Below are 57,671 nucleotides of genomic sequence, written 5' to 3'. Positions count from 1 at the left end.
GTCGAAATGAGCAGCGGAATACTGGCGTGCTGCTGCATCTCGGCAATATCGTGTTTGGTCTGGTCGAATGTCTGCATCTGGAATTCGTACATGATGACGCCGCCCGCGTGCAGGTTAGAGATCATGTAATTGAGATCAGGCGAATAGTAGGTATCCGCGTATTCAACCATAATCAGCTGGCCGATTTCCTCGTCCAGGGACATACGCGATACATAGAGGGCCGCGAGCTGTTTGTACTTCATATAGCCTGTCAGATGCATGATGGCGTTGATTTGAGCAGCATTGAGCGGCGGCTTCACAAACGGGCCGCTCGCCGCTGATGCCGTAGGAGTATTCAAGCCACTTGAGCTATTAAGCAGGCTGGAGCCGAAAATAGCGCCCAATGTGATCAGGATTGCCAGGGCTGCCAGTAAAATAAGCACCGGCCCGCGCCGGCGACGCTTTGGACGTGAGGCAGGCGCGCGTTTGGCAGGTGTAGTATATTGAAGCTGGTCAGGCCTGGACGGCCTTTGGGAATCCTGATTGGAACTAATCATATATTCTCCTGACAGGCAAATGTCGGGGTTTCATAATAATCCTGATCAATTCTATTTTATGGGTTTTCATTGGACGCGGGTGATGGCGCATCTACTCCTTCTAACGTTTCAGGAGCACCATTTGTTGCACCAGTTGGCTGCGCATGCGCGTTCTCTGCTGCATCTTGAGATATTTGTATGTCCTCAGTGTTTTTAGGCAATGGTTGGATATGAATTTGCCTGGTGCGTCTTAGTTTTGGCACGGTTACCGTCCTGTCGTCATCTACTTTTATCGAAGGGGGTAAAGTTGCCGGTGGCTGCAGTATGTCGCTATTCGCCTTCGAAGGCACGGGAGCCCCGGTATGACGGGAGATCTCTTGTGGAACAGCCGGTTCCTCATTATTCAAAGGTGTGGCAGGTTCTGGCGCCTGCGTTATCGTAGTCGTGGCAGGACGGCGCTGGCGGCCCGTTGCGCGCACATTGGGTACGACCGTTGCCGGCATCAGGGCATAATCGAAAACGACCTTGATGGCGCGGCTCTGGGATTTGCCGGTCGAGGCGCTAAGCGCATCCTTGAAATTACTCAGCGCGAAACGATGGGTTATCAATTTTTCGGGCTGTATCTGGCCTGATTGAATTAACTCGGTCGCTACCGAAAAGGTGGAGCGATGTTCGCGCGAGCCGATGGGCCAGGTTTCCATGCCGTGAGCCACTGAACCGAGCAGGTTGACTTCCTGGTACCAGACAGGGCTGAGGTCGATATGGACAAGATGCAGGTTGACTCCAATGAGAACCACGCTGCCACCGGCGCGAGTCCAGCGCAAGGCATCATGGAGGGTGCGCTGCGTGCCGACGGTATCATAGATGGCATCGTAGCCGCCCAGCATCATCTTGTTGCCGAACATGCCGCTATAGAGCTGCGCGCCTGTCGTGAGTTTGACGCTCTGGTAGGTATCCTGGGGATAGAGGATGTAGGATGCGCCCATGCGCGTGGCCTGTTCGACCTGGAAAGCGTGGCGGGCCATCACGCTAACGCGCGTCTGCGGGGCAAGGGCGCGCAGGACTTGCAAGACGAGCAGCCCGATAGTGCCCGCGCCGATGATGAGGACATGGTCGCCCGGACGTGGAACGTGGCGCAAGACGGCATGTACGGCGACGGCAGAGGGTTCGAGCAGCACGGCCTGTTCATCGCTCATCGTGGAGGGGATGCGAAAGAGTTGCTTTTCCGAAAGCAGCATTTCTTCGCTCCAACCGCCGCCAACCGGCTCCGGGCCAGGCAGATTGCCCTGCTCGCACAGGTTGTAATTACCGGCGGCGCACGAACGGCAGGGCGGCTCGACTCCCGCTGAAAGGCAGCTGGGGCCGCTTTGAAGCACCACGCGATCACCGACATGCAGGCGTTTTACCTCGTCTCCAACCTCGACGACCTCGCCGACGACCTCATGTCCGGGGTACGTGTAGGTGTGACCCGGCAGGGCGGCAGGCGCGCTGCGCAGGGAGCCATCAAGATAGATCAGGTGCAGGTCGCTGCCGCATATGCCTGCGAGGTGATTGCGCACCCGCACCCAGTCAGACGATGCAGGCAGTGGTTGCCGTGGCAGATTCTGCACCTGCAAGGGAGCAAACGAGGAGAAATAGGCGCCGCGCCAGACGCGCCCCAATAACTGGGTCATCAATACGCGCCTTGGGTTCAGTTCCAGGGTCGATGTCCACATGCCGGATACCCTCCTTGCCTCAGATGTTCATATCGACGGCCTTCGATAGATTGATTGTATCTACCTGTTTCATCTTGTTTTCGTGTTCCTGAAGTGTACCATGAGTGCGCAGAAGGGTCAACGCGAGGGGGAAAATTGGGGGAAAATCTAATCAATAATTTGAACGTCAGCAACCTGCCAGGCGTACGTCTGATAGGTTGCTGGCGTTCAAATTATTGATTGACTACATCACTCATGGCTCTTTCATAGGCCTGATATGCCTGGTCCCCGTACAAAACTACGAGTACCTGCTTCAGACTCGTTGGCTTCTGGATGTGCTGGACGATGGTGCGCAGCGCGATGGGAGCGGCCAGATGCAAGGGATAGCCATAGACTCCTGTGCTGATCGAAGGGAACGCGATGCTTTGTACAGAGTATTGCTCGGCCAGGTCGAGGCAGCATTGATAGGCACTGGCAAGCAGGCGTTCATCCTCCTTGCTGCCACTGTACATGGGGCCGACGGCATGGAACACATATTTCGCGTGCAGATTGCCCGCCGAGGTTGCGACCGCGCTGCCGGTGGGACAGCCGCCGATTTTGCGGCATTCCTCCATAATGGTGGGGCCGCCGGCGCGGTGAATGGCGCCATCAACGCCGCCACCGCCGGCCAACCATTTGTTCGCCGCGTTGACGATAGCGTCGGCCTGCACCTTCACAATATCTCCTTGCATCAACGCCAGGGTTACACCGTTGATGGTATAGGTCGCCATAAAAACATCTCCCATCTACAATAACAAGCCCAGCGGCTCCTCCAACAGTCGTTTCACTTCCTGTAAGAAACGGGCGGCAATAGCGCCATCGATAGCGCGGTGATCTGACGAGAGCGTCACCTTCATGCGATCTCGTACCACGACCTGGCCATCCACGACCGCCGGGGTCGGAGTGATGGAGCCGACCGCCAGAATAGCCGACTCCGGCGGATTGATAACGGCGGTGAAGCTCTCCACGTCGAACATGCCCAGGTTGCTGACGGTGAAAGTGCCCCCGCTCAGGTCTTCGGGACGCAGTTTGCCGGAACGAGCCGCTTCCGATAGACGATGCGATTCGCGGGCGATATCGAGAATGCCCCTGGAATCGACATTGTGCAGCACGGGAACGATCAGGCCCTGTTCGAGCGCCACAGCCATGCCGATATGCACCGATTTCTTCTGAAGCAGGCGGTCTTCAGCGAAGGAGACATTCACCTGCGGTACGCGCACGAGCGCCAGCGCGACGGCCCTGATGATCAGGTCGTTGAAGCTGACCTTGACGGGTACGGGATCGTTCGCGGCGTACTCATTGATCTGCTGGCGCAGTGCGGCCAATTTGCCCGTATCGATGACGCTGGTGACGTAGAAATGCGGCGCGACCTGCATGCTCTGGCTCAGGCGCTTCGCGATGGTGCGGCGCATAGAGGTGAGCGGTATCTCGACGACATCGCCGGTGTCTATAGCAGCCGGAACCGGTTCTGCCGCTATAGGCAAGGCAACCGGCGTTGCGACCTGCTGCGCGGCCTGGGCCAGGGCAGCTTCGATATCCATCTTAATGATGCGCCCGTTAGGACCGGTGCCACGAATATACCGGTAGTCGATGGAATGCTCTTCGGCCAGGCGGCGCGCGATGGGCGAAATGAAGACGCGGCCCTGTTCGGCGGTTGAAGGCGCCTGTTTCGTCATGGTTGTGGTTGCCGCCTGTGGTACCGGTATGTTTTCCACTGCCATGCCTGCCGGGTTTTGGGCAGGCGAGGAGGTCGAGGAATTCACTGCGCTATTCTGCCTACCTTGTGACGCTGCCGGAGTGGCCTTGCCATTTCCATTGCCTTCAATTGTACCGGGGAGAGGTTCGTCAGGAGTTCCGACAAGCGCTATGTCCGCGCCGATGGGGGCGGATGCGCCTTCAGGTACCAGGATTTTGCGCAATGTGCCACTGGCGAACGATTCGATCTCGATGTTCACCTTGTCGGTCTCGACTTCCGCGACGGGTTCTCCCTTTTTGACCGGGTCACCTTCGCGCTTGATCCAGCGCAGAATCTTGCCTTCTTCCATTGTATCGCCCAACTTGGGCATTTCGATTGTTTTCATGATTGTTCTCCGAAGTTTCGGATGTTACTATGTTAGTGCCTAAGCTCCTACAAGCGCCGGTGGCACGATTTTCTTTGCCGCCTGGACGATGTCGTTTTTGTTGGGTAGGGCAGCGCGTTCCAGGACTTTGGAGTACGGCATGGGTACGTCGGCGCTGTTGACATGCTGGATAGGCGCGTCCATATAGTCGAAGGCGTGTTCGTAGATGAGCGCGGCAAGCCCCTGGCCGGTGCCAAAATATTTCCAGCCCTCCTCGGCAATTACCACGCGATTGGTCTTCTTCACCGAATCGATGATCAGGTCGATATCGATGGGACGGATGCTCCTTAAATCAAGCACTTCCGCGTCGATACCCTCTTTTGCCAGGTCTTCTGCGGCCTGCAAGGTGACGTGCAGCATGCGTGAGAAGGTGATGATGGTGATGTGCTTGCCCTCGCGTTTGATGTCCGCGCGATCCAGTGGCACAGTATATTCTACGCCTTCGTCGGGAACCTCGCCCTTGACGTTGTAGAGTAATTCGTGCTCGATAAAGAGGACGGGGTCAGGGTCGCGCACAGCTGATTTCAGCATCCCCTTGGCATCATATGGTGTGGCGGGCATGACGACCTTGAGGCCGGGGATATGGGCATACCAGGACTCCAGCATTTGCGAGTGCTGCGCGCCGCGCTGCGCTCCACCGCCGCCGGGCGTGCGTATGACCAGCGGCACCTGCGGCTGCCCACCGAACATGTAGCGCATTTTGGCGGCGCTGTTGACGATCTGGTCGGCGGCCAGTATGCTGAAGTTGATGGTCATGATCTCGATGATGGGGCGTAAACCACCAAGGGCGGCGCCGATGCCTGTTCCGGCGATCACTTCTTCCGCGAGGGGGGTATCGCGCACGCGCTTTTCACCAAATTCTTCGAAAAGTCCTTTTGTGACGGCATAGGTGCCACCGTAACCCGCGATATCCTCGCCCATGATAAAGACACGCTCATCGCGCTGCATCTCTTCGCGAATGGCCTCGCGCAGCGCGTCACGATAGGTAATGGTACGCATGTGGAATTATTTCCTCTCGTAAGATCCGCTCTAACGATGGCGGTAGCTGAGGGCGGTAGAATTATCGACCATTACGTCGGTATAAAGCTCTTCCGGCGCGGGGTCCGGGCTGTTCTCGGCAAAATCCGCCGCGTCTTCGGAAACCTGGATAGCCCTCTCGTCATTGGCGTCAAATTCGGCCTGTGTCCCTATGCCGAGATCGCGCAATTTTTGCTCGAAGATGCTGATGGGGTCGCGTGTTGTGCGCCAGTGATGCTCTTCTTCGCGCGTGCGGTAGTAGACAGGGTCGGTCATCGAGTGCGCGCGGAAGCGATAGGTTTTGGCTTCCAGCAGCACCGGGCCCTGGCCACTGCGCGCGTGTTCGACCGCCGCTACCATGGCCTCGTAGACGGCGATGACATCCATCCCATCCACCTGCCGGCCCGGAACATTGTAGGCTGCGGCGCGTGGAATCAATGAATCGACGGCCCAGGCTTTATGCACGGCCATGCCCATCGAGTACTGGTTATTTTCACAGATATAGACAACGGGCAGTTTCCAGATCGAGGCCAGGTTGAGCGCCTCGTGGAAGGCCCCTTCGTCGACAGCTCCATCACCGAAATAGCAAGTGACGATGCTGTCCAGGCCCTCGTATTGCATGGCGAGGGCGACGCCCGCGGCAATCGGCAATTGCGCGCCGACGATGGCATTGCCACCGTAAATACCGAGTTCATTGCTCCACATGTGCATGGAGCCGCCTTTTCCTTTGCTGCAGCCGGTGGCCTTGCCGAAGAGTTCGGCCATTACTTCTCGCGGGTCCATGCCCCTGGCGATGGCATGACCATGTTCTCGATAACTGGAGAGGATCTTGTCGCCTGGCCGGAGCGCGGCTATACTGCCTACGCCTACAGCCTCCTGACCGATATAGAGGTGCATGAACCCGCCAATTTTGCCGCGTGTGTATTCCTCCGCGCTCTTCTCCTCGAAGCGGCGCAAGAGGGCCATCTTATAGTGCATTTCCAATAGCTGTGTCCGGGTAAGCCCCGCGAGCGTGGCATTGCTAATCGCCATAGCCCATCTCTCCCATGTTCTGTCAATCTACATGTTTAGTGAGCTGCTCAGAGTACGTCATTGTAGGTGATGCGGCCCTTCGTTTTCACTCCATTGTGGTATTTCTGGTATCACATTTTACCGCAAGCTCTTGAGGATGTATAGGGGGTATCCATTATAAACTGAGCGTCATTTTCTCCAAAACGGCCTCCATGGTTGGAATACCCGTTATCCCTGCATGTTCGATTGAAAGGGAAGCCACGCAGTTGGCGAAGTCGGCAGCAGCTCCCGGATCGCCGTGGCGATGCAAATGGACCAGGAAAGCGGCGGCGAAGACATCACCGGCGCCAGTGGGATCGACCTCACGCGCGGGATATGCCGGAAAAATTTGCCTCTTGCCCTGCTGGAAGAGCGTCGCGCCATGCCCTCCATCAGTGGCAACAAGCAAGGGAACCAGCTGACTCCAGCGAGACAGTATTTCATCAGCCTCCGTGCGATTGCCACCGGCGAACGGCAACAGATCATCGTGGCTAAGAATCAGTACATCGAGACGTGGGAGCATTTCTTCCGCGCCGGTCCAGGGAGCCGGCCAGACGCGACCATCTTCATCCCAGCGTCGCAGCCAGCCCTGGGGTGTGGCGGCAACGATTGCACCCGGACGACGCTGGAAGAGCGCCAGCAATTCGGGCGTTATCTCCTGGGCAAGCGGGGCAAGCAGCACGATGGGAGCATTGCGCCAGGCAAGCGGAATGTCCTCGGCGTCCAATAGCTCGGCCCTGCTGTGTATATGCTGGATGCGAAAACCACTTTCATAGACATTAGCAAACGTAGTGGTTGCCTCTGACGAACGCCCGGCGATCTCGATGCCAGGTAGCTGCGCCGCCAGTTCCGCGAGCAATTGAGCACCGGCGCGCGTGACGACCGCGGAGACCAATCCCAAACGATAGGCGGTGAGGGCAGCAAAAGTTACCGTACCACCAATTGAATATGAGCCATCAGGCTGAATATCGCGGGTGGCATGGCCGATGGTTAAAAAATCGGGAACGCGTTCCGCGGGGGTGGGTTGGAGCATGAATTTTCTCCAAGATTCCATGATGGTCGGATTGAGGCCCCCTCAATCCGACCATCAGAAGCAGAAACCAATCCTTTTTCCTACCACGCCCACGATTGAAACAGTTAGCGGCCAGGGCGTTTCAGGGAAATGACGACGCGGCGCGCATCGCCTTCGCCGATGCTTTCGGTGCTGATATCTTTGCTATCGGAGAGGGCGATGTGAACGATGCGGCGCTCGTGCGGCGGCATGGCCTCGAGCGCGATGGAACGCCGGTAGTTGCGCACCTGCTGCGCCACGCGCAGGGCCAGCGAACGCAAATTGGCCTCGCGGCGCTCGCGATAATTCTCGGCGTCGACGATGATGCGCATGCGATGTTTGGTGCGATGTCCAACGATCAGGCTCACCAGGAGCTGTAGGGCGGCGAGCGTTTCACCGCGGCGACCGATCAGCAATCCAAGATTCTCGTTGATGCCCTGGATATTCAGGGTGAGCGGATTGGTGGAGCGTACCTGGATGTTGGCGCGAATGTTCAGGTATTGCAGGATGTTTTGTAGCACTTCGACGGTGATGTCGATATCTTCGCGGCTGGGTGTTTCGACGTCTTGCATTTCCCCTTCGGCCACGCTGCCGTTTTCCAGTTCGGCAAGTAGTTCGGGGGCATAATCGGCGCTGCCGGGCAGATCGAGTCCGGCCTCCGGCTCCTCTTCTACCTCTACCTCATCTTCATCCTCATACTCATCCTCGTCGCCTTCATCCTCGAATTCCTCTTCGTCCTCATATTCCTCGTCCTCATCCCCTTCGTCCTCCTCGAACTCGTCCTCATCCTCCTCAGCGTAAATCTCTTCACCGGGGTAGCTGTCATCGGGACCGAGAATAGCATCGGCCATTTCTGGAGTGATGACGGCGCCAACACTACCAGGGCGAACGCTGACACGAACGCGTGCATCTTTGCTGCCAAGTCCGAATGCGCCCCGGCTTGGCTCTTGAAGGACCGTTATTTCCACCTCATCACGGCGTTTGCCCAGGCGCATCAAAGCTTGCTGTACCGCCTCATCAACACTTTTACCACTGGCCTCTATGCTTTCCACTGCTTTTTGCCTCCCTATATCAATGTATTTTCTATGGGACGAGGACAGGCCCAAGGCACTGTCCCTACAGGAATCCCTTTTTCGTTATGAGACGAGGACAGGCCCGAGGCACTGTCCCTACTTAACTACGTGACGCATTCCTCTTGGGGGCATTTCCACGGCGACGAGCTGATGCGCTGGCATTGCGCGGACGGCGGCGCGTGGATGATGAGCCATTTGAAGCATTTGCTCGACCGTTTCCATTCCTTGCGGCGTTTCCCTCGTTTGAGACGGCGGTCGTATCCGGCTCATTAGCGCTCTGTAAGAGTCGCGTCTCTTTTTGAGAGTCACCTGAATAGACCTTATTACTCCTGCCGTTATCCTTGTTCGCAGGGAAGATGCCGGAGAGGAAATCGGGCATTACCATCAGCGAACCCCAACCGGTCACAAAGTACTGCTGTACCATGCTGAAGACCGAAGTGGTTGTCCAGTAGAGCGCCAGGCCTGCCGGGAAATTGAGGGCGAAGAAAAAGGTGACGAACGGCATTATGAACTGCATGACCTGCATCTGCTGCGTCATCGCGTTCTTCGTCGCGGTAGTAGTGCGCGGCTGGGACATGCGCAACTGGATAAAGGTCGCCAGGCCTGCCAGCACAGGCAAAATGTGCGTCGGATCGGTGCCACCGAGCGAGATAGCCCAGTGGGGATTTATGAAAGTAAACCAGTCCAGGTACACATTCGGCTTCTGCGTGAAATGTGGTAGGAACGGGTAAACGAGCTTGTTGATGTCTGCGAGCGAGCTACTCAACGCCGTTCTTAAGGCATAGAACAGCCCATAGAGAATTGGAAGCTGGATGACTAAGGGCAGGCAGCCGGCGGCAGGACTGACTCCATACTCCTTATAGAGCGCCTGCATCGCCTCCATCTGGGCGCGCTGGTCCTTCGCGTATTTCTTCTTAATGTCCGCAAGCAGAGGTTGAATGGCCTGGGTCGCCTTCGTCGATTTGAGTTGCTTCATGTAAAGGGGAAACAAAATCAGACGAATGATGACCGTGAGCACGATGATAGACAGCGCCATATCACCGAAGAGGTGATACAGCAGCAGCAACACGTTCAAAAGCGGGAATGTGAATATTATATTGAAAAAGTAGCCAATCTGACCCACGAGATCTCTCCTGCCTTCCTCGATCTAGTCGGCCAGACGTTCTGGGACTGGATCATAGAGATTACCCTTATAGAATGGGTGACAACGCCCAATGCGTTTGATCGTCATCCATCCTCCACGGAAAAAGCCAAAACGTGAAATTGCCTCATAGCCATATTGCGAGCACGAGGGAGTAAAGCGACACGATGAAGGCAAGATGACCGACAGGGTATTCTGATAAATTCGAATAAGGATAAGTGCGATATGTTTCACTGTCGATGTCCTTCTTCTGTTTGCCTTAATCTTGAATACCAGGACGAGCACCAGGCGCTGTCCCTACATCTCATTTGATCTATGTGGTGCTGCGAGCAAATGCGCGCGGCGCAATAACGTCACAATGTCCTGTCGCAATGCCTGCAAGTCGGCGCTGTCGGTCGAAGTTCTGGCGCTGATTACGATATCCCAACCGGTGGGAAGCTCAGGTAGAACCGGCCGTATAGCTTCACCGAGCAGGCGTTTCATATAATTACGTTCTACGGCGTGTTTCGATATACGTTTACTGACGACAAATCCGATATGAAGCTGCCCTGCATCATTTGGCATCCATGCAAGGATAAGCAGCCGGGACGCAATAGTGCGTCCTTGCTGCCTGACCCTCTGAAATTCGCTGTTTTTGCGCAGTCGTAATGCACGGCGAAGTGCCACTCTTTAACAATCAGCTTCCGGGATAGAGGACAGGCACAAGGCACTGTCCCTACATCTTAAACTGTCAGTCTCCAGCGCCCTTTGGCGCGGCGAGCTTTGAGCACGCGGCGCCCGTTACGGGTCGCCATGCGCTTCATAAATCCATGTTCGCGTTTGCGCGGTATGCGCTTTGGTTGCCAGGTACGTTTCATACTAAGTAAACTAAGCCCTTTCTTTCTCCTCCACTTGGGATTTCTTGTAGATTATAGCCGTTCTTCCCACAAGCTGTCAATCGTGCGGGGCGAAAATCCCATCGATTTGCCATTTGTTTTCACAAAAGAAGCCGCGGGGCCGACCAATCGGCGGTGTCCGCGATCAATCGGGACCTACGCCCGTAGGGGCCGGGCAGTCCTGTCTGGGGGGCAGGCATACCGCGCCCACCGCCGATTGATCGGCCTCTACAGGCATTATTCGCGAGAAAGCTTTATGATTCTTTGAAGCGAAGGAGAACGCGGCCAAGTTTAATTTCGTCGTTATCGTGCAGGGGCGTAGGCGTTTTGGGCGCGAGCTTCTGCCGGTTGAGAAATGTGAAGTTGGTGCTGTTCTCGTCCTCAATCATGTACTGGCCATTTTCGACAAAGATGCGCGCGTGCATGCGAGAAACGCCGCCTTCTTCTCCGCCGTTGGCGGTCAGGTCCACGTCGGGGAAGATGTTGCTGACGGCATCTTCGCGCCCGATCAAAATGTTGTCTTTGCCGCTCAGGTCGTACTCCTGGTTATCGGCTTCGACGATGAGACGGGCATTTAAGGCCGCGGGTGCGCTGGCTACTGCCGGAGCAGGTGCTGGAGCGGGCGCGGGCGCCGCAGCTGGAGTCGAGGTATCGACCGGGGCCGGAGCGGGCGCGCCGAGCATGCTACCACAATTTGAGCAGAAGGCTTCACCTGCCGGGTTAGTGGCGCCGCAGGATGGGCATACCTGGGTACCCGCCGAAGGTGCCGCGGGCGCAGGCGCGGCCTGCGGGGGCGCGGCTGTGGCTACCGGCGCAGCGCCTGTCAGTGGCTCTCCGCACTCATCGCAGAAAGCGGAGCCATCGGGGTTTTCATGGCCTAATGAACAACGTACTGTCATTTTCTCTATCCTCCTCAAAAGTATCTACGATTCTCATTCGTGTTGGGTTCAATCGATGACTCACCCCTACGGGAGAATGTCATCCAGGCGTTGCGTGAGTTTGCGAGTTTTGTTGCCGATCGATTTTACCTGTTCTTGCGAGATTTGCTGGCCCTGGTTGATCTGTTCGAGGGCCGCCTGGGTCTCTTCGTCCAGGACGCGAGTGACATTTGGCGCCAGGCGCGTGGTTGCTTTGCCGGTGCGTTTGTATTCGTCAAGCACGCGCGTGACGAGACGATGGGCATTGGCTTTTTCCGCGAAGTTCATGACGGTGGCGTTGACGGCTGCTGCCTGGTTTGGATCCGTTGTGAACGTGACCTTGACGTCGTCGCGCACGCTTTCGCTGATGAGTCCGGCAATCGGAACGTCATAGGTCAGTTCGGCCTGCGCGATGCGGAAGAGGCCGGCCGGGCGGGGGTCGATCATCAACTCAAGCAGGACAGACTGCGGTTTGTCTTTTTCCAGGTCGCCCAATGGAACAATGATCTGGCGGTCGGAAAGAACAGATTGTCCAAGATCGCTGATGATCGGCAGCACTTTGACCGCTTTCTTCGGCGTGACGCCGGCGGGCAAACGCACGATGAGAGTGGCATTGCGCACCACCACGTCTACTGCGCTCTGTATCTGCTGCTCGAAGACGCTGAGGGCATCGGCGGGGTCGCGGATGAATTCGGCGGGCGGGCCTCCGCTGAGCTGTCCGACGTTGTCGAGCAGGTCTTCGTCCCAGTCGGCGCCAATGCCTAATGGGTAGATCGAGATGCCCGCTGCTTTGGCATCCCTGGCAAGCTGGCGGCAGCGTTCGGCGTCGCCGTAGGTGACGCCGTCGGTCAAGAGAATCATACGATTGATGGCATGGGGGATATTCCAACGGCGCAGTTCGTTGAGGCCCTGGATCATGCCGAGCGACATGGTGGTGCCGCCGGCATCGCGGATTTGATCGATGGCTGCCTTCATGCCGGGCTTATCGTTGCAAGGCATAGAGGGGATGATGACCTGGGATGTGTCGTCGAAGATCACGACCGAGACATAATCGGTTGGCTCCAAACGGTCGATCACCATCTTGACCGCTTCCTTCACATTCCGTAGCTTGGCACCTTTCATGGAGCCGGAATGGTCGAGCACGAGGGCAAAATTCAGTGGCATGCGTACCTGTGCCATCATTTCGGTTGGTTTGGCTTCTATCAATACATATGCAAGCTGGCTGCCGCCAGTGACTGGCATGTAATCCTTTCCGACCTGATGCGCCAGTATTACCTCACCGGGCATATATATGCACTCCTTTCGCATTTGGGCGGCCTGTACGGTCGCTCCTACAGTATATCATAATGGTTCCATTATGGAATAAAGGTGACCATGGCTATATTAGCGAACAAAGACGATGACCGCGCTGATATTATCCTCTCCACCATTGGTATTGGCTGCCTCTATCAATTGCGTGCAGGCCGTTTGCGGGTCAGGCGCGTTATTGAGCGTGCTTTCGATTTGCGGGTTGCGCACCATCTCCCATAAACCATCGGAACAGCTTAACAGGATGTCGCCGGGATGCAGTTGCTGTTTGAACATGTCAATTTGCACGTTCAGTTTATCTCCCAGGCTGCGGAAGATCTGGCTGCGCTGCGGATGCGTGTAGACATCGTCCGGCTCGATCAAGCCGCTGGCGACGAGTTGCCCAACCAGGGAATGATCGGTGGTGAGCTGGTAGAGTTGCTGGCCGCGCAGCATATAGGTGCGGCTATCGCCGACGTTGATGATGTAGGCATGATCTCCCACAATCATAAAACCGGTGATGGTCGAACCCATATCCGTTTTGTCCTGTTGATTCTGCTGGCAGAGTGCGGCATTGGCATCCTGGATGGCGTCGTGGAAGAGCGAGACCAGGGTATCTTCATCAAACGGTTTGACGGTTTCGCCGTTCTTTTCAGCCTCGAGAGGGGCCGCGAGTAGTTCGCGCACCATGCGCCCGGCTATGATGTTGATGGTGGTGCGGCTGGCGACCTGCCCATTGTCGTGACCACCAAGGCCGTCGGCGACGATGAAGACGCCCATGGGCGTGCCCGTCGATTCGAAGACGCGCTGGAGCAAGAGGACGAGCGTGCTGTCCTCATTCGGCTCGCTGCGGCGCACATTACCGGCATCGGAATCGCACGCCGCGAGCAGGCGAACGCCATTCGGGAAAGCATTTTGCTCTACCTGGGGCTGCTCGATCACATAGGTGTGTCCATTTTCGACGATGGTGTTGGCGATGGTTCCCTGCAAGACATGCGCGTCCTGCGTATCTGCTGCGCCCTCGCCCGCACCGGTTGCCGAGGCCGCCGGATATTCATGCATGAGATAGGGGACGTTGAGCAGTTCGGCGCCGCAATTGATGCAGAATTCATCTCCTTCGGCGTTCTCTTCAGAGCCGCAGTTCCAGCAGTGCTGGTAGCCCTGGTGATCAACGACCTGGTAGACATGCTCGTTCTCGCTGTCACCTACCACCTGGGTAACCTGGTAGCGCCCGGCAACGATTGTGCCGAGTTCGAGAAGAGGGAAGCCGGGCCGATCAGCCGGCGCCGGGCGCGATGAATCGGCCCCTACGGTACCAGATTCACCGGATGTATCAGAAGATGCCTGCATTGTCTCCTCATTCTTTTCTGGCGCAGTAGCCTCGCCTGCGCTACCTGCCTCACTTGTGGCCGGGGTATTCGCATCGACCGGTATCTCAGCGGATTCCTTTCCCGCGTCTCCCTCTGTCTCGTCTCCTGTGTCCTCTGATGCGGCAACAGGCTGCTCTGCTTCTCCCGTTGTGGGTACTTGAGAGGCAGCGGTTTGCGCGGACGGAAGAGAAGATGGGGGTGGCGGAGGCGGCGCCGGAATGGGCTCATCTTCCTGAGATGTATTGGATGTGTAGGGATAAGTACCGGCTTGATAGCTTTGCTGATTGCTGCTCTCACCCTGACGCATCATGACGGTTGGCATCTCTGCGATATCCTGTTCATTTTGCGTGGGTGCGGGCGGCATTTCCGCGTAATCAGGTGTGGAAGGCATAGCCGCCTGCTCGCCCTGTGCCTGTTCCGCTTCCTGCTGCCAGCGCCGGCTGTGGATAGCCATCATTCTTTCAGGGGTAAGAACGAGGGTTGGGGCGTTGGTGATATCTTCTGTCGCGCCGGTTGCGGGTGCCTGGCCTGATGGTGCCTGCTCCGCCTGCGACTGGGGTGTGGCCGAAGCTGCTTCCGCTGTGATGGCAGGCGCTTCTGCCGCATTTCCCTGCGCCTCAGCTATGGCCGGTGCAGGACTGGCGGGAACGGCTTCACCGGCTGCGCGGGCCGCTTCCGTTTGTAAAGGCTGGCCGCAGCCTTTACAGAATTTTGCGTCTTCGCGATTTTGAGTATGACACAACGGACAGATCATGGCTGCCCTCCTTTTATATATTCTCCTGGACCCGCAGAGGACAGGCACGAGGCGCTGTCCCTACAGGATGCCGCAGTACACTATAATTGCTTTTGTAAACGGTTAGCCTCGACATTATTAGGATCATATTGCAGCGCCTCGCGTATCATCTGGCGGGCTTCATTCTTTTTTCCCGACTTAAGGTAGCAGCTTGCCATGGCGCTGTAGATCTCGGAGACGCCGGGATTCCATTGCCGCGCCTGCTCGAGGGCGCTGAGCGCTACCTTCCATTCGCGTGCTTTCATGTGGGCGCGGCCAAGTTCATACCAGCCCTCCCACATGCCTGGCTCCTGCTGCGTGGCCTGGCGCAGGACGCTGATAGCAGATTGGGCCTGATTCATTTTCAGGTAGAGACGTCCCAGCTCTATCAGGATCAGCGCGTGCCTGGGATTAATTTTGAGGCCTTCCAGGAAATAGGCCTCGGCTTCAAGGTTATAGCCCTGGTCTTCGGCGACCTTGCCCAACTGGAAGTAGACCGCCGGGTCCTGCGGGGCGAGCCGGAGCGCGCCCTTGAAAGCCTCTATGGCCTTAGGATAGAGTTCCAGGTCATGATAGCACATACCCAGCTGGAAGTAACTATCGAAAGAATTCGACCGGGCCGCGATTGCCTGTTCGAACTGTTCGGCTGCCAGCTTTATATTATCGTTGAACAGGTTCCTGTCTTTGTCTTTGACCGATTGCCCATACTGGCGGTAAGCGCGACCAAGGTTGTAGGACACGTCGTAGGATGATCTGCCGGCAACCTGGGCCATTTTGAAGTGATTGATGGCTTCGGTATAGTTTTTGTTGTTCAGGTCTTGCAGACCCAGGCGATAGGCCGTGGTGGGGTCCGGCGCCTGCACAACGCTGGAGCCGACCGGTCGCGGCTGGATGCTGCTCGAGCCGATGGGGCGGGCGCGAATAGGGGCCGGGGGCCGGACGCCCACCTGCGCTCGCACCTGGGGCGGCACAATTGTTGCCCCGTGTGTCAGAGGCTGTCCATCACGCTTGCAGAACTTCGCGCCGGGTCGATTGCGATAGCCACACTTGGGGCAGATGACCTCATTTCCTGTTGCCGTCGAGGGTACGACGATGGTGGCGTTGGACGAGAGCGCCGGAATCTGCACGGTGGCCGGGGCAGGAGCCGCGATGTATGACAGGCACTGCTGTAATGCTACACGCATAGCATCGGCGCTCTGAAAACGCTGGGTAGGGTCCTGCTGCATGGCCTTGATGATGACCTGCTCGACAGGACAGATAATGCGATTGCCTACCTGGATGGTATGCAGGCGCGGATTTTTAGCGTAGATGCTGCCGGGGGCAGGTGTCTGGATCGGCTCTGGCTCGTGATTGGTGAGCAGGTGATACATGGTTGCCCCTAACGAGTAGATATCCGAGCGCGCATCCGTTTGTACCAGCTTGCCGGGATTCTGCGCGGAACGCCTCTGTCCCGGCGCGGTAATCGAGCCGAGATGCTCCGGCGAGGCGTAGGAGATGGTTCCTAAATTCTCAGTGTTGGTGCGTTTGTTGGGGTCGAACCTGCGCGCGATGCCGAAGTCGATCAGTTCGACATTGCCGTCGGGCATGACCATAATATTGCCAGGTTTGAGGTCACGCAGGATGATGGGCGGGTTCTGCGAGTGAATGTAGCTCAACGCATCGCACACCTGAATCATCCAGCGCACGACCGATTCTTCGTCTAGCGGCGCGTTAGTATCTTCCAGCATTTTCTCCAGGCTGCGTCCAGGCACGAATTCCATTACGAAGTAGTAGTTGCCTCGCTCCTGGAAGCTGAGTATCAGGGAGGGAATGCGCGGATGTTTCAGCTTGAAGAGCAGGTCGATCTCTTTATCGAAGCGCTCGATGGCCGCTTTGCGCTCCTCCTCAGGCATACTGGGGTTGATGAGCAGTTCCTTTACTGCGCGATAGTAGCCCGGTTTTCCGACCTGTTCAACCTTATAGACGGTCCCCATGCCGCCTTCACCCAGCACCTGGATGATTTTGAATTTTCCATCAAGGATTGTACCTAAAGGCAGTGGCATACCCGCGTCCTCAACTTATATGCACGATCACGGCGGTGATGTTATCCTCGCCCCCATTGGCATTGGCCATGTCGATCAAGATATCGCAGGCCTTTTGCGGGTCCTGTTGCTCGCCGAGCACGCGGGCCAGGTCGGAGGGATGCACCATTTCCCACAAGCCATCGGAACACAGCAGGAGGATATCGCCGGGCTGCAAGTGTTCATGGAAGATGTCGGGGTCGACGCTTTTATGGCCCGCGCCCAACGATTTATAGATCAGGTTGCGCTGCGGGTGTGTGTACACGTCTTCGGGCTCGATCTGTTTTGCTTCGACCAGCCGCGCTACGAGCGAATGATCGCGCGTTAAAGGCGTCAGTTCGCCTTTACGAAACAGGTAGGTGCGGCTATCACCGATGTTGGCGACATAGGCGGTGTTTCCCTGCACAAGGGCCGCGGTGACGGTACAACCGAGGCCGCGGGCGGAAGATTGCGCTTCGCCATAGTTGAGGATGGCCTTGTTTGCCTGCTGGATAGCACCCTTCAGGCCCTCTTCGACATTCTTAGCGACGGATGTCTCCGGGAGCTTGCGTGTTTTCTGCGGCGCGGCGGCGGCAGAGGACGGCTCCTGGGAAGCGATTTGGGACGGCGGCTCCATCGCCTGTATCTTGACCGTTTCTTGCTCAGATAAAGGGGTCAGTTTAATCGTTGGCTGCTCTGATAGCGGCAAGAAAAATGGTTTGAGCGATTCGCTGATCTTTTCGACGGCGAGCCTGCTGGCTACCTCGCCGGCCTGGTAGCCACCCATACCATCGGCGACGATAAAGAGGCCGCTATCGCCCTCTTCGGTGATAAAGGAGTAGGGTTTGTCCTCGTTTTGTTCCCTTTGCTTCCCCACGTCAGTTTTATATGCGGCAGTGAGTTTTAATGACATATGTTTTTCCTTTTAATTACGGTATTTGCAAGCTCAATATAGCATATACCTCAAAGCATGACAAATATATGTGCAAAATGGTGCGATAGATATGTTCTAGTCCATTTCCATGTCTCACCCTCGTATCATTATCTATACGAGGATGAGCAGGAAAGGTTGTAGTGTTACCTCGTTTGTTCGGATTTGGGGCGCGCGCGGAAGAACATGCGAATGGCCGTACCCTTAAAGCCGAATACCTCGCGCAGTTGATTTTCTAGATAGCGTTCATAGGAAAAATGCAACGCCTGCGGGTCGTTGACGAAGAAGACGAAGGTGGGAGGATTCACCTGCGTCTGCGTCGCATAGTAAATCTTCAGTGTTTTGCCACGAAACAGGGTCGGATTATGACGCCGCACTGCCTCGCGCACGACCTCGTTGAGCCGCGAGGTGGGTATGCGCAGGTAACGCATATCGGCGATGCTGAGCGCGGTCTCCAGTAGGGACTGCACGTGATAGCCGGTGCTCGCGGATGTGAAGACGATGGGCGCGTAGGGAATGAACTTCAGGCCCTCGGCGATGATTTTGCGATACTCTTCGGCGCTTTCTATTTCGTCATCCGGTTTGGGCGGACGGCCTTCGCGGGCGGCACGGCGCTGCGCCTGGGCCAGGTCCCACTTGTTGACGACGACGATCACTCCTTTGGCCTGTTCGTGAATTTCACCCGCGATATGAGTATCCTGTGCCGCCAATCCTTCGCTGGCATCGATGACGAGCAGTGCTACATCGCAGCGCTCGATCGCGCGGGTCGCGCGCAAGACGCTGAATTTTTCGATGCCGGGGCCAATGCGCCCGCGCCGCCGGATACCTGCAGTATCGATAAGGATCATCTTGCGGCCCTGGAATTCGACTTCGGTATCGATGGCATCACGGGTGGTGCCGGGCACGTCGCTGACAATGGCGCGCTGCGTGCCCAGGATGGCGTTGAGCAGCGATGATTTGCCGACGTTGGGACGGCCCACGATAGCGATGCGGGGAATATCTTCCTCTTCTTCCTCGGACTGTTCTTCTTCGGGTGGAAGTTCTTCGACGATGCGGTCGAGCAGGTCGCCGGTTCCGACGCCTTGCAACGACGAGAGATCAATCGGATCGCCCAGGCCCAGCGAGTAGAATTCGACGACATCCTGGCGCAGGCGCGCATTGTCCGCCTTGTTCGCGGCCAGAATAACCGGCTTCTCGGTGCGGCGCAGCAGGTCGGCGACCTCTTCATCGGCGGCGGTGATGCCGGAACGAGCATCGACCATAAAGACGATCACGTCGGCCTCTTCGATGGCGAGTTCCGCCTGGGCGCGCACGCCCTTCATGATATCGCCCGGCTGCCCGTTGAGTCCCACCTGGCCAACGGGAATATCGCTGCCGAGTTCCAGTCCGCCGGTATCGATCAGCGTGAACTCGCGCCCATTCCAATCGGTATCGCCGTAGATGCGGTCGCGGGTCGTACCCGGCAGGTCTTCGACGACGGCTACACGCTTGCCGATCATGCGATTAAAAAATGTTGATTTGCCAACGTTGGGGCGGCCAACGATGGCGACAAGTGGCTTCATAGGTTCACCTCCACCCTTTTTTCCGATATGTAGAGCTTTATATACGCATAGCTTTAATGTTTACACGATAGAGAGGGCACCCACGTAGGGGTGCCCCTTTGTTTGTTGATGTTTATGCTTGTGGGTCATTATACCATAAAATAGTTGACCTGACTAACTCACGCGTAATATAATGCTTACTAAGCTATGTAGACTGATGTTCTATATTTATACCGCGTACCATATTTTCCTTTCTGGTGGCACCGTCGCCACCGAAGTCAATTCAATCCTCCACGGGGTGACTTTGAGCAGGCCAAACGCGGGATGATCGACGCTGCCATAGATGGGAGCAGGATCGAAACCCATGGGAGGCAGGGTATTTTGTAGAAGCTGCCAGATGTCTTGCTTGATACCCAGGTCTTCTATCCACTCAGCTTTGCAATCTACATATACCGGCTTCACAACATCGGCTATGTAGGCAAGGGAGACATAGGGATGCTCCTGAAGGTGCCGCTCTTTGGGGGTTCCACGCCGCGTGGTAATCCACCCAATCTCTCCCTGCCAGATAGGATGTAAGATACGCGAGCGCGGGCGACCTTTCGCATCGATGGTGGCAACGTTGCACCAGACTGCTTTGTTTACTCTTTCCTGAAATTCACCGGAAATTTCATCAAACGTGGCAATTTTCACGAGGCTATTGTTCTCCTTTTTGGGATTGGGGGTTATTCCATCACCGCGACCAGCGCATGTACACGTCCTACCCGCGTCCCCGTCGGCCAGGGAATCGATAACCCCTCCCAGGTCTGTCCAGCATCGGCAGAGCGAAAGATGCCTTTATTGTTTCCGGCATAGAAGACATGGGGTTCTGCTTCATGCGCCGCCAGCACTGAGGCGAGCATCCCATGTGAGTCCGGCAATCCGTGTTCTACCTGCTGCCATTTGTTGTCGTGAGAGCGGCGATAGATGGCCGATTCCGCGCTCATGGGATTATGCGCCTGCTGCGGGCCGGGAGCGGCTGAGACGACGAGGGTTTCAGCATCGACAGGATCGACGGCGACGCTCCACAGGTAGTTGTATTGGAAGCCCTCGTTGGGCCGGTACCAGGTCTCGCCGCCATCATCGCTCTGGACGAAGCCACTGCCGGGCCGCATGAAGCCATCGCCGGCGGCTGAGTAGAGCCGGTTGGGTATTTGACGCGGCATGACGAGCGTGTGCGTATCGAATGGGCCGCCGGGTTTGCGATCCTCCCAGGTCTCGCCTCCATCCAGGCTGCGTACCAGGGCGCCCGCTTCAGCGGCCGCGAAGACGCGACCGGCAAAGACGGGGTCGGGCGTGATCCAGCGAATGTGGCTGGTATATGGCCGCGGTGGAAAGCTCCAGGTCGGGGCCGAGGGCAACCGGCGCAGGTCGGCCAGGTCGCGCCAGGTAGTGCCACGATCTTCAGAGCGGAAGATGGCGCTCGGTTCCGTACCCGCGTAGACGATGCCATAACCATTAACCTGCTCCAATGGGCTGACGGCGACCGACATGATGCGCTCGTATGGAATCTTTTCGCCAATATGTTCCCAGGATGCGCCCGCGTCGCTGCTGCGCCATATTCCCTGATCGAAGGTGCCACAGTAAATTTGTTCATGATGCAATGGGTCTATCGCGAGGCACTGTGGATCGGTGCCGGTCAGCTTCAAATCGACTTCCCAACCATTGGTGCGCTGAATTACAACTGCCAGAGCCTTTTCTATTGCGACATAGAGCTTTATCATGGCTTACTCCTTTCGTGTAGCCATCCGAGAGGACTTATACAAGTAGGTTTTTTTTGCAGTACCCCGGTGCATGTCATTCTGAGTGAAACGAAGAATCCGCGTGCGGGCAGAGATTCTTCGTTTCGCTCAGAATGACAGGCCTCCGGGCAGTGATAGGCTCCTGGGGCGGCTACCAGGGCAGCAGGCGCCTGTGTAAGCACCGCGGGAGTCCGCGCTCGATCATCTTCACTGAAAAAAGTGTCAGGGAGAGTGTAACCATCTGAGGCTTACACCCGGCCCGTGTAAGTAATCATACCACGAGAGGAAAGGTGAGCAGGATGCATAAGGCAGACCGCGAAGCCAGGTAGCAGTCGATTATGGTTTTTGATAAAATAGTCAGGCGGGACCGATAATGAAATTTGTTAAAAGCGATCAGCGGAAGAGTTCGGTGACGGAACGCCCATCGTGGATGCGACTGATGGCGCCGGCGAAGAGTTCGGCGACGGAGAGAATCGTCATGTTGGGTAAGCGCTTGTGCTCGGCCAGGGGAATGGAGTCGGTGACCACGATTTCTTCGATAGGCGCGGCCTTCAAGCGTTCGATGGCCGGGCCGGAGAAGATGCCGTGGGTGGCGCAGCAGTAGATATTATGCGCGCCGTGTTCGTGTACGATGCGCACGGCCTGGGTCAGCGAACCGGCGGTGTCGATCTCATCGTCGATGATGAGGGCGTGGCGGCCCTCGACGTTGCCGATGATGCCCATGGCTTCGGTTACACCGTTGTTTCCGTGGCGGCGCTTTTCGATGATGGCGAGCGGGGCATTGAGGCGGTCGGCGAGCTGGCGGGCTTTTTTAGCGAAGCCTTCATCGGCAGATACGACGGTGAAATCGAGCAGTTCCTTCTGGGTGAAGTAACGCGCCAGCAAGATTTGCGCCGTGAGCTCATCGACGGGAATGTTGAAGAAGCCCTGAATCTGGCCGGCGTGCATGTCCATCGTCAGCACGCGATGCGCGCCGGCGACCGTGATGCAGTCGGCGATGAGGCGGGCCGTGATGGGCACGCGTGGCTGATCTTTTTTGTCGGTGCGGCCATAGGCGTAGTAGGGGATGACGGCGGTGATGCGCGCGGCGGAGGCGCGTTTCAAGGCGTCGATCATGATGAGCAGTTCGAGGATGGAACGGTTGACGGGCGAACTGAATGGCTGGATGACAAATACGTCGTGGCCGCGCACGTTCTCATTAATTTTGACGAAGATATTCTCGTTGCTGAATTGAAAGACGTCGGCGTCGCCGAGCGGTATGCGCAGATGTTTACAGATTGACGCGGCCAGCTGGCGATTTGCGTTGCCCGTAAAGACACTCAGGTCGTTCATTCTCACCTCCGGTTACAGTAGTATATCACACGGTGTCAGTTTATGTAAACCTGAAATGGGAGGAATGACGCGGCCAGGTGCTTACCGATTTTGCTGGTAAAAATTCATCATCGGCCTTCCCTCTATACAGCTATATAGTTGAGCGACCGCAGCGCTTCGATGGTTTCCTGTGCATTGCGCACGAATTCGGCTCTGACCGGTAGCCGGGATTTGAACTCTTCCACGGTAATATCATCGAGGAAACGCACACCCTCGTTATCGAGCATGACGCGCGGCAATAGGACGAGGTCTCCCAGGTACCGGTTCTGCTCCAGGGCGGCAAGGACATCCTGCCCGCATAAGAGTCCGGCGACGGTCACTTCCGCGCCAAAGAAGCGGTTCACGACCGGCAATACCTGAACCTCAAGTCCCTCGATCTCGCGCATGTCGGCGGCCAGCTGCTCTATAATGGGTTCGGCCATAGTACCTGTTACCAGCGTGACTTTACGCGGCTCCTGCATACTTGTGGGCAACTTGCGTTTTGTACGTTCCCATTGCTCAAGCAAGTAGCGCGTCATGCCGACCCCGTTTTCGATTTGTGCGTAAGAGCCATAATGCCGCGCGGGTGGGAAATCGCGCTTCGTCAGGTAGTACCACTCGTCGGAAAGATAGACGAACGGATAACCATCGGCATTTTCGGCCTCGAATTGGCGCTGGTGGGCCTCGACCTGCTCGATGATCGCTGCCGCCTCTTCTGGAGTGTAGTGGCGCAGGGATGGCAGGTCGCCGGTTTTGATCATATTGTTGTACTTTGTAAGGCCGACGGGCACGACGGAGATGGATTCGACGATGGGGCGCAGGGCGGCCAGGTCGCGAATACTGCGATCCAGGTATGGCCCGTCGTTGATGGTGGGGCAGAGTACGAGCTGCGTGTGACAGGTGATGTGCGTGCTGCCGAGGCGCTGGATATGCTCCAGGATATCTCCTGCGCGCGGCCCATCGACCATCTTGCGGCGCAGGTCGGGGTCGGTCGTGTGTACGGAGACGTACAGGGGAGTCAGCTTTTGCTCGTCGAGCCGCTGCCAGTCATGCTCTTTGAGATTGGTGAGCGTGATGAAATTTCCGAACAGGAATGAGTAGCGATAGTCGTCGTCCTTGATGTAGAGCGAGGCGCGCATGCCGTGCGCCAGTCCCGGCTGGGGCGCGAAACGTTCGGGCAGGCCTTTGATAAAGCAGAAGACGCACTTGTTGGCGCACTGACGGATAAAAGGGGCAGGCTCTTCGCCGAAGAGCACGCCCAGATTCTCATCATAGGATTTGGTGATAGAGACTTCGTGCTGGTTGAGCTGTCGCTCAAAGCCAATCGTGAGTTCTTCCTCGGCGACGTAGAATTGATAATCCACGAGGTCGCGTATCAGATGGCCATTGATGGTGCGAATGAGATCGCCCGGCTGCAGGCCGGCGAGGTCGGCGGGACTACCGGGCACTACCTCACGTACCCATCCATACATTTTGGGCATGAATTTGTTTCCTTAAAAAGATAACTCGTTCGGAATCTTTGAAGATTTTTGATAGCATGCATAATTGGGATTATGTCTAGATGATTATAAACGGTGGAGGGGAAGACGTCAAATTGTCATTGTTTTCGGATTGTAAGTCGTATTATAGATAAGCAGAGGTTTTTATCTCTGTGCGATAATAAATATAAGAAAAAAGGCATGCTTGCCATCAAGGAGAGACATGAGGAAGCGTAACCTGGCGAAGTCCTGGAACTACGGCTTGACTCTATTGCTTCCCGTCCTGCTCATAGCACTCACATCCTGTCAATTCACGCAATCGGCATTCGCGCATACGGCCTCAAACACTGGAGCGGGCTTCGCGGCGGCTTCAACCATGCTGAGCTATATGCACCAGGGGAAAATCACATATCAATATGCAGCATCCAGCTTTGTGAATTTCCGCAGCGAGCTTGATGGCCTTGACCGGCAGCAGTTGCTTTCCCAACAAGGAGCGCCGGATATGCGCGCAGTTCAGCACCTGTTCGATCTGTATAAGCCGGCGATACAGGCGGTTGACTCCCCGTGCCTGAGCGCATCGTGTGATTGGCGTGGGCAGGTCGCGGCCTTGAATAAAGCAAGCGAGGCATTCTTGCAGGCGGGTGGTTCATGAAGAAGCAATGGTTGTCACTGGCGCTCGGCATTGTGACTGCGACGGGAGGTTTTCTCGATGCCGGTACTATCGCCACATCGGGCGAGGCGGGAGCAAAGTTCGGCCTGGGGCTGATCTGGGCCGTTGTGGTTGCCACCATCGCCGTTATCCTGATGGTGGAAATGGTCGGACGTTTCACCGCCGTCTCCCAGAAAACATACGCGGATGCCATTCGCGAAAATTTCGGCTTCAAGTTTTATCTGCTGCCGCTGGCCAGCGAAGTGATCGCGGAAAGCCTTCTGCTTACCGCCGAGATCGGTGGAATTGCTATCGCTCTTTCGCTGTTCACCGGCATCTCGTGGCATTATCTGTTCCCGGTGGCCGCATTTCTCGTCTGGCTGATGGCCTGGCGCGCGCCTTTTGATCTGATTGAGAACGGCCCTGCTATCCTTGGGCTGATGACGCTTTCGTTTATCGTCGGCATCGCTGTGCTTGGCGGGCCATCGCCGCAGCTCCTCACTACATTATGGCATCCACAGATTCAAAACGGGAGCCTGGCCAATTATCTCTACCTGGTGGCGGCAATCCTTGGCGCTACCATCAGCCCTTATCTGTTGTATTTCTATTCGTCGGGAGCGTTGGAGGAGAACTGGTCTGCTAGCTCGCTGCTGCTCAACCGCGTGACGGCCATTGTGGGGATGGGCTTCGGCAGCATAGGTTCCATGGCGCTGGTTTTCCTGGGAGCAATGGTCTTGCAGCCGCTTAACATGACCTCAAACACGTTGGGCGAGTTAGGACTTGCCATGGCAAAGCCGCTTGGTATAGCCGGGTCATTGCTGTTCGCGGCGGTATTATTCACGACCTGCCTGGGTGCCGCGCTCGAAGTGGTTCTCGGCGTCTCGTACAATATCTCACAGGGCTTCGGCTGGGAGTGGGGTGAGGGAAAAAAGCCCGTGGAGGCCGCCCGCTTCAATCTCGTGCTGACGATCTTTGTGATTGTAGCGATTATTATCGGGCTGCTAGGTATCGACCCATTGCAACTGGCGCTGTTCGCTTCCACGATTATCGCCCTGTTCCTGCCGATCTCGCTTTCGCCTTTCCTTATTCTCATGAACGATCCACAGTACCTGGGCGACAAAACCAATGGGCGTTTCACAAATATTGCCGTCATCTGCATCCTGGTCATGGCATTCATTGTCGCGCTTGTATCGCTACCGCTCGAAATTTTTAGCGGTGGAGGGTAGAAAAAATGGACATGTCAAACGTCCGCGAAGACCGTACTTTTTCTATCGCGGATATTCTAGACGGCCAGCTAGAAACATCCGACGAGATCGAAATTGGCCGCGTGGCCGACATCGAGGCGGAATGGCGCGAGGATGGTCAACTCGTGCTGACCAATCTGATCACAGGCCCGCAAGCCCTGGCAGGCCGGGTTTCCTCGCACCTGCGACCCATCTTTCGCTTCTTCCTGCGTGACCGCTTCGAGCAACGTATTGCTCTCAAGGAAGTTGAACAGTATGGGCCGACCCTGCATCTTCGCGGCAAGGCGGCAGAGTATCCCGTGGGACAATCCGAAGAGTGGATTGCGGATCATATCCTGCGCTGGATTCCGGGAAGTGGGTATTCGCGATCATGACGAAGAAACGCACAGTTCTCATAGCAGACCTGGTAGGTAGCAAAATTCTTACCGCCGATGGCAGGCATATCGGGCATGTAGTCGATATCGAGCTTACGCGCGGCAAGGAACCGCGAGCAAAAGCCCTGATTTATGGTGCGCACGGCTGGCTCTACCGCTGGCACGTTCTGCGTCCTTTTTCCGAAAAATTTGGCCAGAGTTTTGTCCCCAAGACCATCCCCTGGCATGCTGTTGAAAAATTCGAAAACCTGACTTTTATTCTAAAGCGCGGGTACGAGCCGGAAGGCAATCACTTTAAGTGAATACTTCTGGGGCGTATTCATTTCTACTATAAATTCAAACGTGCGTTGCTGGCATCGCTTCTACCCATCCATAGTCTTGCAAAACACACATGATTTGTCGTGCCTTCGACATCCAGGATAAGAGAATCTCCTGATAACCATGTACGCCTTCATATTTGTAGAGCATGTGGTACAGATCACGGAACTGGGACATATCCATTATTCGTTCTTTGCTCGCATGTCTCTGCTTCGCTCTGTCGCCTTACTCATTGAATTGGAGAGCTGATCTCTGCCCCTCCCAGTTCCCAAACATACATGACCCCTTCGTATATTGCCCCTTCTGAGCTATTAGGGTCCGAGATGAGATATGTCCCGGCAGAAACTCCATATTTCCTGTCGGGTGACCAATCAACCTGAGATATACCATACCTGTCGTCGCCATCGAACGGGTCGGGATAGGTGGCCAGCTGTTGCGTTGTCATCACATTCTGCAAGATCAACTGGGATGAGGTCAAGGAGTGATTGCATCTTCCCTTTACTCCTCGTCGTCGTAGGCACCTGGACTCTGGTCACGCTCGATTTCAATGAGCAGCCGTCTCTCACAATCGTGAGGAAACTGTTCCAACAGCGCAGTTTGTTCGGCCTCTGACAGCCCAAACCGTTGGATTAACAGGCTCCTGACCTCGCTCTTATCTGCACATCCAATCGCGGTTGCGGCCCAGTCACTCAGAAAGAAGAGCGGCCCAATCCCTGGAACCCTGGTGTGCAATTGGAGCGAGCCAACGATCTGAAAAATCATGGCGATGCGCAAGCGGTCGGGCGGTAATGCAAGGTTTAACAACCCTCCCCAGGCTCCCAATTGCCCTAATGCATAGGCCAGGCGGTCCTGCAATTCGTACCATTGATCACGGATGATTCCCCATCTTCCTCCATAAGGTCCAGGTTGTTGCTCCAACTCCCAACAGGTACGCAAGGCATGACGCAAAACAGGAGCCAACCGAGAATCGCCCCAATCGCCAAAAATAGAGGCAATACTACACCGGTGCGCATTATACCAGGCATATGCATCCCACTGTTCAGGTTGTTCAAGAAAAGATTCAGGCCCATACTCAAAGATACCTTCCAACAGCATATCTTGTAAGACAGGAAGAACACGCTCATCCTTTAACCTTCCAAGAGCAAGCGCACTGGCCCAGCGTTCCTTACGCCGGGGGACTCTGTAAGAACGGCCAGAGCCGGGAAGTAATGTCTGTGGGAGCCAGATACCCCAGCAGAAAAATGGCAAATACCCGATCAGCTTCGTCTCCCTGTTCGAGTACCTGTATCATTGCCTCTGGCTGAAAATCATGCCAGCGATGATATACTATCTCTAGATCGTCGTCAGTATAGTAGCTATGCGGGTTGGCATCAACAAAGGCCCGCTCAACAGCTTCAGGCCAACGAGGCTCTCTCATACTTCCCACCTCTTCTGAACTAGTTCTATTTCCTCTTCATCGAGGGCTATTAGCAGGTCAATAACTTCATTGCTTTAGTTTTATATCGAGCCGCTTCCACTCTGATAGACCGGTATCACATCATCAGGATCATGGACTGTTCCGATGGGATTTGAGAATCCCTCGTTGGTTCGTTTCAGGCAGATAAGGCACTAGCTCATTTCTGGCTGGGTCAGGCTGTATCCAGAGGCGACCACATTGTTCACACTCATACATATCATGCGCGAAAATCATCCGAAGGCCTGCTAGAAAATCATTGATCTCATCTGAAAGTGCTAACCGGCTAGAATGCTTCTCGGTAAAACGTCCATCCGCAAATTGGTCCTCTCTATCTTGTGTCGGCTCTTTTACCAGTTTCTCGAGAAAGCTGGTGAGCTTTCCATAATACAGCTCATTATCCTCATCTGAAAAATACTCAGCTTTATAGGATAGAAAATCGGTCTGATCAACAATATTATGGCCACAAATACACTTCAATTTCGACATCCGGCTCTCCTTTCGTGTTCTGCTTACTAGAATTTGAAGTAGACTGTAGTAATTGGGATTGCTGAAAGTATACCACTGCTGCTGCTGGTCATTCCTCAAGAATAATCTTCTCCTGTTCTGATTTCAGAAGTCGCTTTAGTCGCCTTGGATCACTTTCAACAGCGGTCATTATAATAATGATCGTTCTCATCATGATATCCATCCATGACGATGACATCGTCAATATTTAACGTAACGCCCTGAACTTCAGCAGCCCGAATAACCCGATACATGAGATTTCCTAGATCCGACCGCGTTACACTCGTACGGCTCAAGTTAAGCACGATGCCAGTTGTTTGGCTGTTCTTTCGTAATATTGTACTTACGATACTTCCTACGTCATTGGTTTTCGGGGTGTAAATATCGTAGGTTTTTCCGTTGACAACTAAGTCAGACGTTTTCCCTTTCCCTGTAGCTGGTCTCAGTATCACTTTATCATCAGTACCACTATAGATGCCGGCTACGTAATATGCAGCTGCTAGCTCATCAGCACTATATGTTCCCTCATCGAGATGAGGTAAAATTGTTAGACTACCATTTCCACAACCGCTTCTTGTAGTGGCGCCAGCGCCACTTGTATCCGTACTAGGAGTAGCTTCCGGTGTTGGAGAATCTGTGGGCGTTGGTGCTGCTGCTGGATGCGGGCTGTTTGGCGAAGACCCAGACTCTTGTGCTTGTGGTGGAGCCTGCATAAGAGCAATCGATCCCCCAATAAGGAACCAGGCAGCCGCTCCTGCGAGACTCACCATGACAGCAGTGGCAGCCCAGAACCAGGGGTTTTGGAATACCTGCATAATTCCACCAGGATCGCCATCGTGTCCCGTTGGATCGTTCCTTGTCTCCGGGTTACCTCCCACATACCCATACGGATTCATGCCCTGTACATTGCCCTGCACCTTGTCCGCCGAGAGGAACACGCCGACCACCGGGTCATAATAACGGGCGTTGTAGTAATCCAACCCGGTCAAGCCATCATTGTACTGCCCGGTGTAGCCTTTGGCCGTGCTGATGTTGCCCTGATAATCGCGCGCTTTGCCATAGGGACCAAAGACCTGGTTACCCTGCACCGAGGCGCCTCCTGCCGACCAACTGATGCTTGAAAGGATACTGCCTAATGCATCGGTGAGCAGGAAATAGGTGTTGTTGGCATTCATTTCCCCGATCAAGCGCCCACCCAGGCTGTAGTAATAGATGTTCCATTGATTAGTGCCGCTACTGCTGTAGTTGTGTTCCTCCAGGCCAAAGGCGTAGACGATCAGGGACGTGCTGCTGCCGTTGGTCGAGCGCCGCAAGACGCGATTGCCTGCCGCGTCGTAGACGTACCATTCCTGGTTAGTGCTGCTGACGTTCCACTCGACAAAGTGGTTGAGGTTATCGTAGGAGAGCGTACCCGTCGTGCCACTAAAATAGCGGCTCGTGACATTGCCCCAGGCATCGTAACTACTGCTGTACGAGGCCGTACCCTTGTTGGAACAGGTGGCACCCAGGCTGTAGAGGCCGGTTAATTGATGCGGCGCGTTGCTGTTGCAATAGAGATACTGGTACTGCGTGCTGCCGCCACTCAAGGGACCTTGCCACAACTGGCCCAGGTGGGTGTAGACATAGTTACTGCTGTAACCGGTCCCATTCAGGCTATTGCCCAGCGTGCCGCTTCCACAGGTGCCATTGCCCGGCGACGGCTGCGTGCCGCTATTGCCGGCCCACACGAGCCGATTCTGTTCGTCGTAACAAAAGTTCTCCGTTTCACTGCCCCCGGAATTACTGTACCCAGGAACACTGGCCTGCGTTGTCGAAAGACTGATGACATTGCTGGCCGCATCGTAGCTGACCCCCTGCGAGAGAATCGTGCCACTCTGGCCACTGCCGCCTTGCCAGGTGGTCGTCGTGCTGGTGGTACGCAGATTGGCGTCATAGCCAAATTGTTCAGTGGCAAGCGATGAGCCGGTACTGGTCTTGAAATAGATCGTATCGATTCCGGCGCGTGCATTGTAGCCAATCGTCGCCAGGTTCGCGGTGTTATTGCCATTATTGCTCAGTCCGGTCAACGCACCCATGTTCGCGTCGTAGACCTGCGTCGTGGTATAACCCTGTCCTGCCGGATTAGTGCTGGTGGTCGTGGTGGTCACCTGGTCGGCATCGTTGTAGCTAGTCGCCAGTTGGTAAGTGGGCAAGGGACTACTCACGCCCCAACTGCCCGGTAGGCTGAACGAGAGATATTCGGTGATTTGCCGCCCGCGCTTGTCGTACTGCATCTGCTCGGTTGCGGTGGCCGAGGTTCCCTCCGGGTAATAGGTGGTGGCAATGCTCTGGGTCAGGTGTCCCTTGGGGAAGTCGGTGCTGCCTTGCTGGCCGATAAAGGTCGTATCATAGGTGTTCTGGACGTAGGGATGCGTGCCATTGGTGCAGGCTCCGGTCGCGTTGATGGTAGGGATACCATCCTGGATACAGCCCACGCGCTCCAACAAGTCATCGTTATAGCCCAGCGTGTGCGCACCGACGACATCGGAGAGCATATGTCCATCGGGGTCGTAAGTATACACATGCGTCCCGGCATCAGGATCGACCAGTTGGGTCATGCGTCCCATGTCGTCATATTGAGCGCTGGTTGTGACGCTGGTAATACTCTGCCCGGATTGTGGGGCAAGGTCGGTGGTGGTCACCGAGGTGGATTCATTCAGAACAGTATACTGAATGCTCTTCTGTTCGTTGACTGTGAGGCTGCCTCCATACTGGCCACGGTCTTCCTCTACGTAAAGCGTGCGTCCCAAGGCATCACTATAGCTGGCCATCACATGCTTGTTGGGATCAACTACCTGGGTAGTGGTATAGATTGTAGAAGAGCCATGCGGACTGCTCAGAATATAGTTGGTACAGGCAGTATACGTCCCTGAAAGCACCTGCGAGCAGCTAATCTGATCAGTTCCAGTGCCATAGAGCGGATCCTGCACCGCAAGTGGCCGATTGAGGGCATCGTAGAAGGTAACTGTGCCACCAGGAGCCACATTGTTGATATCTTTGGCACCGTTGGGATCAAGCCAGCTAGTGCCGCTGGCTACTTCGAATGGTACGCTCTGCCAGACGGTATGAGCCTGGTCATTGTAGACGGTCATCACGATGGTATCGTCGCCAGAGATGGGTCCTGGGGTGCGCGTCTCGACCTCGCGGCCCAGACTATCATAGAAGGTACGCGCGATAGCTCCACTATATTGAGAAGCATTGGTATCAATCTCGAAGCAGGGCAGCGTACTGTTCCAGGCGCAACTGGTGTTAGTCTTGGACTGTGTGGTATAGCCGTTGCCTTCCAATGGCTTCTTGACCTGCACCGTCTGGTTGCCGCTGCTATCGTAGCTATAGGACGTATTTGTTACCTGTCCATTGATATCAGTCGTGCTGGTCGGTAACTTCCCCTGTGTGTTGTCGTAGCCAATGCTGCTCTGCTGGCCAAGCGCATTGGTTTGCGTGATAGGCAGCGTGTTATAGGCGCTGTCATACGTTGTACAATCGGTGTAGCTTGTCTTGCCCCAACCATAGCTTAAAATAGCTGGGCTAGTAGACAACGTACAGCCATTAGTGGTGTAAAGACCGCTGTTAGCTGAAGCAACACCATCAACGGCAGCTACTAGATTCCCATAGGCATCATAACTCATATAGTTTGTAATAGCGGTGCCACTATTGCCGCAGGTCGTATACGTCTTCACCGTCGTCGCCCAACCTGCCGACGGTGTCTGTGTTCCCGAAGGAGCGCCCTCGTCATAGGTGGTATCCTGGCACTGCCACACGTGGCCGGTATTGTCATCGATCTCGCTGTGCGTGACCTTGTCCACCGTGTAATAGGTCCACTGTCCCACCACCTGGTCATTGGTCGTATAGCTCCACTTTTTCGTCAGGGTGGGCGCGTTAGAACTCGTCACAATTTCCTGTGTGAGATTGTGATACACGTGACCGCTTTGCAGGCCATTGTTGTAGTCATCGTAGGTGTAGGCGTTTTGCACCCAGGGCGCCGAACTGCTGCCGGTTCGTTCATACTGCGTCGTTTTGCTGGAGACCAGGACGGTTTCGCAGGCCGGATAGGTCTGGCTCGTGCTGCGACAGGCATTGGAGTTGTTGGCATAGGTATAGGTGGTGGTACTGAGCAGAGCAGTGGTCGTTGGACTATTGCCACTGTACACGTCCTCTTCATAGAGGCTGGCTCCCTCAAAGTTCTGGTAGTCAGAGCCTGGTGTTTTCCAGCCCTCAGTACTGTAGTAAGAGTCGACGGTCAGGTCGTTGGCCGGGCTGGTGATGTAGACCTGGTTAAAGCCCTGGTATTCGTCGTGAAAGTAGTCGGCCCAGTCCGTATCCCCCGGAGGCAACCAGTTGTCACCCACACAGTCCTGATCGGAGCCGGCAGGATAACACCAGGTGGTTTTGCCATCCCAGGTCCCCGTCTTGGCCAGGCGATAGCTGTAACTGGTGGTGGCTCGCTGCAGTGAAGAACTGCTGCTATCCTGGCTCCAGGCGGTGATCTGTGTTACGACCTGTTCGGCCCAGGCGTTATCGTCCGGGTGAGCGTAGTTGCCGGTACAATCGGTATGGGTGGTGCAGTAGACTGGATCGTAGCGATCATCGGGATTGCCGTGCTGGTCGACGCCATTGGGCGTCCCATGCGCGTTGTTGTAGGCAGTCGCGTAGGTAATTTGTCCGCCGACACCGGTGTTGACGTCGCGATAGAAGTTGAGATACTGCCACCAGGTCTGGTTGGAAAATTGCTACGATGGGCTGCCCACCTGGTGCGTGCTGTCATAGTAGGTATTCTGCAAAGGATTAGTATAGCCAAAGATGACCTGTGGCAGCGCGTGCGCGGTATTGTTCTGGTAGACGGTTGGGGTGATGCTCATCAGCAGGTGTTCGCGCGCGCAATAACCGGGCAGCAGCGTAACCGGGTCGTTGCAGGACTGAAACGGATTATCGGTGTAGGAAAAGCTGTAACTGTAATCCTTGTAGGTGCTATCCGAGCCAACGTAGCTGGTGACGGTCTGTAAAGAGAAGGTACTCATCACCGTGGGTACGGGAAATTTGCCACTGCCCGGCATCTGCACCGGGTCGTCACAGCGCAAGGTGGTGTTGATCGGAGGGCCGCTGCTGCAATTGTAGTTCGTACCATACGCGCTGGCCCACGGCGCCGAGTTGAAAGGAGCTTTGTACGTAAAATCAACGGTTCCGGCAACGTTGGTGACCACATTGGAGTTGCCGGCGCCATAGACAATCTGCTTCATGACAGCATCACGAATACTGGTATAGCCGCCCGAGGTGACGACATCTTGCAAGTAGGAAACGGTGAGCATCTTGTAGGTTCCGGCATTGGGTCCCTCGTTGGGCGCGATGATCTTATTGACATCCCAACGGTAATTATGGCGCCCATTGCTATCGTTCCAATATTGTAGGGAGTCGGAGGTGCAGCCCAATTCGTAGTACGTGCCGGACTTATCCCACACCTGGAAGCAGGGTTGACCCGTCTGGCTGCTGGTCTCCTGTTGAATGCGCAGATAGGAAAGGTGTTCCGTATCGTAAAGCGAGCCATTGGGAATGAGCCGGTCCGCGACGTTTGCCACACCACCGAGAAAATACCAGGTCGTACCCGTGTTAGGATAGGTATCGGCGCTGATGGAGCCAAGTGAGAGTGACCATCCATCGCCGACATCGTTGGCCGGAGAGGTCGCGCTATGCCGTTCGTTCGGGTCGCTGCTGGAGTAACTGAGCGTGAGTTGCGGTGCGAACCCTCCTGTACCGGGAGCTACCTGCAAAGGATAACTGTAGGTCAGCTGCCCGGCGTTCCCTTGCACTGATGCCAGGTGCAGGGGAGGAGGACCCTGGTTGGGCGATTCGCCATCCCCCATCGTAAACGGGCTGGGATCGAAGACGCCGCTACTAGCCGTTAATGTGTGAGCAGCGGCATTATTCTGCAAAGCAATAATCAGTCCGGTAGTAGGCTTATGGGCTTTAGTGGCTGTGGCAATGAGAATGGGCCAGGTCATAAACAGGTGCGCGGGGTCCAGGCTAAGAGCGGCCACCTCGGACGGTTGGTAATGATAGATGAGGATGAGCGGCGTATGAAGCCGGACGCCGCTCACAACCCGTCCTTGACTATCACCAAGCTGCACCTGGTACGTGCCCAGTTCATTGAAGGCCGAGGCATAGTGCCCATAGAGTTGGCTGACGCGCAGCGTGAGGGTTCCGGCAGGCGGCTTGCCACCAGGTACCGTTGCATGTGAAAGGTCCAGTGACCCCGGCTGAAGCTGTACTTCCAGGCGGCCATCGCTGCTCAGTAGATCGAGCGCCGGAGTAGCTTTCTGACCAGACAGGAAAGCTGCCGTCAAAGGTGCGTTCATGGGCTTCATTGTGGCGGGTTCGGCGCTAGGAGGCCGGTGAGCATAGTCTGCCGTATGAGTTTGCCCATGCGTTGGCCCAGGAGGCGGCGGAACATGTTGGGGCCGAATTAACGGGCCATGGTACACCTTGTCCTGGTGTCCTTCGTGTAAAAATTTCTGAAAGGTCATACTGGCGGGTGCGCTGGGGCGCGTTCCCTGGCTCTCAGCGTATGCTGGTGTTACCAGGAAACTCCAATTGCCTGGAATTTGTGCCACGAGCAGCAGGCACAGGAAGACTGAGAAGAGGAAGTGATCGATGCACCAGGATGCATGCCTTCGCAATGGAGGAGGGATAGGCTTTGATTGGTCGGGAAGACGATGCCCATGCGAGCGATCAGGGGACATAGGTCACACTCCTTTGCTTGTGCAGCCTCTCTAAATTGGCCTGCATGCAGGTGAAATATGTGCTTCGAACTCATCCCTATGGCATGATGCTGCCTGCGATACAAGCAGTATAGCTAGTTAGTTGAAGCTCTCGATCTCAAGTATACCGGCTCAGCGGGGAAAAAAGGGATGAACTGTTTCCGGTTGATTGGGGATCTTGTTTCCAGTTTTTAGGAAGAAAGTTTCCGATTTTGGGGAAAGAAGTTCCCGGAAAATCGGAAATCATTGATTGTGCATCTACTGTCCATCAAATTAGCCCCTGTCATAAAAACGGGGCAAATATGATGTACAAATCGAAAATCATATGGTACAATAATAAAAGTTGAGGTATGCCGGTACTTTCAGGTGCCTACTTTTACATGGCTACCCGGTGCTTTGATCAGGGGGATCAGTTCAGGCGAAGTTTTTTGTGCAATCTCTCGTAGCGCGTTCTCGTATGCTGCTCATATGAATGATTCCATAAGCCATATTTTGTAGAGGTGGACGCTCCACCATTGCATTTTGTGAACGATGCACAGAAAGAGAGCAGGGATGAACTTTTCTCGCCAAATGCTCGCCTCCGGTCCACACATTCCCGGACATGTTCTTCAACACTGTGACGAGACGCGCACCATCGTTATTGATGGTGGGGTAAACATATTTTCTCGCACGGATTACGCTTTACTGATGCTCCTTCTCCAGTATGCACAGGATGGCCAGCCGTTCGTTCCTTTCACAGACCTGGCGCTCTGTTTCCAACAACTTCACAGCAATCCACGTCGCTCACTGTCGAAGCGCATCAATAGTATCCGCGAACGGTTATGGCCTTATGGACTCGATATCGTCAATAGAGAGATCAGGGATATACTTTACTTGCCAGCCCTGTTTCTACACAACAGGCAAATGGTAATGTCATAGCCTTTAGTCCTCAAGCAGAAGACCGGCTTGGGCAACAAACGCATCCTACTCCTCACTCAAGGTGGATGTAATGGGAAGACCTGTAGTGGTACCCGCCAGGGGTACCACTACAGGTCTTCTCAAGCCACGCGAGTGCCAGTCGCTCACCTTAAAACGGGTGGCGAACAATAATCGCTATAATAATGATCAGTACAATCACGGCCGCGGTGCCGATCAAAAAGTAGGCGTTCCTGCGACCAAGCCGCACATTCGTACTCGGTCCGCGGGTCACGACCTCTTTTTTCACCTGTTCCTGGCGCTTTTTCTTTTCTTCCTGGCGCTTCTGCCTTCTTTCGCGTAATGTCTCTGCCGGGTTTTGACTGTATGGACCCGTGCCCATGTGCTGCATGCGACGGCGCATCTCGCGGTTATAGCTTTCCGCCTGCTGGTTGGCGGGGGTTCCGGGTTTGACTTCTTTGGGCTGCGTCGATTTCGCGCCGGCTACCGCCGTGCCCCCAATCGCCGGCTTGCGATTCTTCCCACCCGACCGGGATTTATTCGTGACGGCCTTAGAGCCGGATGATTGGGCCGCGGGGTTGATAGGCGCGGGAGACTGCGCCTGGGATTGCTGGTTTGCAGGTTTTTTATTTGTATCAGTCTCTTTTGGCATATTACTATTGGTTCCCGATTTCTGCGATCCGGGTTTATTCACTTTGGGCATGCTCTTTCCCTCTTTTTCGTTGATATCAGGCTCCCTTGATAGATGGTCCTGTTGCATCCCCACCTGGCCTTTTCGGGTTTCTTGCTATACTTTTCCCGGCCAGGGGCAGCGGGACCCGTACCCGTTTGGGATTGAAACTATGCATCGCGGCCTTCTTCCTGGTCTAAAAGCGATTGCGCGATCTTTGCCGCCGTCTCTTTGTCGTCCGGCGCCAGCGCGCCATCTATGACGAGGCCGAGCAGGTGCTCTTTGATTGGCCGCAGCCAGGGACCGGGCCCGCGACCGAAGAGCTGCATTAATTCGTTGCCATCGAGCGGACTTTTCAGCGGCACCAGTTCGGCCTCTTCCTTCAGGCGCTGGCAGCGCTCAGCCAGTTCGGTGACGCGCGCATCGGCGAGCAAGACCTTCTCGCGGCGATAGCTTGTAATATCCGCGCGCGAGAGATCGAGCAGGTCGGGCAGGTCATCACCGACTTCCAGCATCAGGCGACGAACGGCTCCATCCGTCCATTCAGGCGTGTAGGCGTTCGCGCGCATGTGCAGGCGGACGATGCGCGAGACACTTTCGATAAAATCACGATCAAAGTGCAGGCGTTTCAGGATATCGCGCGCCATGTGCGCACCGGTATCCTCGTGCCCGAAGAAGTGTATCTTGCCATCCTCGACCGTTCGCGTGCGCGGTTTGGCGATATCGTGCAGCAGCGCGCTCCAACGCGTGACCAGGCGCGGCGACGAGCGTTCGACCACGCGCAGGACATGCGCGTACACATCTTTTGTATGGATGGCTGTACGCGAGAGCGGCGTGGGCTGCTGGCTGACTCCACGTAGGTCCAGCACTTCAGGTATAATCCACTCCATCAAGCCCAGTTCCACGAGCAAATCCAGCCCTTTCGCCGGGTGATCGGATAGCAGCAGCTTGTTCATCTCGTCGCGAATACGCTCGCGCGATATCTTTTGCAGCTTGGGAGCCTGTCGCACAATGGAGCGTTTCGTCTCCGGTTCAATCGTGAAGTCGAGCTGCGAGGCAAAACGCACGGCACGTAATAAACGCAAAGGGTCCTCGTCGAAGCGTTTGTCCGGCTCGCCGCCAACGGCGCGCAGGATGTGCGCATCCAGGTCTTGCCGCCCGCCGAATGGATCAAAGATTTGTCCGGTCAGGGGATGGCGTGCCATGGCATTGATGGTGAAATCGCGTCGCCGCAGGTCGTCTTCGAGGCTGGTGCCGAAGCAGACTTCCGGCTTGCGCGATTCGGGATTGTAGCGCTCGCTGCGGAACGTGGTAATCTCGATGATATCACTGCCATAGTGCAGGCGGACGGTTCCGAAGCGCTCACCCACCAGGACAACCGCGTTGGGCTTCGTCGGAGCGACGATGCGCTGAATCTCTTTGGGATGCGCGTCGGTTGCCAGGTCGGCATCGTTCGATTGCCCGCGATGCAGTAGCACATCGCGCACCGTTCCACCCACCATATAGAGTTGTTTATGCTGGGCGTTAAATGCTTCCGCCAGCGTGATGATGATATCTAGCATCTTTCAGCAGTGCGAGTCCGTTTCCGTAGTCTGGTAGTTGGGAGTATTGTATCATGGATAGGAGAGGCTGACTAGATACAGCGCGCCGCAACGCTTGACACCCAGGCGTATCATAAACACATAGGACCGTGTAATACTCCCAATGAGAGCAACATTGTGAAACGAAAGCATTTTTTCCTACGTCTCATATGTATAATCATGTGGCTCCAGCCAGAACTGGAGATGGATAAGTGGCCTTGGGGATCCCGGCGGGGATTGAAAGTTTTATTTGAACGCGGGGGAATGCGTTTCGTTTCCTAATCTCGCCATTACTTTTAGCGGAGCGCATCGGATCGGCGTTCCGCTTTTCTTATTTATTTTTTACGGGTACACACGGTTTTTATAGTAAAAATTTTTTAGAGGAGTTTTCGGAATGCGTCCGCTTATTGGCATACCTTGCCACTCAGATTATCGTGCGGGAAGTAGAAGACCTGTCTATTGCAACAACCGGACCTATGCCCATGCGTTGGAGCATGCCGGCGCCATTCCCGTACTCATTCCCCTGCTCGATGACCCCCAGGCGCTGGATTCACTTCTGCCGCGACTGGATGGCCTGTTGTTTTCAGGCGGTGGGGACGTAGAGCCGTACCGCTATGGAGAAGAGCCACATACAAAACTTGAAATGTTGGATTCTAAACTCGATGAAATCGAATTGACTCTGGCTTCCTGGGCGCTGCAGGAAGATATTCCCACACTCGGCATCTGCCGCGGCATGCAGCTTTTGAACGTGGCCGCCGGTGGCAGCCTCTACCAGGACTTATCCGAACAGCATCCCAGCGATATCACTCATTGTAATCGCGATTTGCCACGCAATTATCTTACTCATCGCGTTTTTGTCGAGCCGGGTAGCCTCATGGAAGATGTGCTGGGCACGCGCGAATTCTGGGCCAATAGCCTGCATCACCAGGGCGTCAAAAATCCTGGTAAGAATGTGCGCATCAGCGGGTATGCTAAAGATGGCGTTCCCGAATCGCTGGAAATTCCCGGCTATCGTTTCATGATGGCCTTGCAGTGCCATCCCGAAGAGATTTACGGGGAAGTGGAAGCCTGCGCTCATCTCTTCGAGGCGTTTGTCCAGGCATGCAGCACTGCCGGCGCAGCAAAACAACCGGCGCGATCGCAAAGGTACGCCATCGCGGGGGATTAAACGCTGGCCGGGGCCGCTACGCCTACACAGGCCCAAGCAGTGTGTGCCGGATCAGCATCAAATGGGTCAGGGGGCCGAGACCACCAGGCACGGGTGTCAAAAACGAGGCCACTTCTTTGACCCGCTCGAAGTCGATATCCCCGACAACTCTGCCGTCGATAGGGTTGATGCCCGCGTCGAATACGACCGCGCCGGGCTTCACCATATCGGCGCTGATGCTGGCCGGTCGCCCAATACTCACGACCAGGATATCGGCGTTGCGCGTAATTTCGGCCAGGTCCCGCGTATGCGAATGGCAGATAGTAACGGTCGCATCGTTGCGCATCAACACCAGCGCGGTCGGTTTGCCGCCGATATTGCTGCGTCCGACAACCACCGCGTTTCGTCCGGCCGTCGGAATGCCCTCGTGCTTCAAAACGGTGAGAATCACGTCAGCTGTCGAGGGGATGAAGCTGGGAAAGCCGAGCAGCAGGTTGCCGGCATTGCGCGACCCCAGCCCATCAACATCCTTCTCGGGACTGAGTACATCGGTGACCACGCGCTGGCGTATATGCGACGGCAGCGGAAGCAGTAGCACAACCCCGTCTGTATTCATATCACTATTGAGCGCCGCAACCTGGGAACGCAGGTCTTGCTCCTTCATCTCGAAAGGGAAAGCCAGTGTCTCACAATTCAGGCCTATGGTGCGACAGGCTCGTGCCAGCTGGCGGCTATAGACTTCCGCCGCCCCATCGTGCCCCACAATAATTTGTTTCAATTGCGCTGCACGTCCCCGCCGCTTACGAAACCCGGCGGCCTCGCCCTGTAATTCCTCTGTCATGCGCTCAGCAAGCGGTTTGCTATCGAATATAATCGCGGACATGCGTCCTTTCTCTCCTTGGAATATCCACTTATCCTACCCCTCTCGCCTTTTGCGGTTCATGATATCACATATGTCACCGGCATCATAAAGGTTGAATCGTACTCACTGCTATGATATGCTAGAGTACATCGAAGCGTTTTTGGTGCAACTTATATCGTTTTGCGCCAGCGCGTGCAAGAGCCTACCATCCCTTTCATCTTGCTTGAGTCTGAAGCGCTGATTGCGCTCCCCGGCATGGACAATGGGCAAGATGAATGAGCGCCGGGAGAGATGAGAGAAAAATATGTCAACAGCTGTCTGGGGCGAGCCTGAACCACAAGCTGAAGAGCAATACCCGTTGTCGCTGCTCAAGACGCTCTTACAGCAGATGATGCGGCAGTTTGGAGCCAATGGGGCTGTGATTGCGCTCTATGATGAGTTTATCGGCCAGATGGTCGTGCGCCTGCACGTGCGCCTCACTACAAACCATTCCAGGCAGCCCTTTATGCGCGCGAACTTGCGCGCGGAAGCAGCAACTTCGACCGGCCCTCTCGCCCATACTACCGGCGAACTCGGAGATCCATCCGCGTCGGCTATCCAGCGGCTCAGGCGGAGCTCGCAGCCGTTGGAACATGGCACATCGCCATTTGACGATGTAGAAACGGTATCAGCAGCGCAGGCGAAGGACCTCTTTCCCCCCGGCGCAGCCTATCCTTATGGGGTGGATTTGATCGGCTATACGTGGCGTAGAAACGAGCCGATCATTGTACGCCATCAAGACTACCTGGCCTCTCTTTATGCCGAGCCTAAGGCGCATTTTCAGTCGGATATCATCCCTAACTATTATCTGAGCGTGCCTGTTCAAGAACCTGCGCTCGCGCCGCTCATGGGCGGTGGTCCACTTGATAAAAAGAATGGACCGGACATGCTGGGAGTGGTCATTCTCTATTTATCCTCGCCCGGCCTGGTATTCCAGCAAAAGCACCGCCAGGAATCATTGCTATTCGCGGAGCGTATCGCGCTCTACCTTCAAAATACCACCTTGCAGCGCTTGCATATGCATAGCAGGGATTATATGCAAAAGCTGCAACAAATCAGCATGGCTTTTCCCACAGGGGTCAGTCTCACCGACCTGGTTGAAGAGGTTTACCGCTTCGTCACCGGTGTCGTCGATGTCTCCTCGATGTTGCTCACCCTCTATGATCGCGACACGCGCGGAATTTACGACATACTGGCCGTCGACAAGGGAAAACGCATTGCCGGCATCCTTGATAATCCCCAGGTGGCCCATGCCGGGGATCGTCCCGTGTGGTGGCGTCTCATGCAGGTCGAGAAAAAAACCGTGCAGATGACGCTAGAGGATACCGAGCATGGTGGCTACGGTGAATATGAGGAACTGCTGAAAGGCGCGTGGGGAGACCAGACGAAGGCGGAGAGCTTTCTGCTCTTGCCGATGAAGATGTTTACACGCGTGGTTGGCTCGCTGTGTATTACCAGCGACCGCCCGCATGGCTATAGCAGCGAGGAAGTGCTGGTGCTGGAAACCATGCTGCAAATCGCCACGGTCAGCATCGAGAACGCCAGGCTCTACGAGAAATCACGCCAATCACTGCACAAAGCCAGGCAGCGCGAGGAGTCGCTGGCCGCCATGAACAGCGCGCTGCTGGCAATCAGCACCGTTCTGAACTTGACCGAATTGCTGCGTAAGTTCGTCGAAACGGTAGCGACGCTGGTGCAGGCCGAGATGTGTACGTTCTTCCAGCTGTCCGATGACCAGAGCGAACTCATCGCGCAGGCCATCTACGATGCGACAGGCGAGTGGAACAAAGCGACGCGGCGAGGCGATCCTTCCTGGACACCGGGCAAAGAAAAGCAGGATGATCTGATAGAGATGATTCGCCTGCCGTTCAAAGGTTCGATACTTGAACAACAGGTTGAGGCCGAATCATTTTTCTATCTCGATGCGGACAAGGTCGAGGAAATTTCTCAGGTCAGTGGCGAGGGCGGTGCGATTTTCCTGCATGAAACGAAGATCGAAAAGATGTTGATGCTACCTGTGCGCTACCAGACCGAAATAGTCGGCATCCTGGCGGTGCATACGCCGGGCCTCAAACGCGTATTCCGCCCGGAAGAGGTGGGCGTGCTGCTGGCTATCTCGGCCCAGGCGGCCAGCGCGATACGCAACGCGCAGCTTTTCGAGAAGATTCAACTAGCCTACGCGGAATTGCAGCGCCTGGACAGGCTCAAGGACGAATTCATTGTGACGGCCTCGCATGAATTGCGCACACCGCTGAGCGCTATCAGCGGCTATGCCTCATTATTGAAGCGCCAGAGCGGGCGCATCACTGCGCAGCAAGTGCAGCGTTACGCCTCGAAAATCGCCGGCTCGACACAACAATTAATCGACCTGGTAGCCAATATGACCGAGGCCGCGAAGATGGGCGCGCTGGAAAAAAAGCACGATTTGCAGCTTAGCCCTGTCCAGGTGCTGGCGGCAGCCGAGGTGGCGACGACCATGCTCAGCATCAATATCGAGCAGCAGATCATCGTACAGATAGCACGCGACCTGTGGGTGAACTGTGATGCATTGCTCCTGCGCCAGGTGATAACAAACTTGCTCGATAACGCGGCCAAATATTCCCCGCCCAGCGGTCGCATCATCATCGCGGCTCGCGCTACCACGCTATCGCAGTTGCAACTCCCCGAAGACCAGGTTGACTACACGCAATTGGCCGGTGGAGAAGACCCGCCGGTCGTTCAGGTACGCGTGATCGACGAGGGAGAAGGCATTCCCCCGGAAGATCAGCAGCGCATTTTTGAGAAGTTCGTGCGCGCCACTCGTTCGCTGACGACTCCGGTGCGTGGCTCAGGTCTGGGCCTCTATATCTGCCGCCACTATATCGAGGCCATGGGCGGCAAATTATGGCTTGAGCAAAGCATCCCACAGCGCGGATCGGTCTTTAGTTTCTATCTCCCGCGTATTGATGCGCCCATCGATACGACTGAGAAGGATGAGGAAGATGAGCCAGCAGGCGAAACCAACTAAGGTTCTGGTGGTGGATGATGATCCGGTGATTCGTGATATGATGATAGATATGCTTGATTTCGAGGGCTATCCCATCCAGGTTGTGCGCAGCGGCATTGAGGCGCTGCATATCCTGCGCGGCGACGGAAATTTCCTGGTCTTCCTCGACCTGATGATGCCGGGATTGAGCGGCAAAGAGGTGTGCGCAATCCTGGATGCCGAACCGCAGGTGCGCAATCGGCACATCATTGTGATGATGACGGCAATGGATAGACTGGACGAGGCTCAATCCCTTCATGCAGACGCAATCCTCTTCAAGCCGTTTGTGGTAGAAGATGTGGTGAATGTTATAGAGAAATTTATGGTGTGAAAAGACAATGCAGGTGATTTTCGCAGGCGGTGCCAGCGGTGTAGGCGCGAGCTGCCTTGCCATAGAGATCGCGGATCAATGGATTGTAGTTGACGCGGGCGTGCGCGTGGATAAGAAGGCAGATCCTCTGCCCGACCTTGCCCTGCTCGAGGGCAAGGATGTACGGGCCATTTTCGTCACGCACGCCCACGCGGACCATATTGGCGCGCTGCCCCTGCTGCACCAGGCCTTCCCCGCCGCTCCCATCTTTGCCTCGCGCGCGACCGCTTTACTGATGGAAGTCATGCTTGCCGATGCGCTGAAGGTGATGACGCGCCGGGCAGTAGAAGAAATGGAATTGCCTCTGTACCCGGGGACGCTCGTTTCCGATATGCTGGCACGGGTGCGTCCCCTGGCGGTCGGCGAACCTTTCACTTTGCCGCTACTCCCCGGCATCACTATTTGCGCCAGCCGCGCCGGGCATATCGCCGGGGCCGTAAGCCTGGGCTTTAGCGCATCCGATGGCTCGATAGTCGTCTCAGGCGATATCAGCAGCACGCCGCAGCGCACGGTACCTGGCGCGGTGCCCCCGCCCATTGAGCGTCCTGACCTGCTGGTGCTGGAATCAACCTATGGTTCGCGGTTGCATCCCAATCGCCAGGCCGAGGAGCAGCGGCTCGCCCAGGCGGTTGCCGCCGGTCTGGCCAATGGCGGTCACACGCTTATCCCCTGCTTTGGACTCGGCAGGGGCCAGGAAATTTTGTTGATCTTACAGGAGGCACAGGAAAAGGGCCAGATACCATCCTTCCCCATCTATGTAGATGGCCTGGTACGCCGCGTCTGCTCCACCTATTTGCTGCTGCCTGAGGCTCTGACGCCGCGCCTGCAGAGGCAAATTCGCAAGGGCTACCTGCCTTTCACAGGCCCGAATGTCTCCTTCGTGCGCGACGACCGCGACCGCGAGCGCATCCTTGCCGGGCCTCCGACATGCATCCTTTCCAGCAGTGGTATGCTCACCGGCGGCCCCAGCGCATGGTACGCCGCACGGCTCGCTCCCAATCCCAATGCCTCGATTCTGATTACCGGCTACCAGGACGAAGAATCGCCCGGCAAGCGCCTGCTCGACCTGGCAGATTCCGATCCGAAGTCCTCATATCTCGAACTCAACGGGCAGCAGGTGCAGGTACAATGCCATTTCGCGAAGTACAGCCTGAGCGCGCATGCCGACGGCGGAGAACTGGCTGCCTATGCCGCGGCCCTCAAGCCGCGCCGGGTCGCCCTCGTGCATGGCGATGACGAGGCTCGCGCCGCCTTGCGCACCCTGCTCACAGAAACCGAAGTGCTGCTACCAACCAACGGCATGACGCTCGAAGACCGTAGGGGCCGATTGATCGCGCCCAGGGCCGATTCATCGACCACTGTTGCGCTTCCACCACTGCCAACAGGCATTGGCAAGGGCAGGCCATTCGACTATACGCATATCGAGGAACTCTGGCGGGCCGTCACAGCAGTTCCCACCCTGCGTATCGTCACCGCTCGCGAACTTGCCTTGATCTGGTACGGTGAGGCGACGGAGGAAGCGACCGCCAGCATCCTCGATACCTTTATGGAGGACTACGAGCAGCGCTACTTCGTGCGGCAGCACGCGCTGGAAGAGGCCTATCGCGTGCGCGGCCAGTTCGAGGAGACGCCCGAAGATTTTCTGGGCGACCTCGTAGGCAGCGTGCTCTTGCTGCTGCTGAGTCCCGAAAGCGCCAAACCCACCATCTGCCGCGCCATCGAACCGGGCGCCGCCGTGCGCGTCTACCTGCCCAGGGGCGTCTCGCAGGAGCGCACGCGCTTTCCGTTCTCATCCATCCTCGAAGTGCTGGGACCCGCGCCGCAGGATGCGCAAGAATCGAGTGCCGGCGCCGGAGCCTACTTGAATGAGCTCGTGAAGGTGAGCCGGCGTATTCGCCGCCATCTGTCCGCTTACGAACTGGCGCGGCAGTGCGAAGAGGATACAATGTATACGCTGGGCGAGCTATGCGAAATGGCCGGCCTTTCATCGCAATCCCTCGAAGACCGGCTTTCGGTGGCAAAGCTCCTGCATAAGTACCCGCTGCTCTTCACCCAGAGCCGCACGGTCTTCGAAGGCGAAGGACTGACGCTCTATAGCCTCGCTCCCGAGTGGCGTGAGACGCTGGAAGAGCCGGAAGTCTATGATCGCCCCGATCAGAACTGGATTTTGAGCATCATTGAGCAATATATCGGCTCGCCTCCCGATCTCTACCGGCGCAGTGTAGACCCCGATACAGGCGCGGTCACACTTGCTTTCCACTTTCCGGCGGTGGCCTATGAAAAGTATGCTGGCGCCCTGGCCGCTGCCGCGGAAGAAGTCGGTGTCTCGATCACGCTGGCGACGAACGCGCACCAGGGGGAACTGGTCAAGGCCGCTTATCGCCATCTCCCGGCGAGCTTGACTGTAGAATCGACGCCCTCGCTCTACTTTGATCGCTGGGCAGTCTTGCTGCATTGTAGAGGCCAGGCAACAGAGGCAGAGATTGCGCAGGCCCGCGCCGGCTTTTTCGAGGAGACTGGCTGGCAGCTTGAATTGCAGATAAATGGCAATATCGTTTTTCCTCGTGAGGACGGCTATAAGGGTTCTGACCAGGCTGGCGGTGAATTGAGCGAGGGCGACCTTAAAGGTTCCATCCTCTCATCCGCATCCGGTGAGTTGAACGAGGGCCCCCACCCCGTATCCTCGTCCACTCCCGCCCTTACAATGACATTCGGCACGGCCATGTTGCCGGCGCGTGCCAGCGCGCCGGTGGATCAGCACACGGCGCACCAGGTGGCTCAACGATTGCTAGGAGGATTACCCGGTTTCACGAAAGTTGGCCTGGATATCGCCTCGATAACGCTGGTGCCGCGTTTCCAGTTCCCGGATGTCGCGGCGACCCGTTACGCGGGGGTTTTCGAGCAGCTCGAGGCGCAGACCGGCTGGCAGGTGCGGCTGCATCCCACGACGAACCAGGAGGCGCTGGTCGAGATGGCACGCCGCGTGCTGCCTCCAGAATTGCAATGCTCTGGCACACCCTCGCTCTACCTCGATCAGCACGCGGTCGGTGTCCATTACACTGGCAACGCCAGCCCCGAAGCTATGGAAGAGGCGCAACAGCAATTTTTGCAAGAGACAGGCTGGCAACTCCGATTGATTGCCCCTGGACAGAAAGGTCAAAAAGCGGGGAAAGCTGGCAACACGATGCCAGAACGAATGCCCCAGGGGCAGGCGATGGTGCTCGTCAGGGAAACATTCGGCAGCGAACCTACCTTCTATCGTGTTGGAGCTGATTCCTCCAAGGGTATCTTATGGGCGCATTTCCACTTCCCTGAGTTGGCGAAGCAGCGCTACGCGGAGCAACTCGCAAGCCTGGCCGCTCAGACCGGTTGGAAAGTGTACATCTATCCCATCGTGCATCGCCTTGCGCTGATCGAGGCAGTTCGCCGCCTGTTGCCTGAAGGTGTAACCATCAATGGCGAACCTCAACTATTTCAACATAACACAACGTTGAGCGTGAATTGCGTGGGGGCGGTGAGCATGGAGATAATTGCGGATGTGCAGCGGCGATTCAAAGAGGAGACCGGGTGGGAATTGAATGTGGTGGTGGAGTAGAAGCCTCTGCACTAAACCGCGTCAAACGTGGCCCGCCAGCCACTCTAGAATGCCGGTCAGCGCCTCCGGGTCCAGGTGTGTATTGGGACCATTGTAGCTCTCCACTATCTCGGGTGCTATCAACTCCGACCGGGGCCGCAGCTCTTGCTTGAGGACGTGATTCGCATTCTCAGGGAAGAGGAAAGTTATATCTTTACGTCCCTCAGCGGCACGTTGGAGCGGCCCACCATCGGCTTGCCAGTCTACCTGGATGTCTTTCTTCCCAATGATGACCAGCATAGGAACGTTAACCTGCCTGAGCAGGGGAGCGGCATCGGCCACCCAGAGTTCGCGGGCAAATGGCAAGTTGGCGGGACTTTCCAGGCCTTGCAGCAGCATCTGAACCCCCTCCGGTAGCGCCGGATCAGGGTTGGTAGGTTCTCCTGCCAGGAAGCGGGAGATAGCGGCATCATAGAGCGCCAGCAATGCATCTCCATCTGGAATGCTGGACGCCTGCGCCGCCAATTGCGACCGCGCCACTGTGCCAACAGCTCGTCCAGGCGGGCCGATGAGTACGAGTCCCACCAACGGAATCGCGGGGTTGTGCAGTTGGTAGTTCAGAGCGTGCAGAGTTCCCTCGCTGTTAGCGAGCGCGAAGACGCGGTCAGAACGCACGTACGACTGATGGGCCAGTGTACATACGGCCCCGGCCAGTTCATCGACATGGCTTTGCATGCTGAGCTTGCCGGTCAGCAGTGGCAGGTTCTCGCGAGCATGGGGGCCGGAAACCCGTTTGTCGTAACGCAGCGAGGCAAAACCTGCCTGCGCTAATGCCTCCGCCAGCAGGCGCGCACTGCCATTAGAGCCTGGTAGAAGCGGCGAATTCCAATCCCGATCCGTAGGGCCGCTGCCTGCCACCATCACCACGGCAGGAAATGGCCCGGGGGCGGCCGGTCTGACCAGCGTACCATAAACATTGGTCGAATCCAGCGGCCAACTGACTTCCGAACTCTCTCCATACGCATCCTGATCGGCCATTATTCCTCATCCTTTCATGAGCCACTCTTCTCGGGCAGGATATCCGCATTGTGCTTCCGTCTTCAATATTTCAGTAGATATTGAAATGATAGCAGATAAGAGATATGTCGTCAATGATCCCCAATCTGGTGAATATCCAAAAGTGGGCTAGAGATTCTTCGCTGCGCTCAGAATGACAGGCCCCGAACAGGACACGGTCTGTCGGGGGCCTGTCATTCTGAGCGCAGCGAAGAATCTCTGACGACCCTGAACCTGCATGAGTTCATCGCGTCCTGGGAACTTAAGGGAATCACCAGCCTGCAATTTATAGTTTTCCCGACGCATCTCCAGTCCTATCCAAAACAGGTCTGCAGAGGGATGTTTTTTCTCCTCACTGAAGGTATGCTTCTTTCATCAAGAATGTTGGTGTGCGAGAAAAGGTAAGCATCCTGGAAAGTCGAGCTACTCATGTACGAAACGAAATCATCTCAACAAGACAAAGTCGCCTATATCGCCTATGCGGCAGCGATTCTTTTCGCCATTCACCTGGTAACGTATCTGATCCCCGCGCTTCGGAATGCGACGACCGGCAGTTCTGTGGTTGTGGCTGAACTGCTGGCGCTGCTCGCGGTCGCGGAACACGCGCTCTTGTTTCCCGTTATAGCGGCGCTTCCGGCACCGCGCTGGGCGAAGTACGCAGGATATGGCTGGCTCGTCATCGATATAGCGACGGATATTATGCAGCTCAACGGCGCTCCCCAGGCAACCTATCTTTCAATGCGCTATGGCGGCCATATTTCTGCGGCGATCTGGATTGCATCGGTCTCCTGGGAAACAAAAGGGGCCATGCGTATCATAGGCCTGCTGCTGGCGCTCGACCTTGCCATCTACTCATTTATTGCATTCGCGCCCTTGACCTTTATCATACTGCTGCCTTCGCTGGTGCTGCTGCCGCTGTGGATCGTGCTGGGTGGACGTTTTCTTGCGCGGACGAGCGAGCAGCGGTTGGATGAGCTTCAATTGGAAGGCAATCAGGTGAGCGAGAAAAGCTAGCTGACAAGAAAGATCGACCGGAGAGGTGCATCAGAAAGAGGAGAATGCATGAGGAGATTCCAAAGTAGCATCCATCCCGGATTTGTAACCAAAAAAGACAATGAGGACAGCACCCGGGCCATTAGCAGCTGGCCCGGCACTCATCCTCACTCCTGTATCAAGAAGTCGTTGTATGTGGCAGCGAGATACAACAAGACCTGCATAAGCGCGGGCAAGAAATAGGAAATTCCCCCGCTATTCCAATCTTCATACTGGCGACCACGAGGGCCGCTTCTCCAGCCCGCACCCATGCCTGATTGGGCATCCGCGAATGGCGCCCCGTGGGCAATCACAAGAGATACCCAAGGGGCGACCTCAAGGGTCGCCCCTACTTCTTGACGACAGCTTCCGAGAGCTCTTTACCTGGGAAGAAACGCACGCGCTCCTTAGCCGGCACCTCGATAGGCTGGCGGTCACGAGGATTGACGCCCTTGCGGGCGGCGCTCGTTCGGACCTTGAAGGAACCAAAGCCTACTAAACGAACCTCATTGCCATTCTGGAGTGCCTCGCGAATGGTATCCAGGGTCGTTTCCAGCACCTGGGAAGCCTGCTTCTGGGTCAGTTTCGCCTCTGAGGCAATACGCCTGGTTAGCTCCTGGCGACCAACAATTGTCGAGCCACCATCGGATTTGTTTGTTGCCATGTTTCGAAATCCTCCTTACAACGATCAACACATCGCTTTTCATCCCAATACAGTATTGTTGGGCCTGTAGAGCGGTTTTACTATTCGCTGCCGATTAGGAGTATAGCATGCGATTTTGAGAAATACAAGGGTATGAAGCTGCTTCAGAGCTTGATCCGCGTGATGAACCAGCCTGGGAAGCCGGTTCAGCCCTGTAATATAGGCGCAAAATTGCTCCTCAAGCGGGTTCATCCTCGTTATGAATTGCTATTTTTAGCACAGTCATTATCAGGCAGCGGTGTATAAAATTAACCCATCAGTAGTCCTGTGCTGCTCGACCTGCCCGTTATAGCGGAGATATTCAAGATGCGATAGCACCTCGGCCACGCCCATGCGCTGCGCCTCGTTATTATTGAGACGGTTGCCGAAGAGCTGCATGGCGATCTGGTATGCATGTTGTGGTTTGCCATCCAGCAGGCCCAAAATCTCTTTTTCGCGCTCTTCGTGATGGGCGACAATCTCCCTGGCACGTCCGGCCAGGTCGCTGAACGGCTCGCCGTGCCCGGGAAGCACGATGCTTGCCGGCAGCTCCATCACCTTTGCCAGCGAGTTGAGATAGTCTCCCAGGGGATTCTGCCGGTCATGTGGCGAATAGAGTCCGACATTTGGGGTGATGCGCGGCAAAACGTGATCGGCGGCGAAGAAGACGCCATCGCGCTCGCGCAACAGGCAGATTTGTCCATCGGAATGTCCGGGCACCCAGATCACGCGATAATCTTCGCCCACCAGGTCGATATGCTGGTCGTCCTCAACCAGTGTGAAAGCCTCGTGCGGCGGAACACTGATGATGGAGCGCATAAGCTCGGGGTCAACCTGCGAGAACCAGAGCGTTGTAGGCGGCATGCCATGCTGCGAAAAAAATTGCGAGACGCTGCCGAACCGCTGTGGCATGGTGCCTTTCCACAGAATCTGCACCCCTGCTTCATCGATTGGATGCATATAGATGGCCGCGCCGCTCTGTTTGTGCAGCTCGCCCGAAAGCCCGACATGATCAGGATGATGGTGGGTCAGAACGATGGCTTTCAAGGTATTGATTGTCAGTCCGGCGCGTTCCAGGCCGGCGGAAAACGCCGCGCGGGCATCAGGGACGCCCATGCCGGTATCAATTAAGGCCCACCCATCTTTGCCTACGATGGCGTGCATATTGACGGTGCGCAGTGGAAAAGGAATGGGGACACAAATCCGAAATATGTCCTTTGTGACTTCTTCTATCATGGTTGCAGTGCAGCCTCTTAATGGTGGTAGAAAGGGTAGCGCGGGTGTTCACTATCGCACTACCCTTTGCGTTATGACGAGTTCGATGTTGTAACGGGCTACAGGCCCTCCTGAATATTATACAATGTATTGCGCTCGCGTTGCATAGTCCTTTTGCGGGTACGCTAACTCGACTCCTGGATTTTAACCTCATTTTTGCCACCTATATCAACCGTAGCGGAAGAGACAGAGCACAAGGTGCCGTCGGCGTGTGTTCTCATTGTGAAACACATGCCACCCCTTATTCCTCGCTCAATAATTGAACTTCGTTTCACAAGCGCCACCTTCTATGCTATCCTCTAGCCATCTTTTCGCTTCTTGGGGTTTGTATGAAGCCACATGCCAGAACAACTAAGGCAGCTCAAAAAGTCCTTCACAAGCCACCCCTGCAAGAGTTGGAGCGTATTCTGAACTCATTTACCCCTTAGCGTTCTCATTTAGCAGCATCGTTGTATTCACCGTAGGGGAAAATAATAACGGTCTCAAGAGCACTCTGACGTAGACAAGGAGATTCTCAGACTTTTGAGAGAAGCGTAAGCATCACAGGTGAAACCTACTGGGAGGAGCGAAAAGGAACGATAGAATGCCGTAGAGCGCTGGTATACGTATGGCGACGAAAATGGTGACGGTCCGTGGAACGAGGACATTGATCCAGACTATGAGGTAGGCATCTGCCAAAACTGCGATAAAGAGCTTTGACCCTGCCCAAGTTTGATAGAGTCAGCAAAGCTGAGATATACTCTAACAAATCAGGAAAGGGATCAACATGGCAAAGGTTCAGAAAACCTCCACTAAAGAATTTAAAGAGGAAGCCGTCCGAACCACGGGAGAAGAAAGCAGGCACAAGTGCAGCACTAGCTCGGGTGGTACTCCTGGTAAGACTGCTCTACCTCACGCGCATAGTCACTGAGCGGCTGCAGACCCACCGCTTGTCTTCGCTCATCAACGTGGTCTGGATCTTCAATTGGCCTTGGGCCAACCTTGCCTGCCTCATCGCTATAAAATTGCGTGCCATAGACCTGAGGACGCCCCTCTGCCACTCTCACCCGATCCTCTAAATACGCGATATTCACTGGCGACACCTCGCCTGGCGCTTGCGCCTTCATGAGATCGAGGCACGCCTGCTGAAAGGCACGGTCATGATCCGCATGCTGGACAAGCTGCCACGCCATCTTCGAAGCAGGACTTCCCACCTTAGATCTCGTTGGCCACCCCATGTGCTCAACAATCCCCTTCATCCGCTGCGTATTTGCCACATCAATCGAAGCATCCCACTGCCCCCTCTTCCTCATCTGCTGATCGACCTCGCTCATCTTCATAATCTCATTAGCAATTGCCTTGAAGGCCTCTTGTGGCTCATCTGACAGAGGTCCCTGCCGACTATAGGGCGGATGGAGGAGATGTTGAGCAATTCCCTGTAAGGGGATTACTTCGTAGGTGAGCAGCGCCCCTCTGGGAGACAGCAGGCCCGATCTGGTGGTCTTGATAGCGAGGGTGTCAAAATCCTGCTCATGCTGACCCGCCATGTTCATGGGGGGGAGCAAAAGAGTCAGAGTCATAGAGGGACCATCAGCCGCTGGCGCGAGCACTATCGTGATCTGCTGACCAAGAAAGCTTTGCTCTTGGATGGTTATATAGCGACCTGGACTGGCACCAGGATAGATAAAACGCCCTTCGGGACCCTGGTAGTCGAGTCGTGCCTGAGGATAATAGGTGATCTGAAGAGTGCCATTGACATCGGAGAAGGTAAAGAAATTCGCGATGATGCCTTGTATCATAGAACATCCTTTCTCGTTGTTCTGTCCAGTTCCTTTACAAGAGATCCTATTCGGTAAATGATGAGCATGGTCATTTGCTGCACCTCACCTAGCTCATCTTTCCCCTCATCACTGTATATTCTTGCTCTTGTAACAGCAATGCTTCTGTGGCTAGCTCTGCTGACCAACTGCCACACTCAGCTAATATCTGCCTTAGCTTCTCCTGTACTTTCGAGGGAAACTCTTTCCATATATCGTTGAGGAACTGGTTATATCTTTCCTGAGCTTCCATTTGTTCCTCTCGCCCCATAATAGCTAAACAATTTATACTTCATGTCCCTTTCGACCTACATCATCAGACTTCATAAGTGTGAAGGCCGGAAGCTTGGTCGTCCCTTCCCAAATCCGCTTGAGTTTATTCCATGCGGTCGATGGGATACCCCCCGTAGCTTGTACGTTACCTTGCGCATCGAGAAGACAAAAAGAGGGGGTGAGATGCCTTGGGTTATAGTCGTCCAGAAAATCAGTTTTCCCGCGTGGGGCGACCAAAATTGGTAGCTGCACGTCCACATGGTCTTCGCTTCGTATAGTTTCTAGCCACTGTTGTGTCACGACAGGGCCCCAATCGCTGACGAGAATGATCTCTGTCCCTGCATTTTTCTGCGCCAAAGGAGCCAGTTTGATGAGTGCCGGCATTTCTATGCGGCAATGGCCACATGCCGGCGAAACAAAAATAAAGATGACGGAGCGACCAGCATAGTCATCCAAGCGTACTGCTTTACCAGCAAGAGTCCTGGCTTTGAAGTCTCCTGCTGGTGCGCCAATAATCAATGCTGGGCGCTCCTCCATAGTCTCTTGTTGTTTCATTCGCGCCTCAGAGGAGGCCCTTAGCCAGCGAAGAATCCGCAATGTCAATGCCAGAATAACCGATACCACACCCCAGAGGATACTCAGGCTTAGAAGCAGCAAGGATTCCATTGGATTTATCTCCGTTCTTCAAAGTTTGGGAAAGGTTGGCGAAGTGTCTCAACAATATCATCCAACTTCACGATAAACAGGAGGAATACGGTACTCATAAGTGCAAGCAGTATAATCTCGCTAACAGACAAGCCTTGTGGAGCATACCTTAGCAGCCACAGGCCGGTCAGACCACAAAGGATAAAGATGCCGTTGCGAATCACATCATAGTGAGAGATACGCTGCTCAGTCCTGCCGAAACAATTGCAGCTCATATCGAGCTTACGCCACAATGCAGTTACTAGGGCGACAGAGAAAATCATCAGCAATGTTATCGCTAGCAAAAATCCGATGAATGTTAAATTAACATCCATAGTCACAAGTATTGCTGTGGTGATTTCACCAATCAGAAAGAGTATTGCCGCGCCCTTACTCCATTTTCGTGGTAACAGTTTAAAGTCCCCAATAGTAACAGCAAAGTCTCTGAGAGCTAGAAGCTTGCCGCAAAAGGAGAAAATAAATAATAAAGCAATAGTGACCCGACAGAACACCAGTAAATATGTTGTAAACATTGGATCCTCCTGTTGTAGATCATTTCTCATCGATCTCCCAAGAAATATGGGAGACTTTTTGAGATGACGGCCTATCTTCTTTCTTTTGCTCCTCCCCAGTTTGTTCCGGTTTTGGATGCATCCTCATACCGCAACATCTGATGGGCACAGAAATGAGTACGCATAATCAGACTGGGAACTATCTCACTCTACTACAGTTATCAGCCTGCTGCTAGTGTTGTACTGTTCTGCCTGTAGATTAAACATCTCTGCATAACGCCCGTTTCGATTGAGCAATTCGTCATGGGTTCCTTGCTCGATCACGTTTCCATGCTCTAAGACCAGGATACGGTCGGCAAGGCGTACACTTGCAAATCGATGTGAGATAAAAATCACTGTCTGGAACTGCCCACTAGCCCGGTCCTCTAACAGATGCTGAAAGAGGCTGCGTTCAGTGTAAATGTCCAATGCGGCGGACGGCTCATCTAACACTAGTATGGGAGCGTTACGCACTAGCGCGCGTGCCATCGCTACCAATTGCCGCTGTCCACCTGATAACTCATGTCCATGCTCCCAAAAGCTCCCTAGTACTGTCTCAAAACCATTCGGCAGACTTGCAATAACATGATCTAACCCGCATCGTTTGGCCGCTGCCTCAAGCAATGCCTTGTCCTGTATATGTTCGACTTGTCCGACACCTATGTTGTTGTAGGCGGACAGATAATAGATAGTGTAGTCCTGGAAAATCACACTGAGATAGCGTCGTAGATCATCTCGATCCAGATGTAGAATCGGCACGTCATCCAGTAAGATTTGCCCCGCCGTTGGCTCGTATAGCCCTGCCAGAAGTTTGACAAATGTACTCTTGCCAGCACCATTTTCACCCACCAGTGCTATTGCCTCGCCTGGCTGGATGACGAAACTAACATTATCAAGGGCTATCCTCTCTGTATCGGGATAGCAGAACGTCACTTCTCGAAATTCAATGCGTGGTCTGGCAGAAATGGCGGCGAGATATTTCTTGGACTCAGTTCGTGGTGCTTCAACCTGAGGCTGCCAATCCAGAAAGTTGAGCAGATTGGTCACGAACAGGTTGCCCTCATGCAGAGTGCCGAGTGAGGACATCTGTCCGATCAGTGTCCCTTGCAATTGCTGAATTGATTGGGTGTAGAAGCTGAACTGGCCGATATTAATCAAACCTTGTAAAACTTGTATCGCCGTAAAGCTGTAGAGCAATGGTTGCACGACTGATAGAAGCACATCTATTGCTCCCAGATAGAATACCTGACGGAAAGCAAGTTTACGATCCTGCCGAAACGTCGAATCGAGCAAAGCCCGATAGTTATTGAGTAGGAACTGCCGCAGACTAAATAGTCGGATCTCTTTTGCCCCCTGCTCGGAGGTAAGTAATGTCTGTAAATACTGTTTCTTACGTTCGGTTTCAGCGCGCCCACTAAGCAAAGCTACGCGTTGGGCTCCGAAATGGACCGAGGCCCAAAGCATAGCCAGGGAACTGAGGAAAATTACTGGAATGATCCAGGCTTGCCAGAGTGCTATTACAAGACTCATGGAGAACAGTGTGGTGAGCGTCGAAGCCAGATTCATCAGGCCGTTAAGGAGCATCATTGGGCGATAACTGGCTTCCCCTACAGCAGTGCGCATTTTGTTATGAAAGGCCGGATTCTCGAAGAAGGCCAGGTCAATCACTGCTGCTTTTTCAGCAATGAGCAGGCCTATATGATTAGAAACAAGTGTTTGATAGAGATTCTGGATGACAGTACTCAGATGTTGGAAAACGTGATTGAGCACAGCTACTCCGGCCATGAGCATTAACAACCCAATAAAATTAGCAGGCAAGTTGACAACGTTTTTGGTGTGTAGCGTTTGCACTAGCATCTGAAGCAAGCTAGAGGTGAAGAATGCGCTAGCAGTGGGGAACAACCCATTTAGAATTGCTAAGCTAAATAAAGCCAGAAAAGTTCGAGGATTGACTGTCCATACAAGTCTTGCAACTTGTTTTAAGGTTGAAAGATATTTGATAGTGACCCTAAAGATTTTGCTCAACAAGGATTGTCCCTTCCTCACCTACAAAAAACTAAGCTTGTCTACCAATGAATTTAATTTCCTGTTCATGGCAAGAAATTAAATTCATATTAGCTATTCGCAGCTCATATCAAGCACGAAGCAACCGCATCTGCCAGTCTGAATAGCACTTTTGCCCTGCATCAGTATGATGACCTTCTGTAGAACTGACGATGAGGATGTCTCTTTTCGACATGAAGTACTCTCCTGATTTCTCCAGGATTACAGCCAAACTTTGACATGTTTCATCTTGCAATGAGGGTTTGATACTTGCTAGTGTCAGCCAGGGAAGCCTTCCCTGCACTTTGCGGCACAAACCAGATACTGAGTTTGTCACTGATTAGCGATTAAACCATTCTGGATTTGAAAGCCAATATACAAAAGATACCACCTACCCCGTTGATGGCTGCCCAGACAGTGGACTTGATTCAATGCTTCGTGGATCTATCCCTTCTATATCGTCCAGCTACCATTTCAAAGGATTTCTCACCCTTGCAAATATCACCGGACCAACATCCAACTTTCCCCTTTCACCTTAACGAGCAATTGAAAACCTCCTTTTCCGCCATCTCTCAAATGGCCGCTAGAGAACCATCATAGAAGCGTTGCATCCAATTGTTAAAAAGGCACTGATAGGCCAAACGTACTACGAACTCCTCTGTCCAGAACTCAACTCTTTTCATCTGACTAAAGGAATAATACAAAGGAGCCGCACGAAAAGGA

The 57,671-nt window shown here is 55.0% G+C and carries 49 protein-coding genes (1 of these 49 running past the window's edge); 10 read left to right on the top strand and 39 right to left on the bottom strand.

The features are described from left to right. From VFA09_19580 to VFA09_19475, 22 genes are all read right to left on the bottom strand, one after another. A protein-coding gene (locus VFA09_19580) for a glycoside hydrolase family 3 N-terminal domain-containing protein (GenBank protein ID HZU69488.1) crosses the window boundary here: on the bottom strand, positions 1-536 show its start. Its footprint begins 820 nt before the window's first position; 536 of the gene's 1,356 nt are visible here — the first part of the coding sequence; its start codon is at positions 534-536; the stop codon falls past the left edge of the window. A gap of 56 nt (positions 537-592) precedes the next feature. After that, the gene (locus VFA09_19575) at positions 593-2,230 is read right to left on the bottom strand and encodes an alcohol dehydrogenase catalytic domain-containing protein (protein HZU69487.1); all 1,638 of its coding nucleotides are present in this window, start codon (positions 2,228-2,230) and stop codon (positions 593-595) included. 212 nt (positions 2,231-2,442) lie between these two features. After that, the gene (locus VFA09_19570) at positions 2,443-2,979 is read right to left on the bottom strand and encodes an O-acetyl-ADP-ribose deacetylase (protein ID HZU69486.1); all 537 of its coding nucleotides are present in this window, start codon (positions 2,977-2,979) and stop codon (positions 2,443-2,445) included. A gap of 15 nt (positions 2,980-2,994) precedes the next feature. Further along, a complete protein-coding gene (locus VFA09_19565) occupies positions 2,995-4,329 on the bottom strand; it encodes a dihydrolipoamide acetyltransferase family protein (GenBank protein ID HZU69485.1) in 1,335 nt (444 codons plus the stop codon). A 39-nt stretch (positions 4,330-4,368) separates the two neighbouring features. Then, positions 4,369-5,367: a pyruvate dehydrogenase complex E1 component subunit beta gene (locus VFA09_19560; GenBank protein HZU69484.1), complete on the bottom strand. Its 999-nt coding sequence runs from the start codon at positions 5,365-5,367 to the stop codon at positions 4,369-4,371. A 30-nt stretch (positions 5,368-5,397) separates the two neighbouring features. Then, complete coding sequence (pdhA, locus tag VFA09_19555) at positions 5,398-6,417, bottom strand: pyruvate dehydrogenase (acetyl-transferring) E1 component subunit alpha (protein HZU69483.1); 1,020 nt, start codon at positions 6,415-6,417, stop codon at positions 5,398-5,400. A 154-nt stretch (positions 6,418-6,571) separates the two neighbouring features. Beyond that, complete coding sequence (locus VFA09_19550) at positions 6,572-7,468, bottom strand: PfkB family carbohydrate kinase (protein ID HZU69482.1); 897 nt, start codon at positions 7,466-7,468, stop codon at positions 6,572-6,574. Positions 7,469-7,572: 104 nt separating this feature from the next. Further along, entirely contained in the window at positions 7,573-8,538 is a 966-nt protein-coding gene (gene jag, locus VFA09_19545) for an RNA-binding cell elongation regulator Jag/EloR (GenBank protein HZU69481.1), read from the bottom strand. Between the two features lie 121 nt (positions 8,539-8,659). Beyond that, the gene (locus VFA09_19540; protein ID HZU69480.1) at positions 8,660-9,682 is read right to left on the bottom strand and encodes a YidC/Oxa1 family membrane protein insertase; all 1,023 of its coding nucleotides are present in this window, start codon (positions 9,680-9,682) and stop codon (positions 8,660-8,662) included. A 24-nt stretch (positions 9,683-9,706) separates the two neighbouring features. Beyond that, complete coding sequence (gene yidD / locus VFA09_19535) at positions 9,707-9,934, bottom strand: membrane protein insertion efficiency factor YidD (GenBank protein ID HZU69479.1); 228 nt, start codon at positions 9,932-9,934, stop codon at positions 9,707-9,709. Between the two features lie 63 nt (positions 9,935-9,997). Then, positions 9,998-10,366, bottom strand: a complete 369-nt coding sequence (gene rnpA, locus VFA09_19530) for a ribonuclease P protein component (protein ID HZU69478.1) — start codon at positions 10,364-10,366, stop codon at positions 9,998-10,000. 56 nt (positions 10,367-10,422) lie between these two features. After that, positions 10,423-10,557 (bottom strand): 50S ribosomal protein L34, encoded by a 135-nt coding sequence (gene rpmH, locus VFA09_19525; GenBank protein HZU69477.1) that lies wholly within the window; start codon positions 10,555-10,557, stop codon positions 10,423-10,425. A gap of 272 nt (positions 10,558-10,829) precedes the next feature. Further along, entirely contained in the window at positions 10,830-11,474 is a 645-nt protein-coding gene (locus VFA09_19520; GenBank protein HZU69476.1) for an FHA domain-containing protein, read from the bottom strand. Between the two features lie 66 nt (positions 11,475-11,540). Then, positions 11,541-12,779, bottom strand: a complete 1,239-nt coding sequence (locus tag VFA09_19515) for a VWA domain-containing protein (protein HZU69475.1) — start codon at positions 12,777-12,779, stop codon at positions 11,541-11,543. 96 nt (positions 12,780-12,875) lie between these two features. Continuing rightward, positions 12,876-14,903: a protein phosphatase 2C domain-containing protein gene (locus VFA09_19510; GenBank protein HZU69474.1), complete on the bottom strand. Its 2,028-nt coding sequence runs from the start codon at positions 14,901-14,903 to the stop codon at positions 12,876-12,878. An 80-nt stretch (positions 14,904-14,983) separates the two neighbouring features. Beyond that, a complete protein-coding gene (locus VFA09_19505; protein ID HZU69473.1) occupies positions 14,984-16,963 on the bottom strand; it encodes a tetratricopeptide repeat protein in 1,980 nt (659 codons plus the stop codon). Between the two features lie 10 nt (positions 16,964-16,973). Further along, positions 16,974-17,873 (bottom strand): PP2C family serine/threonine-protein phosphatase, encoded by a 900-nt coding sequence (locus tag VFA09_19500; GenBank protein ID HZU69472.1) that lies wholly within the window; start codon positions 17,871-17,873, stop codon positions 16,974-16,976. 164 nt (positions 17,874-18,037) lie between these two features. Then, positions 18,038-19,453: a ribosome biogenesis GTPase Der gene (gene der / locus VFA09_19495; GenBank protein HZU69471.1), complete on the bottom strand. Its 1,416-nt coding sequence runs from the start codon at positions 19,451-19,453 to the stop codon at positions 18,038-18,040. A gap of 207 nt (positions 19,454-19,660) precedes the next feature. Then, complete coding sequence (locus VFA09_19490) at positions 19,661-20,122, bottom strand: pyridoxamine 5'-phosphate oxidase family protein (GenBank protein HZU69470.1); 462 nt, start codon at positions 20,120-20,122, stop codon at positions 19,661-19,663. A gap of 32 nt (positions 20,123-20,154) precedes the next feature. Next, positions 20,155-21,192, bottom strand: coding sequence for a glycosyl hydrolase (locus tag VFA09_19485; GenBank protein HZU69469.1), 1,038 nt, complete (start codon positions 21,190-21,192; stop codon positions 20,155-20,157). A 411-nt stretch (positions 21,193-21,603) separates the two neighbouring features. Next, complete coding sequence (locus VFA09_19480; GenBank protein HZU69468.1) at positions 21,604-22,542, bottom strand: ribose-phosphate pyrophosphokinase; 939 nt, start codon at positions 22,540-22,542, stop codon at positions 21,604-21,606. 122 nt (positions 22,543-22,664) lie between these two features. Next, positions 22,665-24,041, bottom strand: a complete 1,377-nt coding sequence (locus tag VFA09_19475) for a DUF512 domain-containing protein (protein ID HZU69467.1) — start codon at positions 24,039-24,041, stop codon at positions 22,665-22,667. Positions 24,042-24,261: 220 nt separating this feature from the next. On the opposite strand from VFA09_19475, the gene VFA09_19470 reads away from it, so the two are divergent. From VFA09_19470 to VFA09_19455, 4 genes are read left to right on the top strand one after another with little or no spacing between them, the layout of a single operon-like run. After that, positions 24,262-24,690 (top strand): hypothetical protein, encoded by a 429-nt coding sequence (locus tag VFA09_19470; GenBank protein HZU69466.1) that lies wholly within the window; start codon positions 24,262-24,264, stop codon positions 24,688-24,690. Further along, a complete protein-coding gene (locus tag VFA09_19465) occupies positions 24,687-25,913 on the top strand; it encodes a divalent metal cation transporter (GenBank protein HZU69465.1) in 1,227 nt (408 codons plus the stop codon). The genes VFA09_19470 and VFA09_19465 overlap by 4 nt, the downstream gene beginning before the upstream one ends. 5 nt (positions 25,914-25,918) lie before the next feature. Then, positions 25,919-26,305: a hypothetical protein gene (locus VFA09_19460; protein ID HZU69464.1), complete on the top strand. Its 387-nt coding sequence runs from the start codon at positions 25,919-25,921 to the stop codon at positions 26,303-26,305. Then, positions 26,302-26,607, top strand: a complete 306-nt coding sequence (locus tag VFA09_19455; GenBank protein HZU69463.1) for a PRC-barrel domain-containing protein — start codon at positions 26,302-26,304, stop codon at positions 26,605-26,607. The genes VFA09_19460 and VFA09_19455 overlap by 4 nt, the downstream gene beginning before the upstream one ends. Positions 26,608-26,852: 245 nt before the next feature. On the opposite strand, the gene VFA09_19450 is transcribed toward VFA09_19455, so the two are convergent. From VFA09_19450 to VFA09_19425, 6 genes are all read right to left on the bottom strand, one after another. Continuing rightward, a complete protein-coding gene (locus VFA09_19450; GenBank protein ID HZU69462.1) occupies positions 26,853-27,068 on the bottom strand; it encodes a hypothetical protein in 216 nt (71 codons plus the stop codon). Positions 27,069-27,121: 53 nt separating this feature from the next. Next, a complete protein-coding gene (locus tag VFA09_19445; protein ID HZU69461.1) occupies positions 27,122-27,712 on the bottom strand; it encodes a hypothetical protein in 591 nt (196 codons plus the stop codon). A gap of 76 nt (positions 27,713-27,788) precedes the next feature. Next, complete coding sequence (locus VFA09_19440) at positions 27,789-28,040, bottom strand: hypothetical protein (protein HZU69460.1); 252 nt, start codon at positions 28,038-28,040, stop codon at positions 27,789-27,791. Between the two features lie 129 nt (positions 28,041-28,169). Beyond that, the gene (locus VFA09_19435; protein ID HZU69459.1) at positions 28,170-28,565 is read right to left on the bottom strand and encodes a hypothetical protein; all 396 of its coding nucleotides are present in this window, start codon (positions 28,563-28,565) and stop codon (positions 28,170-28,172) included. Positions 28,566-28,720: 155 nt separating this feature from the next. Then, positions 28,721-32,971 carry an RHS repeat-associated core domain-containing protein gene (locus tag VFA09_19430; protein ID HZU69458.1) on the bottom strand — a complete coding sequence of 1,417 codons (4,251 nt, stop codon included), beginning with the start codon at positions 32,969-32,971 and terminating at the stop codon, positions 28,721-28,723. Between the two features lie 381 nt (positions 32,972-33,352). Continuing rightward, positions 33,353-35,356, bottom strand: a complete 2,004-nt coding sequence (locus VFA09_19425; GenBank protein HZU69457.1) for a hypothetical protein — start codon at positions 35,354-35,356, stop codon at positions 33,353-33,355. A gap of 570 nt (positions 35,357-35,926) precedes the next feature. Between VFA09_19425 and VFA09_19420 the strand changes: the two genes are divergently transcribed. After that, a complete protein-coding gene (locus VFA09_19420) occupies positions 35,927-36,292 on the top strand; it encodes a hypothetical protein (GenBank protein ID HZU69456.1) in 366 nt (121 codons plus the stop codon). A 148-nt stretch (positions 36,293-36,440) separates the two neighbouring features. Here VFA09_19420 and VFA09_19415 read toward each other — a convergent pair whose 3' ends face one another. Next, complete coding sequence (locus VFA09_19415) at positions 36,441-36,992, bottom strand: hypothetical protein (GenBank protein HZU69455.1); 552 nt, start codon at positions 36,990-36,992, stop codon at positions 36,441-36,443. Between the two features lie 137 nt (positions 36,993-37,129). Further along, complete coding sequence (locus tag VFA09_19410) at positions 37,130-38,521, bottom strand: HD domain-containing protein (protein HZU69454.1); 1,392 nt, start codon at positions 38,519-38,521, stop codon at positions 37,130-37,132. A gap of 412 nt (positions 38,522-38,933) precedes the next feature. Between VFA09_19410 and VFA09_19405 the strand changes: the two genes are divergently transcribed. Next, positions 38,934-39,707, top strand: coding sequence for a gamma-glutamyl-gamma-aminobutyrate hydrolase family protein (locus VFA09_19405; protein ID HZU69453.1), 774 nt, complete (start codon positions 38,934-38,936; stop codon positions 39,705-39,707). 22 nt (positions 39,708-39,729) lie between these two features. Here VFA09_19405 and VFA09_19400 read toward each other — a convergent pair whose 3' ends face one another. Then, positions 39,730-40,569: a bifunctional 5,10-methylenetetrahydrofolate dehydrogenase/5,10-methenyltetrahydrofolate cyclohydrolase gene (locus tag VFA09_19400; GenBank protein ID HZU69452.1), complete on the bottom strand. Its 840-nt coding sequence runs from the start codon at positions 40,567-40,569 to the stop codon at positions 39,730-39,732. Between the two features lie 283 nt (positions 40,570-40,852). Between VFA09_19400 and VFA09_19395 the strand changes: the two genes are divergently transcribed. Genes VFA09_19395 through VFA09_19385 form a run of 3 tightly spaced genes read left to right on the top strand, consistent with a single transcriptional unit; the run spans position 40,853 to position 47,577 of the window. Further along, positions 40,853-43,594, top strand: a complete 2,742-nt coding sequence (locus VFA09_19395; GenBank protein ID HZU69451.1) for an ATP-binding protein — start codon at positions 40,853-40,855, stop codon at positions 43,592-43,594. After that, on the top strand, positions 43,569-43,943 hold the full coding sequence (locus VFA09_19390; GenBank protein HZU69450.1) for a response regulator: 375 nt from the start codon (positions 43,569-43,571) through the stop codon (positions 43,941-43,943). The genes VFA09_19395 and VFA09_19390 overlap by 26 nt, the downstream gene beginning before the upstream one ends. A gap of 7 nt (positions 43,944-43,950) precedes the next feature. Further along, on the top strand, positions 43,951-47,577 hold the full coding sequence (locus VFA09_19385) for an MBL fold metallo-hydrolase (GenBank protein HZU69449.1): 3,627 nt from the start codon (positions 43,951-43,953) through the stop codon (positions 47,575-47,577). Positions 47,578-47,598: 21 nt separating this feature from the next. On the opposite strand, the gene VFA09_19380 is transcribed toward VFA09_19385, so the two are convergent. After that, positions 47,599-48,594, bottom strand: coding sequence for an alpha/beta hydrolase (locus VFA09_19380; GenBank protein ID HZU69448.1), 996 nt, complete (start codon positions 48,592-48,594; stop codon positions 47,599-47,601). Positions 48,595-49,041: 447 nt separating this feature from the next. Between VFA09_19380 and VFA09_19375 the strand changes: the two genes are divergently transcribed. After that, the gene (locus VFA09_19375) at positions 49,042-49,626 is read left to right on the top strand and encodes a hypothetical protein (GenBank protein ID HZU69447.1); all 585 of its coding nucleotides are present in this window, start codon (positions 49,042-49,044) and stop codon (positions 49,624-49,626) included. Positions 49,627-49,772: 146 nt separating this feature from the next. Here the strand turns inward: VFA09_19375 and VFA09_19370 are convergent, their stop codons facing one another. The 7 genes from VFA09_19370 to VFA09_19340 all read right to left on the bottom strand — a co-directional run bounded on the left by VFA09_19370 (position 49,773) and on the right by VFA09_19340 (position 56,933). Continuing rightward, positions 49,773-49,958 (bottom strand): hypothetical protein, encoded by a 186-nt coding sequence (locus tag VFA09_19370; protein ID HZU69446.1) that lies wholly within the window; start codon positions 49,956-49,958, stop codon positions 49,773-49,775. Positions 49,959-49,993: 35 nt separating this feature from the next. Then, the gene (locus tag VFA09_19365) at positions 49,994-50,308 is read right to left on the bottom strand and encodes an HU family DNA-binding protein (GenBank protein HZU69445.1); all 315 of its coding nucleotides are present in this window, start codon (positions 50,306-50,308) and stop codon (positions 49,994-49,996) included. Positions 50,309-50,575: 267 nt separating this feature from the next. Beyond that, positions 50,576-51,562 (bottom strand): MBL fold metallo-hydrolase, encoded by a 987-nt coding sequence (locus tag VFA09_19360; GenBank protein ID HZU69444.1) that lies wholly within the window; start codon positions 51,560-51,562, stop codon positions 50,576-50,578. An 893-nt stretch (positions 51,563-52,455) separates the two neighbouring features. Beyond that, on the bottom strand, positions 52,456-53,379 hold the full coding sequence (locus tag VFA09_19355; GenBank protein HZU69443.1) for a DUF6624 domain-containing protein: 924 nt from the start codon (positions 53,377-53,379) through the stop codon (positions 52,456-52,458). Between the two features lie 303 nt (positions 53,380-53,682). After that, positions 53,683-54,336 (bottom strand): redoxin domain-containing protein, encoded by a 654-nt coding sequence (locus VFA09_19350; GenBank protein HZU69442.1) that lies wholly within the window; start codon positions 54,334-54,336, stop codon positions 53,683-53,685. Positions 54,337-54,341: 5 nt separating this feature from the next. Next, positions 54,342-54,887, bottom strand: coding sequence for a MauE/DoxX family redox-associated membrane protein (locus VFA09_19345; protein ID HZU69441.1), 546 nt, complete (start codon positions 54,885-54,887; stop codon positions 54,342-54,344). A 183-nt stretch (positions 54,888-55,070) separates the two neighbouring features. Continuing rightward, on the bottom strand, positions 55,071-56,933 hold the full coding sequence (locus tag VFA09_19340) for an ABC transporter ATP-binding protein (protein HZU69440.1): 1,863 nt from the start codon (positions 56,931-56,933) through the stop codon (positions 55,071-55,073). Positions 56,934-57,671: the final 738 nt, after the last annotated feature.

The sequence above is a fragment of the Ktedonobacteraceae bacterium genome (assembly GCA_035653615.1).
Lineage (GTDB): Bacteria > Chloroflexota > Ktedonobacteria > Ktedonobacterales > Ktedonobacteraceae > DASRBN01.
Note: the sequence above shows the minus strand (reverse complement) of the source record. Positions and strands in the feature narration are given on the sequence as shown.

Coding starts and splice junctions, on each gene's coding strand:
- VFA09_19435 (HZU69459.1), bottom strand. CDS start 28,565: ATGTCGAAATTGAAGTGTATTTGTGGCCATAATATTGTTGATCAGACC.
- VFA09_19480 (HZU69468.1), bottom strand. CDS start 22,542: ATGAACGACCTGAGTGTCTTTACGGGCAACGCAAATCGCCAGCTGGCC.
- VFA09_19400 (HZU69452.1), bottom strand. CDS start 40,569: ATGTCCGCGATTATATTCGATAGCAAACCGCTTGCTGAGCGCATGACA.
- VFA09_19450 (HZU69462.1), bottom strand. CDS start 27,068: ATGACAACGCAACAGCTGGCCACCTATCCCGACCCGTTCGATGGCGAC.
- VFA09_19455 (HZU69463.1), top strand. CDS start 26,302: ATGACGAAGAAACGCACAGTTCTCATAGCAGACCTGGTAGGTAGCAAA.
- VFA09_19360 (HZU69444.1), bottom strand. CDS start 51,562: ATGATAGAAGAAGTCACAAAGGACATATTTCGGATTTGTGTCCCCATT.
- VFA09_19440 (HZU69460.1), bottom strand. CDS start 28,040: ATGAGAGAGCCTCGTTGGCCTGAAGCTGTTGAGCGGGCCTTTGTTGAT.
- VFA09_19425 (HZU69457.1), bottom strand. CDS start 35,356: ATGTCCCCTGATCGCTCGCATGGGCATCGTCTTCCCGACCAATCAAAG.
- VFA09_19570 (HZU69486.1), bottom strand. CDS start 2,979: ATGGCGACCTATACCATCAACGGTGTAACCCTGGCGTTGATGCAAGGA.
- VFA09_19565 (HZU69485.1), bottom strand. CDS start 4,329: ATGAAAACAATCGAAATGCCCAAGTTGGGCGATACAATGGAAGAAGGC.
- VFA09_19355 (HZU69443.1), bottom strand. CDS start 53,379: ATGATACAAGGCATCATCGCGAATTTCTTTACCTTCTCCGATGTCAAT.
- VFA09_19460 (HZU69464.1), top strand. CDS start 25,919: ATGGACATGTCAAACGTCCGCGAAGACCGTACTTTTTCTATCGCGGAT.
- VFA09_19405 (HZU69453.1), top strand. CDS start 38,934: ATGCGTCCGCTTATTGGCATACCTTGCCACTCAGATTATCGTGCGGGA.
- VFA09_19485 (HZU69469.1), bottom strand. CDS start 21,192: ATGATAAAGCTCTATGTCGCAATAGAAAAGGCTCTGGCAGTTGTAATT.
- VFA09_19560 (HZU69484.1), bottom strand. CDS start 5,367: ATGCGTACCATTACCTATCGTGACGCGCTGCGCGAGGCCATTCGCGAA.
- VFA09_19395 (HZU69451.1), top strand. CDS start 40,853: ATGTCAACAGCTGTCTGGGGCGAGCCTGAACCACAAGCTGAAGAGCAA.
- VFA09_19410 (HZU69454.1), bottom strand. CDS start 38,521: ATGCTAGATATCATCATCACGCTGGCGGAAGCATTTAACGCCCAGCAT.
- VFA09_19385 (HZU69449.1), top strand. CDS start 43,951: ATGCAGGTGATTTTCGCAGGCGGTGCCAGCGGTGTAGGCGCGAGCTGC.
- VFA09_19365 (HZU69445.1), bottom strand. CDS start 50,308: ATGGCAACAAACAAATCCGATGGTGGCTCGACAATTGTTGGTCGCCAG.
- VFA09_19420 (HZU69456.1), top strand. CDS start 35,927: ATGAACTTTTCTCGCCAAATGCTCGCCTCCGGTCCACACATTCCCGGA.
- der (HZU69471.1), bottom strand. CDS start 19,453: ATGAAGCCACTTGTCGCCATCGTTGGCCGCCCCAACGTTGGCAAATCA.
- VFA09_19345 (HZU69441.1), bottom strand. CDS start 54,887: ATGTTTACAACATATTTACTGGTGTTCTGTCGGGTCACTATTGCTTTA.
- VFA09_19470 (HZU69466.1), top strand. CDS start 24,262: ATGAGGAAGCGTAACCTGGCGAAGTCCTGGAACTACGGCTTGACTCTA.
- VFA09_19520 (HZU69476.1), bottom strand. CDS start 11,474: ATGACAGTACGTTGTTCATTAGGCCATGAAAACCCCGATGGCTCCGCT.
- VFA09_19350 (HZU69442.1), bottom strand. CDS start 54,336: ATGGAATCCTTGCTGCTTCTAAGCCTGAGTATCCTCTGGGGTGTGGTA.
- VFA09_19415 (HZU69455.1), bottom strand. CDS start 36,992: ATGCCCAAAGTGAATAAACCCGGATCGCAGAAATCGGGAACCAATAGT.
- VFA09_19505 (HZU69473.1), bottom strand. CDS start 16,963: ATGCCACTGCCTTTAGGTACAATCCTTGATGGAAAATTCAAAATCATC.
- VFA09_19515 (HZU69475.1), bottom strand. CDS start 12,779: ATGCCCGGTGAGGTAATACTGGCGCATCAGGTCGGAAAGGATTACATG.
- VFA09_19510 (HZU69474.1), bottom strand. CDS start 14,903: ATGATCTGTCCGTTGTGTCATACTCAAAATCGCGAAGACGCAAAATTC.
- VFA09_19390 (HZU69450.1), top strand. CDS start 43,569: ATGAGCCAGCAGGCGAAACCAACTAAGGTTCTGGTGGTGGATGATGAT.
- rpmH (HZU69477.1), bottom strand. CDS start 10,557: ATGAAACGTACCTGGCAACCAAAGCGCATACCGCGCAAACGCGAACAT.
- VFA09_19575 (HZU69487.1), bottom strand. CDS start 2,230: ATGTGGACATCGACCCTGGAACTGAACCCAAGGCGCGTATTGATGACC.
- VFA09_19380 (HZU69448.1), bottom strand. CDS start 48,594: ATGGCCGATCAGGATGCGTATGGAGAGAGTTCGGAAGTCAGTTGGCCG.
- VFA09_19550 (HZU69482.1), bottom strand. CDS start 7,468: ATGCTCCAACCCACCCCCGCGGAACGCGTTCCCGATTTTTTAACCATC.
- VFA09_19375 (HZU69447.1), top strand. CDS start 49,042: ATGTACGAAACGAAATCATCTCAACAAGACAAAGTCGCCTATATCGCC.
- VFA09_19500 (HZU69472.1), bottom strand. CDS start 17,873: ATGTCATTAAAACTCACTGCCGCATATAAAACTGACGTGGGGAAGCAA.
- VFA09_19475 (HZU69467.1), bottom strand. CDS start 24,041: ATGCCCAAAATGTATGGATGGGTACGTGAGGTAGTGCCCGGTAGTCCC.
- VFA09_19465 (HZU69465.1), top strand. CDS start 24,687: ATGAAGAAGCAATGGTTGTCACTGGCGCTCGGCATTGTGACTGCGACG.
- pdhA (HZU69483.1), bottom strand. CDS start 6,417: ATGGCGATTAGCAATGCCACGCTCGCGGGGCTTACCCGGACACAGCTA.